Consider the following 48,125-nt stretch of genomic DNA (forward strand, 5'->3'; position numbering starts at 1 on the left):
TGGGTAGAGATGTACGGACTGGACTGAGCCGTAGGAGATAAAGGAAACATACCCCTGAAACGTTGGACGGCAAGTCTGCTTTTAGTCGGCCCCCCCTCTGAGGAAGGAAGCCGATGTTGACTTATCGTACGAAGGCGAGGGAAGTCTCGCTAGTCTCTGGGCGCTGGAGCTGGACGCGGCTGTTATTGTATGCAAGCTTAACAAAGCCAAAGTTTTTATACTTACTTGCCAAAAAAAATCAAAACACATTTAAGCGAATGGGTTTTGATTTCATTTATATCATTATTTGACTTCTTCTTTTGGTTCGGCACGATAGACATAGAAAGAAACAATCAAAGCCAGTACGGTAAAACCTAATGCTACATAGTATACCAGTTCAACTCCTGCCACCATTGCTTTACTTATGGTTAGCGGATCACCAGGAGTCTCAGCACCAGCCAGCACGCTGTTCTTTTTTGCATTCATCATACTAATAAACGCTGATACACCTATAGCCCCAGCAACAGGCTGTAAAGTCGTCATAACTGCTGTGCCGTGAGGATAAAGCCTTTTTGGTAGTTGATTTAAACCGTTTGTTTCAACTGGCATCATAATAGCTGACACGGAAATCATTAATAAAACATAACTGACAACTATTATCCAAACTGGCGTATTCATATCCAGCCCAGTCATAATAAACATTGTTCCACACAATAAAAAACTAGCCGGAATCATAAGCTTCCTGGGTCCAACTTTATCAAACAGTTTTCCCATAACAGGTGACAGAAGACCATTCAACAAGCTACCTGGCAATAGAACCAGACCTGCAGTTGCAGCAGTTAAAGCTAAAGGTCCTTGCATATAAATCGGTAAAATAATTTCGGAAGCGAACATAGCCATGATGATAATGATAAACATTACTACACCAAGAGTATACATCGGATATTTAAATACCCTTAAATCGAGCAAGGGATCTTTAAGTTTAAACTGTCTCAGTGAAAATAATAGCAATGCAATAATCCCAATAAAGATTGGAACATATGCTTTCGGACTTAAAAATCCTTCTTCGCTGCCTCCTGCAGAACTAAAACCAAAAACGACTCCACCAAAACCTATCGTAGAATAAATAATGGATAAAACATCAATTTTAGGCTTCGTCACCTCTGAAACATTAATGAGGTATTTGTATGCAAAGACTATTGAAAATAATGCAAAAGGTATTACTGTAATAAATAAATAACGCCAACCCAGATGCTGTACAATTACCCCCGATAAGGTTGGACCAATTGCCGGCGCAAACATAATTACAAGCCCTACAATCCCCATCACTGCGCCACGCCTGCGTGGTGGGAAAATCAGCAGGAATGTATTAAAAATAATAGGTATTAACAATCCTGTCCCTATCGCCTGTAACACCCGACCTGCAAGTAACAAGGGGAATGTTGGCGCAATAGAGCAAACAACCGTGCCAATTGTAAATACTGACATAGTTCCAAGAAACATTTGCCTTGTCGTAAACCATTGCAGTAACACAGCTGACATTGGTATAACGATACCCATAACAAGCATAAATCCAGTCGCCATCCACTGTACTGTCGTAACGGTTATATTAAATTCATTCATTAATGTAGTCAGCGCAATATTTAATAGCGTTTCATTTAAGATTGCAAAAAATGCGCCAATGATTAATGACAGCATAATTGGCATTACTTTGCCGTTTGGATCATCGGCAAGGTATTCATACTTCTTTTCTCCTGAATCTTTTTCCATGTATTACAATCCCCTTTAATAATTCTTATAAGTGCGTGTTCAAAAAGAGGATAAAAAGGACCGAGAAGTTAGAGGAGGACTAGCTTCGAGCAACGGAATGTATGCAATCAATACGTGAGTAGCGGAAAAGCAAGCCAACGAAGAAATTCGATGTGTCATTTTTACCGGACTTTTTGAACAACCTCTACAAGGTATTTTTTCAATACCTGCTATTCATTATTCTTCAAACTAATAAGTTCTTTCACAATAGCTTCATTATTATATCATTAGTTTTAGATGAAATTCCGATACAACTACAAAAATTTTATTCCCATTCTGGACGAACGACCATATAGTATAGGGACGCTTTTAAAGAGGAGGTATACAAATGAATTATTATAATCAATCCAATAATCCACAAAGGCAGTTTAATCTACCGGATTTCTTTTCTGGCTTTCCTGGATTCCCAGGTGGTGAGCAACCAGATATACCGGGTGGAGGGCAACCCGGTTTCCCTTTTCCCGGTGGCGGGCAATCTTTTGGTGCACCAAGTAGTCCTCCACCAGCTTTCACCCCAACACAGGGGCAATTCCAAACCTACGCGGTAGATCCTGGTGCCATTCAGGGCTGTCTTTATCGTTTCACCTATGTCTGGCTGTATCGAGACTCATTTTGGTTTTTCCCAGTGTTTGTTGGTAGACGCTCCATTTCCGGTTTTCGCTGGACCGGTTATAGGTGGGTCTACTACGGCGTAGACCTAGACAGGGTGCAGTCTTTCCAATGCTACTAAGCAATTAGGAATCTTGACTTATCGCCAAGCTTAATGACGAATGCCTTAATTGCACTTATGCAGTAAGGATGGAGGTGATATTGTGCAACATTTAGTATTACTTTATTTGGCATGTATTTTAGCAGGCTTTGCCCTAACCAATATTCCAACTACGGCGTTAATCACTGCGTCAATTGCTAATTTTTTCGTGATTATTGGCGGAGTTGCTATGATCGTTTTTTCATTAGTTCTTTTGTATCTAGGAGTAAAAGCGTTACTTGGAAAATAACGGGTAAATAGAGAAAGAGCTTGGGGATAGTATTCCACAAGCTCTTCCTCAATTAATTGATTATTTAATGTTACCTATACGAGTTTGCTACTGATTGTATCTTCAATATTCCCTTTAGTAATCTTTCCGTGTGACGTATGCCAAACTACTTCTTGATCTTTTATCAGAAACAGCTGTGGAGATTCATGCTTAATGTTTGTATCATTTTGGATTTGATTGGAAACCTCTCTGCTTTCAATCACTTTCACCAAATAGTTATTAACTGATTCCTCATTTGCTTCTACGTACGACGTGTATTCCTGGAAAGCCTTAGCGCTTATTGGACAAGTAGTACTATGCTTAAATACTAATACAGGGTTTTTAGTTGAATCTTGAAATATCTGATCCCAGTCTTCCCTGTTGTCAATTTCCTGCATTTGATTCATTCTGTTTGCCCCTTTCATTACTAGTTATATTATCTGTCTCAATCATATACAATATCTTACCCACTATCAAAAACACAGATTCAGGAAACTGTGTTTTTGATTAGAGTTATTCATTTGTAATTTCATCTACAATTTTTTCAACTTCGTTACGTGATATTTTTTCCCGACCATTCATTAAAGCTTTAAGTGTACGCTTCGCAAGTGCCAGAGGTATTCTACAAAATAAAAGTATATTTCGGTTTTTGATATCCTTCATATACTCATCTGCAAGTTGTAGATTTTGCTCTGTGTATCGATGCAGATCATCGATATCCCAATCGTCCGGCACGAAACTGACACCACGTTGCTTGTCTTCTTGTTGATTTCGTAAAATGTTTACAATTTGTAAACCACGTCCATAAGCGATAGCAAGGTCTCGATCTGTCTTTGTTCCATCATACCATTCCCATATGTCAGAAAGCATAACACCAACTAACCCTGCTACATAGTATGTATAATCATCTAAGTCCTCTTTACTTTTAATTTGCCAATCTTGCTCAACCCACTTAGCCATCCCAGCTGCCATAATACTGGTTGATTCTTTTATTTTTTCAACAATTTCAACAGGACAGAAATCAATCCAATCCCCGAGTCTGGCTGAGACCTCAGGTAATAAATCCCTGTATGGATCAATAAGAACCTGATATGCTTCATTATCAAATTTGTTATTATTCAAAAGTATACTAGTCGACTGCAGTAAATGTTGCTTTGATTCAGAATCCAACTTTTCATGATCTTCTATCTCATCAATTGCTCGCATACACAAATACGCCGAAGCTACCGTTTCTTTTAAAGTAGGCTTCAAGAGACTAATTGGTATGTAAAATGTTCTACTTGTAAGCTTTAGTGTGTGCATGGCTTCTTTTTGCAATTTTGTTCTGTCTCTCAACTTTTATCCTCCTTCGTAAACTACGAGGTATAGTTAAGTATAACAAAAAATTCGACTAATTTATATCTTCATTTAGTAATCCTTTTTTCGATCCCTCGGTTGCAATTGTTCTCTTTCCCATGCAATCCCTTGATCAATCGCCATTTTCTTAGCTATCTTCGGTGCCAGCCACAGCGGTGGAAGTAATAAAATTGACACAGGTACAGCTGTAATGACAATTGAATTCTGGATAGAGGTTATACTGTTTTCACCAATAGTCAGTATCATTATTGTTGTAAGCCCGAATATTAGTGCCCAGAATACACGCAGCCATTTTTGAGGATGGTCATTTCCCGTCAATGTAACCGCAATTGTATAAGACATCGTATCTGTTGTTGTAGCGACAAATACAACGGATACTAATAAGAAAGCCACAGCCATAATTACACCAAACGGAAGTTGGTCCATGATGGCCATTACTGCTGCCGGCATACCTGCTTCGTTTAACGCGTTTGAAATAGATCCGGGGTTTTCTATTTCAAAAAATACACCTGTCCCACCGACAATTGAAAACCAAAAATTACTGACAAGCGGAGCAACAATGGAGACTGCAATAATTAGATCTTTAATTGTCCTCCCTCGGGATATACGGCTTATAAAAATAATGAGCATTGGAGCGTAGCCAATGAACCATCCCCAGAAGAAGATTGTCCAATAACCAAGCCAGGCGCTATCACCTCGATACATACTCATTGTAAAAAAGTTTTGCAGACGGAATCCTGTTCCCCCAACAAATGAATCAATAATAAATAACGTTGGACCAATTACTAGTAGAACCCCGGCCAGCAAGATTGTCATTCCAATATTAATTCTACTTAAAAATAGTATTCCTCGATCTACTCCTGTTGCAGCAGAAATTGCAGCAATTGCTACCAGTACTATAACAACAACAATACTTACTGTTACTGTATTAGGGATACCAAACAAATGATTGAGACCATATGATATCTGTAACCCAAGAAAGCCAAGAGGCCCCAATGTACCAGCTACTGTTGCCACAATTGAAACAATGTCAGCTGTTGAACCAAGTATACTTTTCTTATATATTTTTTCTCCGAATATTGGATACAATAATGCCCTTGGACGTAAAGGATAGCCCTTATCGTAATGAACATACATTGTCACAATTGTTGCAAGAGTCCCAAGTATGGCCCAAGCCAAAAATCCCCAGTGCATAAATGATTGTGCAAATGCAGCCGGAACATTACCTGATCCACCGCCAAATAATGGAGGTGTATCCATGTAATGGAACATTGGTTCAGCAGCTGCCCAGAATACACCACCGCTTGCCAGTAGTGTACACAGAATCATGGCCACCCACTTATAATAACTGTACTTTGGTTTATCCTGATTACCCAAACGTACCTTACCATACTTTGAGAAGGCTAAAAATATTCCAACAAAAAAGTTTCCAAGTAATAATAACTGCCAATAAGCTCCAAAAAATTCTACTGAATATCCAAATAGTTTTGTAATTGTATTACCAACCATTGTGCTGTCTATAAATGATAAAAGGATAAACGCTATTAAAAATCCACCACTTACTATAAATACTGTCATATCTAATTTAGGTTTTTCGTTGTTTGGCACGTTTTTCCTCCTAATATACTTGCTCGTTTAAATTACACAAGATATTATTATAGGTGGTGACTAGGTATAACGTCAACTCCCAGACACTATAGGATATATGTAAATATACGAAACAATTCCTATTCATTTGGTTTATAACTCTGTGTTTATCTTTTCCACATACTTTGGGTATATGCATTGCCACCTTGGCTTTAGTGCACATTTTAAAGTTGCCTAAAGTTCCTAAAAACAATGAAATCGTGTATTTTCGAGCATCAACTATGTAAAATCGAGTGCCAAACTATTTTTTCGAGCACCTAGCAGCGAAAAACGCGCACCAACCTGTTGACGCTCGATTTCCGGCGTCTGGTGCTCGAATTCTGCTTTCAGTGCTCGATTTCCGACAATCAGTGCTCGATTTCTACGTTTATCTTCACTACATACCAGGAACATATAATTTTATTGTAAGGATCATAGTAATATTGGTTAATCACAGTTCCAACCATTAAAGAACATACTGTGATATCATCTATTATCCGCGGAAAAATACGATCAATTTATAGTCTTTCAAAAGAGGTTTACTTAAGTAGACTTTCAGCAGACAAATGCTTTGACAAAGCTTGTTGCATTGTACTATACGTTTTAACTTCTGAAAAGTTGACTCCCAACGTGACCATGGTTTGGGCAACCTCAGGACGAATACCGGCAAGGACAGCCTTTACCCCTACCATTTCTAACGATTGAATAATTTTATAAACATAATGTGCCACCATTGTATCTACAACAGTTACGCCAGACAAATCAATGAACAAATGTGTCAGGTCTTGTTGTGTTGATTCGCGCAATGCAGTTTCCAATAAAACATCGGCACGAACAGTATCAACACCACCTATTATTGGTAGAACAGCTACACCTTCTAAAACAGGAACTACCGGAGCGGAGAGTGTTAAAAAGTTTTCTTGCGCTTCCTCTAATATTCCTTTATAGGATTTAACATACTCCGTACTGTAGGCGTAGACAGCCTGATCAAGTATTGGATCGAGCTTACGGGCTACTTCAAAAACAGTTTCAGTAGACAGGTTGTAACGTTTAACAATCTCCTCTATCCTGCTCCATAACAGTTGTCTAATTTTTGATGTGCTTTTTAATGATTCATCCAAAGCAACGCCATAAGTAATAGCCTGTTTTCCTGTCACTTCACCCCAGGTAGTAATGCGATTCATTACTGCTTTTATCGAATCCTGGCTTAAACCATCTGCAATTATCTGAACAATTTCTGCACGAATTTCAAGTGCTTGGTCTGTATCATTGTCTAATTTTTCAGCCATTTCCCGTGCAATATGATACTTCATTTCACCGATTTTATTGCCTATTAGTTCAACTTGCGATTTATAATTTAAAGACATAATGAATCCACCTCGATTTTTTATATATACTATACCTTATTATTAAAAACCTCTCAATTAACAATTATGAAACATTTATTTCCATGTATGAATTTTGTCATACTACTAAACCCTATACTATAAAATACGTATTAAAATGGAGTGGAAAACGATGGACATGCATTCAGATGAAATAATTAATTACTTTGACCAATCAATTAATGATTATAAACAAGGCAGCACACGAATGGAAAAACAATTTCCGGAAATGACAAAAGGCTATTTCAACTTCACGCAAGCATGCTTTGAGGAAGGATCAGTTGCAAAAAAGGAAAAACAATTGATCGCACTAGGGATTAGCATCTATTCCCAGGATGAATACTGTATCATTTATCATGTAAAAGGTGCTGTTGAGCATGGTGCGACCCAAGATGAAATCATGGAAACAATTGCTATCAGTGCTGCACTGGGTGGTGGCGCTGCATTTTCACAGGGCGTTACCTTAACCATGGACACATTTGACTATTATTCCGATAAAAAAATGGAACATTAAAGGTTACCCCTGATTAATACCCACCTCACCCGGTGGGTATTTGTCTGATGATGATTCTTTTTTCACCCGGCTTTTTCTTCGCGCCCAGATTAAAAATACATCTCATATATGTTTCCAACCTTACAAAAGTAGTATTTTCATATATACTTAGCTCGTAGGAAATAAAAGCATAAAAGGTGGAATTAACGTGGTAGAAAATAATAAAAATAACGAATTGCCTCCCAAGACATGTTCTATTGAACGATTAATTACTGTTCCTCAAGATATTGAAAAAGTAATAAATGGCACAAAAACGGCTACTCGAAGAAATGGTAGATATGCAGATGTTGGTGAAATTATGAAACTTGAAGATCATAGGTTCGTAGTCGAAAATGTGTATCCTCAAACCCTTGGTGAATTAACTGACCATCACGCAAAGCAAGAGGGATACGAGACTGTAGAAGAATACAAAAACTCTATATTGTCATCACATCCCGGTATGCCATGGACACCGGAAATGAAAGTATGGGTACATGAATTTGCTCAAGTAAAAAATTAAATTTCTTAAATTGAAAAAGAACGCCTGTCCAATCTAATGGGCAGGCGTTCTCTTATAACCTAATACTTATTGCTCTGAAGGTTCTTCATCTAAGTCCGGCTCTTCCGCATCTGCTCCTGCATTTCCAGTCTCTTCTGATGGTTCTTCATCTACATCCGGCTCTTCCGCATCTGTTCCTGCATTACCTTCTTCTTCCTCAACAACATTATCTTCATTTGTTGTGTCTTCCTCAGCACAACCAGTTAGTACAAGTCCAGCTCCCAGTGGTAAGGCTAATAATAAATGTTTTAAATTCATATTATCGACTCCTTTTATTAGTAGTTATATTATTCTTTAACCATTATATAATTTAATTAAACATAGGCTCTTTTTACTTATGAACCATATATATTTTCCATCCATCTGATAACCTGATAATTACTCCTTAGATGGCTCCTCATCCAGGTCAGGCTCTTCTGCATCCGCTCCAAGATTACCATCTTCTTTAGGCTCTTCATCTAAGTCAGGTTCTTCTGCATCTGCGCCGACATTTCCATCGCCTTCTTTTGGTTCCTCATCTGGGTCCCACTCTTCAGCATCCCCACCGGTTTCCGCTTCACCGATTGTTTCGTCATTAGTTTTACCTTCTTCGTCTTCAGCACAACCAGTCAGCGTTAAACCGGCTGCCAATGGAATAGCTACTAATAAATGTTTTTTATTCATGGTATCAACTCCTCTAATTACGCTTATACTATCCTGTCCCCACATAAAAAAAATCTAAACATGTCACGTGTTTTTACAGGTTTGTATCTCTTTTTACACACTGGATTTAACGTACATTTGCTGTATTTTTCTCCAAATATTTATAAAGCAAAATCTGGATGCGCAAAAAGTTGATTCTTTAGTCATGAATTCTGTTATAATTGAGATACGGCTTTATTATAATCAAGACAACTTTTAAATAACTACACTTTATACTGATTTTCTGTTATAATAATGTGCTTACAATATCATTCAGGGGGAAAACTTTTTGGCAATTGAAATAGGTAGTAAGGTAGAAGGCAAAGTAACAGGTATCACCAATTTTGGAGCGTTTGTAGAATTACCTGGAGGTTCAACAGGTCTTGTTCATATTAGCGAGGTCGCAGACAGTTATGTAAAAGATGTTAACGACCACCTTAAAGTAGGAGATCTGATTGAAGTTAAGGTGATTAGTGAAAAAGAAGGAAAAATTGCCTTATCCATCAAGCAAACTGTCGATCGACCACAACGCCAAACGAGGAACAAAGACAATAGATCTAAGGGTAACTTCAAACCAAAAGAAAACTTTGAAGATAAAATAAGTAACTTTTTGAAGTCTAGTGAAGAAACTCAGTACTCTCTTAAACGTAGTACAGAGACAAAACGAGGCGGCAGAGGTGGAAGACGCGGATAAACCCGTTCCTTCTAGTAGATAAGGCAGGCCATTACATAATGGCCTGCCTTATCTTTTCGCTATATTCAGTTCGTTCGTTTAAAGCTTTTATAAGATCACCCATAGGAGTTGGATTTATTTAAACCCCAACAACTTCACTACGCCGCTCCATCTGCACAACGTCACGCCAGACACCATCCAGTTTCCCAATTCTTTCCTGAGTCCCCATTTTACGAAAACCCAGCTTCTCATGTAATGCCATGCTATTTTTATTTTCCGGGAAAATCCCAGAGGTTAACGTCCAAAATCCATTTTCCTCACTTGTTTTAATCAATGCTTCAAGAAGTCTACTGCCTAGCCCTTGACCTACGCTTTCAATCCGCAAATATATACTCACCTCCGCTACACCTGCATAAGCGGCACGAGATGAAGCAGGAGTCAATGCTGCCCAACCGACCACTCGATCCCCTTCACGTGCAACCAGCCTGCAAGATGAAATATGATCACGGTCCCACTCTTCCCATGTAGGAACTTTTGTCTCAAAGGTTGCATTTTTTGTATCTATTCCTTCTTGAAATATCGCAAGCACTTGTGTTGCGTCACTTTTGCGCATCGTATCCATTAATAGTGTCTTCATATTAAGCTCCTAACAATAGTGGTATTCCAATAGCACCAGCAATGATGATTAGAATTATTATCCATGATAACGGGTGTGCCCAGTTATTTGTCCAACCGACTCCAAAACGTTTCTCTAAAAAGATAGAGGGATCATTTCTATTATAGTAAAATACCCCTAGCTTCCAATACTGATCATCATCTCTATCAATCACTTTGCCATTTTGTCCCGTACTTGTTTTCAGGCGACTGCCACCCTGCCCTGTTGTAATTGAGAGCACAATTGCCCATACAGTTAATCCAATTGTCAATACAAGTGGGGCAATAACCAGTACCTGTTGATTTATTGTGAAAATAAAAGAAAATTGGATAATAGTAAACAAGATTGTCGTAGCAATTCCGGTACTTATTATATATGCGGACCATCTGCGCCTAAAAATAACATTTTTACGCATGGATTCTTCCGGTTGCTCGGCATTCACTTGTTGCTTTGCTTTAGAAATCATGGTGTTTAAAAAGATAAACAATAGCGTTAAATAGATCTGCATAATTGGCATGACCAATAACGTACGATATGATTTAGTTGAGTAGTTGGTCACATCTCCACTAAAGTTATATTGCATCGGGATTTTCTCAGGTATTCGTTCATAAAATCGAAACGTGATAAAAATTGATGCAAATGCAATAATAAAAGATAAGACAAACCAAAAATTCGAGTACGTAAGCTTTTGATCACGAAATTGAGTATTTACTACAAGCCTTTGCGACTTTTTTTCTGACCAGTTCTGACTCTTCTTCAACACCTTCATCTCACGATGGAACTTAAGGTAAATTAAAAAGCTTGCCACAATAAATACGGCAATTACTAGTGAAAAAAGAATGCTCATCGTTTCCTCATTTTCAATCGAGGAGCCCAGGACAAGAAATATAATTGCTACGACTGCACTCAATATACCCGTCAAAAAAGCATATTGTTTCCGCATCTTTTTTAAGCCTGTGCTGTTATAGACATCTTCTGGAATTGACACACCAAAGCTTTCTGTCTTTCTGGTCCAATATGGAATAAACATCAGGGATATAAAGACCGGAACCAAAATTATCAAAAGTAAAAAAATCATCATTGCATTCATTCCTCGCCACCTTCTTCCTCTTGAAATTCACGATACAATCCCTTACACAGTTGTATAAATTCCTTCTCACTTATATCCCGGCATACGGATTCTGCTATTAACGGATGCAGTATATGTTTAAGCTGTTTTATATGATCACTATCCGCTTTAGGCACACCATCAGGATGAACAACAACACCCTTTTGACGATGGATTAAGATAAATCCTTCCTGTTTCAACTGCTGATATGCCTTGTTTACTGTATGAAGATTTATTCCAATATCTGCAGCAAGTGAACGCACGGACGGCAATCCCTCACCTGGCAGAATTTCTTTTCTTGCTATACCTGCTATTATCTGGTTTTTTAACTGCGTATAAATGGGTTCTGTTGCTTCTAAATCAAGATTGATATACACATTGAACCACCTCATTCTTTTTTTGCACATCTGTTATATAAACAGTATAACAGATAGCACAAAAAACGAGAAGAAAATAGTTTAATAAACTGTTAAATTTTCCAGCTTTTCTTCCACTTTTTGTTCCCTGACAACAATCCTATACACCCCATTAAAAGTAATCCAACCCTTGTATATGTAAATTTAAAACGGTATCGAAGAAATAATATTGCGTAAAATCCTGATAAAAAATACGAGATATGAAACACCTATGCTTCCATGAAAAAAACTCAGTTCTGCCAGTACACCAAGCGCTATACAAATTATTAGAAAGAACCAATCACTCTTATTAGTTTGAACATCCATTCCTACCCCACCTTATATTGTTATTCTATATACTTAGTAGTTCTATGTATACAAACAAAAAAATATATTTAACAGACTAGAGGGATTTGAGATTTCATTACAAGGACTAAATAGCCCCCGTTTATACTGAAGCCTTTCTTCCCCATTGGTAGCCAATCCAGCTTACCGGGTAAAGAAACCCAGTTGTTATGACGCATGCAGCTATAAACGGCACACTCAGAAGAGGTTGAAACCATTCAAGTGGAATAAGCTTAAAAATAGTTAAATACATCAATACTAAATTAGGCACAATTGATATTACAAAGGTTTTCCTTAACAACTTATGCCCTCCATGACCAAATTCCCTACCAATCTCATAGCCAATTAAGCTCCAGAAAAGGATATAGGCAAACATTATGATGGAAGGCATCGCGGTAAGCCTTAACCATATTAAATCAATCCATTTCCATTTAAAAACATTATAGCTTAACGTTAATAAACTACCACCTATAAAAAAGCCAATATTGACTAGAATAAATAGCCACTGTGTCCTTTTTGGAGTAGCAGTTGCTTCTTCTTTCCAAACTTCCGCAATTTCACGTGGTGATCCTGTCTTGAGACAATTTTCTCGTACTTGTGTCCCTCTTCTACCGACTCTTCCTGTAATAGCTCGTAAACGTGCATCTCATAGTCTGCCAGTATTTTCTGTTTATCGGGGTGATGGCCAATCTCTTATCTAATTCCTGGAAAAATTGCTGATTCACTAAACTCATGATTCATTTCTCCCAATTAAATTATTCATTACCTGTACATAACGATGCCATTCGCTCGTTTTCTCATCTAAAATCTTTTTTCCTTCTGTTGTAATTCGGTAATATTTACGCGCAGGCCCCTTTTCCTGATTTTCCCAATAAAACTCAATATACTCTTGTTTTTCAAGCTTGTGCAGTGCTGGGTAAAGTGTACCCTCTTTCACCTGGAAATGGTGATCACTTCTTCTATCCATTTCCTTCACCAATTCATACCCGTACATATCCCGATCATTCAACAGCTGGAGTATAAGAAGAGATGTACTTCCTTTTACTAATTCGCGATTAAACATATTTTATCACCACCTACCTAGTATTATGAGGTATATATAAGTTTACTATATAAAAATCACATAATTTTGTAAAGTGAAACAAGGTAATTGATTTATTTCCTAGTTATCTGGTATGATTACTTTAATTGAATATTCTTATGAAGAGCGGTGGAGGGAATGGCCCTATGAAACCCAGCAACCCTTTGATCTTTTCAAAAAGGTGCTAATTCCAGCAGAGCGATTGCTCTGAGAGATAAGAGAAGCTAGTCACAAAACTTCTTCTTACCGAAGAGGTTTTTTTAGATAGTAAAGAAATTAATAACTGCACAAGCCATTTTAAAAAAACAGGGGGATAAACAGCATGAAATATGGTTTTTGGTTACCTATATTTGGGGGATGGCTACGAAACGTAGACGATGAAAATATGCCTCCAACTTTTGAATATGCTAAACAAGTCGTACAATCTGCGGAAAAATGGGGATATGATACTACATTAATTGCTGAATTATATTTAAATGATATAAAAGGAATTGAACATGATTCGATAGAAGCTTGGTCAACTGCTGCTGCACTTGCTGCTGTTACCGATAAAATTGAGATTATGGCTGCAGTTAGACCCGTTTTTCACAACCCTGCTGTCACAGCTAAAATGGCTGCAAATATCGACCATATTTCTAATGGCCGCTTTACTTTAAACGTTGTTTCAGGCTGGTGGGAAGAAGAAGCACGGCAATACAACGGAGACTTCACAGAGCATGATGAACGCTACAAACGAACAGAGGAATTTTTAGATGTATTAAAAGGTATGTGGACAGAAAAACAATTCAACTATAAAGGTAAGTTCTATGAGGTTTCAAATGCCCACTTGGAACCAAAGCCTGTACAACGACCAAACCCGATTTTATATGCAGGTGGCGAAAGTGAGCGTGGAAAACAAGTAATTGTGGATGCGTGTGATGCCTATGTAATGCATGGCGGAACGGTTGAAGAGATCAAAACCAAAGTGGAAAACATGAAAGCACTACGAGCAGAAACTGGTAAAGAACCCCTACAATCATTTGGTCTAGCTGCATATATCATTTGCCGCGATACCGAAGAAGAAGTCGTGGAAGAGTGGAAGAGAATTACCGATATGAAAGAAACAAGTGGTTACTCTGGATATGAGGATTTCGTTGGTAAATCACAGCTTGAACAACAAGTTAAACTGAACGATTACTCGGTCTCTAACAGAGGATTACGTCCCAATTTAATCGGTACACCTGAGCAAATTGCGGACCGCATTATTGAGTTTGAAAATATTGGTGTAGATCTTTTACTTCTACAGTTCTCACCTCAATTAGAAGAAATGGAAAGATTCTCAAAACAAGTAATGCCTTTGGTTGAAGAAAAGCGGAAGCTCCTTGGTCAGGGGTGACTTTAAAGAAAGCTTGCATGATAAAATAGGAGGTACTAAACATGAGTGAAAAAATTTATGTAATCCATGAAAATAATGAATGGACAGCACATTTAATAAAGCGATTGGAAGAATTAAACCTTCCTTATGAAGAGTGGCATTTAGATAAAGGCACTGTTGATTTATCTAAAGTTCCACCTGAAGGAGTCTTTTACAGCCGGATGAGCGCTTCTTCCCATACACGCGGCAATAGATTTGCACCTGAGCTCACAGAAGCCGTACTATCATGGCTTGAACGCCATGGACGTACAGTAGTTAACGGCAGTCGTGCACTCCGCCTTGAGGTAAGTAAAGTAAACCAATATACAGCACTAGATATTGCTGGTGTTAAAACACCGAAAACAATTGCGGCTGTTGGGAAAGATGAGATTATCCAGGCTGCAAAAGATTTAGATCTTCCATCTTTTATAACAAAGCATAACCGCGCTGGAAAAGGACTTGGCGTACAGCTTTTCCACTCAATTGAGGCATTAGAGGAATATCTTGATGGCCCATCATTTGACCCATCAATTGATGGAATAACACTTATCCAGGAATACATCCAAGCGCCAGAGCCTTATATAACCCGATGTGAATTTGTTGGAGGGAAATTTGTTTACGCTGTTCAAGTGGATACATCAGAAGGATTTGAACTATGCCCTGCAGATGCATGCAAAATTGACGATTTGTTTTGTCCAGTTGGTGAAGAAGTTCCTGAGAAACCAAAATTCCAGGTGATTAATAACTTCCAGGACCCTATCATACAAAAATATGAAGAATTCCTTCATAATAATGACATAAAAGTAGCTGGCATCGAATTCATTTATAACGAAAACGGTGAGATCTTCACCTATGATGTGAATACAAATACAAATTACAACTCTGATGCAGAAGCACAGGCTGATAAATATGGCATGCTAGAATTGGCAAAATATCTTGGCAGTCAACTAAGTGTTCTAAAACAGTAAACCAATATTCTATCCCCCCAGTTGTATAGGGGGGGGGTTTTATATATGTGATATGAAATCTATTCCTTGTTCTATATAAAGGTTAAAATCATCAGGATATTCATGACTTAGATCTTTAATAACTTTAAATGAATATGCGATATTATTGGTCGCTAAGATTTCAACGAACCTTTTGGTACAGTCCAAACTATCGTTGTCTTGGTCACCACAAAGAACATAAACCTTAATACCCTTAAGGTGATGTATCAGTTCCTCATATTCATCAATTTCAGGTAACCACGGAGCCATAAATATTAAACCATCTACTGCCTCAACTTTTTTCGTGAGAATCGCTTTTAGTGCCACTCTACATCCAGCGGAAAACCCCCCGATTATTAGCGAACTCTGATTACTTTTCATGTGCCCTTCTTGTTCAACGTGTACCTTTAATTCATTGGCTCCTATGTCTACGTCATCCCAGACATATGCATTCGAGAATTCTATTTGAGAAGATTGCGGTAAAACTAGCTTATTACCAATAGAAGGCCAATACTCTTCAGTGATTTCGATATTTTCTTGATCACCATGGATCGCAACTATCACTAAATCACTTGAAGTCCTTTTGCTATTGATAACTTTTAGTTCGGGTTTAGCTAAAGTTTTAGCGAGTACTTCCCTTTCCTTACAAATGTTCACCAGTTCATCAAATTCATCATATTTACGTAGCGATATTAAATCTTCATCAGCCATTAAGTAGTCATACTCGTACCAGTAGCCATTTTCAATTATTGCTTCCCGCATTAGATTCAAAGCTTCAACTTCAAGGCCTGAGGCACTGGCAAGAGAATATCGAAAATTAAACAACTGTGCTGTATTCCCACAAACTTTTGTAGCGTTATCTGTAATATACTTGTAAGCTGTAAGACTGCCCTCTTTTTCATATATATCTAATGTTTGATTCAGTAAACCTGCATACGACATTTTGCTCATCAGAACGCCTCCTTTTCTTTTATTATAGAAAACTATAGACAATAACTATAGCATAATCCTAATGTTGATCATCATCCTGTGATAAAATTAATATATAACTTAATAAAATATACAGTTACAAAAATTAAACTCCCTTGGATAATCGGATTATAAGCAATGCAGCTATTGGCAATACTGGGCTTGTTGTGTCGACGATGAGGACTTAAAAAAGGAGTACTGATGATGGTTCAAGATATTAAACTAGAAAGATTATTTGAATTGAAAAATAAAGAAACACATACAATGATTGATGTTCGTTCACCTAAAGAGTTCAATGAGGCCACTATACCGGGCAGTATTAATATCCCGATTTTTGACAACGATGAACGTGCCGAAGTTGGTACCATTTATAAACAAGTGGGATCTAATGCTGCAAAAGAGCGAGGGCTAGAAATCTTTTCAGCAAAGCTTCCAGAATTCATCAAAGCATTTCGTAGTATACAAACGTCTAAGACCGTCTTTTGCTGGCGAGGTGGAATGAGAAGTAAAACGGCTGCAACAGTGCTGGATTTAATGGGTGATCACGCCTTTCGCTTGAGTGGAGGAATAAGGTCCTACCGTCAGTGGGTTGTTAAAACGTTAGAAAATTATCAATTAACAGCCGAAGCCTATGTATTAAACGGATATACCGGTACCGGAAAAACTATTTTGTTAGAAAAGCTAAAGAAAAACGGATACCCTGTGATTGATTTGGAAGGAATGGCAAGTCATAGAGGCTCAATTTTCGGCCAAATTGGCATCAAACCAAGCAATCAGAAAGACTTTGAATCCTTATTAATAAATGATTTATTGGCATACCAAAACGCTCCCTTTCTTTTTATGGAAGGCGAAAGCAAACGAATTGGAAAAGTTACCATACCTGAATTTCTTTATAATCATAAAGAAGCTGGGACTCAAATTTTTATCAACCTGCCAATGGAGGAAAGGGTTAAAAATATCTTAGAAGATTACCAGCCATGGAACTATCCAGAAAAATTTATGGAGGCTTTTAAACTCATCCAAAAGCGAATCCACACACCAATTGCAAAAGAAATTTATGAACATTTGTCTAATGAGGAATATAGTGCTGCCGTCCAATTATTACTTGAATATTACTATGATCCCCGTTATGAACATGCTGCTGAAGCTTTTTCTGAGGACAAAAAAGTCATTATTGACGCACAAACAGTGGACGAGGCATTCGATCAAATCCAGGATCTATTGAAGAAAGCAGAATGGAACAAGCAAAAATTATAAAGAATTGAGGTGACTCCTTTTGCAGATTTATGTAGATGCCGACGCATGTCCGGTTAAAGACAGCATTGTTTCAATTGCATCAGACGCACACATTCCTGTAACACTTGTAAAAAGCTTTGCGCATTTTTCTAACGGAGATGAGGCGCCTGGTGTTGATACGGTCTACGTTGATACAGGGGCTGACTCTGCTGACTTTCGGATTATGCAGCTGGCTAAAAAATATGACATTATCATCACTCAGGATTATGGGTTAGCCTCTCTTGCTTTAGGCAAAGGATGCATTGTCCTTCACCATAAAGGGTTTGAGTATACACAGGAAAATATTAATCCACTATTACAAACACGTTATACAAGTGCAATGGCAAGAAAAAGCGGAAAGAGAACAAAAGGACCAAAAGCCTTTACAGAAGAAGATCAGCTGAAATTTAGTAATCTACTTCTAAAAGTGATTAAAAGGTAGTACTAGTATCCTACTACCTAAAATCGCTTCTGCAAAAAATAAAGATCAAATCCTTTTGGATGATCCTCTATTTTACCAAAAACTTCATAGCCCTTTTTCTGATAGAATTCTGGTGCCTGGAAGCTAAACGAATCTAAATAGATCAATCTAACAGCCTTTTCCCTGGCAAATCCCTCTAATTTATCTACTAACATACCTCCATAACCTTCCCCACGAAAACGTTTATCCACCCATAGAAATTCAATATGAATATGATGCCAAAACATGTTTGCAGTAATACCACCCACTATTTCACCACTGTCATCCTTTAGAAAAAAACCGATATTCTTATTTGCCGTTTTAACTTGATTCGGTATCTTCTCCATATTATGTTCGATTACCTTCTTCTTGATGTATTCGCTATCTTTCTGATTAAATTGTTCGGAAATTCTCATAGCCTACTTTCCCCTATCTATTTTTTATCTTCAATTCTTACTCTTTTCCATAACAGGCGCGGTATACAACGTTTGAAGCTTGGCTATTATTTGCCCAGCACATAGGTAATAACCTATTACACTCCTTACCCAGAGTAGTACTATAGCAATCTTTCATTTAACTTTCAAGTCCTTTCTCCCTACCTTTTAAACTTGCACAAGTTGTACTAGACACGATTCCCTAACCGATAATCAATTCTATCAGACCATAGTAGTTGTTAGAATTATTTGTTATATTTGAATTGTCGAAAAAACAGGGAAGAATTATAATGAATTGGAAACCCCTAGTAACATCACTAATACTAGGTACCGGTATTATTTCAGGAGGAACAATTGCTTATGCTGACACTGACTCTAAACTAGATCAAAAGACGACAACTCCTCAATTTATGACAAAAAAGTTTCACGAGTCAAAGGTAGATTCAAAGAAGGCAGCTATTAGTTTTTTAAAGGAAAATGCGGACGATCTAGGCATTAACCCAAATAAAGATTTGATATTTATTAAGGTAATGCAGGATGATTTGGGTATGTCTCACTATACATTCCAGCCTGCAGTAGAAGGTATTCCCGTAGCAAATGCTAGAGTGATTGTACATACTGACCAAAATGGCGAGGTTACTTCCGTAAATGGAAATTTTCATAATGATGCACCCGCACATTTAAAACAACAACGGAAAATCAACAAAAAAGATGCAATTGGTTCTGCCTGGAACCATATTGAAGTTAACCGGGAGGAAGCGGACAAAAAAGTGAAAAGCCTAAAAGGAGGTACCTTCCATACATTAACAGAAAACAGCGATTTAGTTGTTTATCATAATGAAGGAACGTATTCTTTGGCTTATCATATCGAACTACAATTTGCGGAACCATACCCAGCAAACTGGCAGGTATATGTAAATGCAGAGTCAGGTGAAATCCTGCAGGCTATTAATCTAGTTAATGAAGCAACAGGAAGAGGTACAGGTGTTTTAGGAGATACAAAGTATTTAAACACCTATTTTACAAATAGTAATTATTACTTGTTTGATATCACAAAACCTATGAACGGAGTAATCGAAACTTTTGATAACTATGGTGGACAATCCCTGCCAGGTTACTATGTAACAGATAGCGGCAACACATTTTATAGTGAACGTCAAAAGGCAGCGGTTGATGCGCATTACTATGCTGGACAAGTTTTCGATTACTATTATGATACATTTGGCCGTGTAAGCTATGACAATCAAGGTTCTTCTATTCGATCGACAGTACATTACGGCAATAACTATAATAATGCTGCATGGACAGGCAATCAGATGATTTATGGCGATGGTGATGGCAGTACATTCACATACCTATCAGGTGCAAACGATGTGGTTGCACACGAGCTTACACACGCTGTTACCGATACAACAGCTGGTCTAGTCTATCAATCACAATCTGGCGCATTAAATGAATCTTTCTCTGATGTGTTTGGCTTTTTCGTTGACTCTGAAGACTGGTTAATGGGCGAAGATGTCTACACGCCTTACCGTTCTGGTGATGCGCTTCGTTCCATGTCTAACCCAAATGCATACAACCAACCAGACCACATGAATGAGTATCAGGATTTACCGGTAACAAAAGAAGGTGACTGGGGTGGGGTTCACACTAACAGCGGTATTCCAAATAAAGCAGCATATTATACGATTAACAACTTAGGAATTTCCGTAGCAGAAAATGTATACTATCGAGCTTTAACGGTATACTTAACACCAGACAGCGACTTCTCTTATGCAAGGGCAGCATTAGAACAATCCGCTACAGATTTGTACGGATCATCAACGGCAAATGCAGTATCACAGGCTTGGAACAACGTTGGCGTTTATTAATTAATACTCGGGTGGTGCCAGGCACCACCCGAGTATTTTTTCTTAATCTATGATAGTTTTCCAATGAAGTTTAGAGATTCAACATCTTTTGAATCTGCGCTGCCATCTAATATTTTACGTACGTCATTAATTGTATCCTGAAGGTTAACTGCCTCACCCTTCTGTCCAGTGAATTCTTCTGCAACATAGAATGGTTGGGTTAAATATGCTTCCAATCGCTCTCCACGTTTATAGGTTACTGCTTCAGATTTGGGGATACTATCCAATCCCTTAACATTTACTAGTGCCCGAAGCTCATGGTATCTTCTTAACAATTTTTGCGCTCGCTGTTGTGTAGTGAAATGATTTTGATCTAGATGAGCACCCTCTAATACGGATGATGTTGAGTATATTGGGTTTACTGCCGGATACTTATATCTAGCAGAGAGATCTGCATCAAAATGCCATAATGTTTCTAGTGGTCCATAAGGAAGGTCTTCATCAACCACCTCACCTTTTAAATCAACCAAAAATGTGGTGACATTTTGAGCACCAATATCACTTAAACGTTCTTGAAGTTCATATACTTTTCCAGTTAGAACATGACTTCGGTCCGCGGCAAATGCTATTTCCTTATCTTTACCAATTGCAGCCATCTTTTCATAGGCATCCTCAATTGATGTTGCAACAATATCAACATAGTCCAGAATGTCTTTAATCTCTGGGAAGTCCCCTTCAGGTTTTAATAATACCGTTGTAAATCCCCCCTTACCCAAGCGATAAAATAATTCTGTTACCACTACAAGCTGACCCATACCAGGCCGCGCTACTAATCCTACCGTTCCCCCTTTTGCTAGTGGTGCAAACAAATCAAGTGTTTTAATTTTCGTTTCAATCATCTGAACCGTCTCCCCTCTAATAATCAACTCATCCAAACTACATTCAGCTAGTGATGCTAGAGCTACAAGTGTACGTACTTCTGATCTACCGACAGGAATTTTCCCTGTACACAAGTTCGATACAGTTGCTGGTCGTAATCCAACTGATTTAGCAGCACTGGTTAGATTAGGAACACGCCTTCTTAGTAACGATACATTCAAGCTAATATTTTCCAAATTACCCTCTCCTTACTCTATATAGTAATTTATATTACTTTATAAAGCAATAGATAGTTACTTTATAGAGTAAAAATAATTACAAAATATTTATTTAGTATTTATTAGTTTAAAATGATAAAATAAAACAGAACAAACGATCCCAATAAGGATGTGAAAAATTGAATACCGCAATTTTAATTATTGATGTACAGACAGGAATGTTTCAGATGGATCCTCCAGTTTCGAATGGGGCAAAACTTTTGCAGAACATAAATAAAATCATTTCCTATGCTCGCGTTCATCAAATTCCATTAATCTATGTACAACATAACGGACCGCCTAGTAGCCCATTAGAACCTAATTCAGTCGGTTGGACAATTCATGAGGAAATAACTCCTGATTTACACGATATTAAAATATCCAAGGCTACACCTGACTCCTTCTACAATACAGGGCTAATGGATTATCTGAGAACTTTGGGAGTTACAAATCTTATTATATCCGGCATTCAAACAGAACTTTGTGTCGACACTACCTGTAAGCGCGCGTTTAGCCTAGACTATAAGGTTACCCTGGCTAAGGATGCCCATAGCACATTTGATAGCGCAGCTCTTTCTGCTCAGCAAATAATTGATCATCATAATGGTTTGCTTCGTTGGTTTGCAGATATAAAGACCGTTGAGGAAATTGTTACTAACCAGGAAAAAAGGAGCTGATCTGATTACAGATTAGCTCCTTTTTCATGGTTCTCTATCTCTACTGCTTTCGTTATTTCCATTAGGTCGTTAATTGTGTGGATTGCTTGAACATCTTCCCTCAAATCATTCTTTTTCCAGATCGTCTTCATCCCTACATTTGCAGCAGCCCTGATATCATTTTCAGGATGGTCCCCAACAAATATAGTCTCATCAGGCTTTGCGCCTAGTTGATTTAATGCCTTATGAAAAATTAATGGATCTGGCTTTTTAAGCTTTTCCCACTCCGATATAAGAATAGGGTTGAAATAGTTTTCAATGCCAAGAGCCCTGATATTATCTAGTTGAAATTGCCCTTTTCCATTCGTGATTATTCCCATACGGATTGATTTATCTTTCAATTCCTCAAGCATTTGAATAAGATTAGGAAAGGCTATGCAACTATGCTTAAACTCGTATATATAGTCCTCCAGCAGTTTTCCCCATGGCAACTCTATGCTGAATTCTTCCACCATTTGCTGGTACACTTTATCCTTCCAGACATATCCATGGCTATCCAACTGTAAAAACCTAGTCGTATACACCTGTTTTGGAATATGACCCAACAAATTAATCATCCGCTCGTATTGCCCATCGATAAAATTCCTAACCGACTGATCACGATCCAACAACGTCCCATCTAAATCAAATAACACAGCACGAATCATAGAAAATACCCCTCAAATACTATTTTTCGACATAATTCGGGTGGTGCCAGGCACCGTTATTTCTTCTCCACTATTACTACTTTTAAATAGTTACTTTGTGGAAAGTGTGCGTGGGTCTTAAAGTCGCTTGGCAGATTGAATTCTTCCAGTACTCTATAGTTTGTTTGGGTTTCTTTGAAGGCTTTTTCAATGAACCCTTTAAATTTTTTCATTCCAAACGATGCATTATTCGTTGAAGCAACAATAACCCCATTTTTTTCAGTTATGGCGATCGTGTCTTTTATGAGCCCTGAGTAATCCTTCGCTGTACTGAATGTATGCTTTTTTGAACGTGCAAAGCTTGGTGGATCAAGAATGACGAGATCAAACTTCAATTCTTTTCTTTTTGCATATTTAAAATACTCAAAGACATCCATCACTTTTATATCCTGCTGCTCATAATCAATTCCATTAACACTGAACTGCTCAATAGTTTTACTTTGGCTGCGTTTTGCCAGGTCGACATTTGTTGTCTTAGCCGCACCGCCAAGTGCTGCTGCAACAGAAAAAGCACCAGTATATGAAAAGGTGTTTAATACATTCTTTCCTTCAGAATATTTATCTCGAATGGCTTTCCTTACCTGCCTTTGGTCCAGAAAAACTCCAACCATAGCACCATCATTCAAATACACAGCATAGTTCATACCGTTTTCTTTTATGATAATTGGAAATTCGCCCCGTGTACCTTTTACAAAATCATCGTCGTCAATGTATTGACCCTTTGTATCAAACCGCTTCTTTTCATAAATTGCTCGATACTCGCAAAGCTCATCAAGTACACGAATCACACTATCTTTAAATGTGTAAATTCCTTCACTATACCAATTGATTAAATAATACCCAGCAAAGTAGTCAATCGTTAACCCACCTATACCGTCACCTTCCCCATTAAAAACCCTGAATCCCGTTGTGTCGGCACTTTGATATAAGGCAATCCTGCTATCCATTGCTTCTTTGATTCTGGATTTAAAAAACGAATAGTCAATCGCTTCCGCTTTATTCTTCGTCAACACCCAGCCAAGACCTTTATTTTGATTACCATAATATCCCTTTGCAATAAAATTACGGTTTTGATCAACCAAATGAACGATAGATCCTTCGTTTTTAAGAACGTTCGTATTTTTAATAAAATCCTTTTTAATTAAAGGGTAACCTGCTTTATAATCTTTTACATAGTTAGACGCAATGGTTAATTCAATTACTGTTGTCATAATTTCATCCTATCAACTGTTTTTTTTATTATCGCATGTAGAAAGGAAAAGGAAAAGGAATGTAAAACCTAGAATGTAACTCACTCTTTTGTTTAAAGCTTCCTAATCCTAAAATTATCTCCCAGTACAGCCCAGTTTTCAGGAAATGGATTACCTAAAACCCAGTAACTTACACCCCTAAGACCATATTCTTTCACCGTATTATACTTAGCCTGCACACTTCGTGCATCCTCAAACCAAACTTCATGCTCCTGACCATTTTCGTCCACATAGTGAAAAAATGGTGATTGATAGGTAGTATCATAGTTAATGGAAACATTATACTTATCCGCTAATTGCACCGCCTCTTTTGGACTTACTAGGGTTGCAAAAGTTCCTTCCTGCCAAGGGATTTTCCAATCACGTCCATACAATGGAACACCCATCAGGATTTTATCACGAGGGATAACAGTCACAGCATAATCCAATATATCACGAACCTTGTTAATCGGCGCGATAGCCCATGGTCTTCCACCAGCCCAACCCCATTCGTAGGTCATAATGACAACGAAGTCAACGATCTTCCCGTGAGCTTCATAATCATGAGCCTCATAGAGTAACCCCTGTTGAGCCTCACTCTCTTTTGGTGCCAGGGCAGTAGAAACGGTAAACCCTTCTGGATGCAATCGTGCTACTAATCGACGTAAAAAGTTGTTATAATTTTCACGATCCTCCGGGTATACATATTCAAAGTCAATATTTAATCCGGTGTAGCCTTTTGCTCTCATTTTTTCCAAAATATTTGTAATTAATGTTTCTTGCAGTTCCGGATTTCTAAGAATGGTTGCTGCTAAGTCGGAATCGAATTTCCTCCCTGCAAAGTTAGTTAACACTAAAAGCGGTGCAACGTTTGTCGCTCTTGCCGCTTCCAGCACTTGTGCTTCCTGCATTTCTGTAATTGTCCCATTCGCCTGGACACTATAAGTAAATGGTGAAAGATACGTAAAGTTACTTCCTAATGCCAGAACCTCCCGTCTTCCCTGCTCATTTGTCTGTGTTACATAAGCATTCACTTCCGTTATAGGCCGATTCGTAACCGGTATTCTTAAACGTTGACCTGGATAGATATAAGACGGGTTGGTAATGTTATTTGCATCGACAATTTGATTAACCGGCACTCCATACTGCTGGGCAATACCCCAGAGAAACTCCCCCACTTGAACAACATGCGTTGTATACGGTATTTCCAATAACTCTCCTACGAAAATCAGTGAAGGATTGGTAATGTTATTTGCTTGAGCAAGTTCTGCAACGCTCACGCCATACCGTTGCGCAATTTTCCAGAGATTATCACCTGGCGTAACAACATATTCCTGTTCAGGGTTTGGAATAACAATCGATTGACCGATTACGAGTGAATCAGGATTTTCAAGCTGATTAACTAAAACGACTTGATTAACATCATTGCCATACTGTTGAGCAATTCTCCATAGTGTTTCTCCACGTTGCACCACATGTATCTTCATTTTATCTCCTCCATTTATCATTCCTATCTGTCATAATATTCAAGAGGAGCCTAAATTGTTATAGCTATAAAAAGAGTGGTTGCCTGGAAGATCGCCTAGAATGAATATAAAATCTGGAAAAACACCTTCTGATGTCTTTCCAGTCCTGCTTAGTTATTCTCTAATGTATTGCAATATACCATATTCGTCCTGCTGCACATTAAGTGTTTTTGGGATACGAATATATAATGCTTGTGCGCCCAGTATAAGTGAACCATTCAAGTTCATTGAATCTCCTTCTGTGAATTGATTCATGATAAATTCTTGTTTAAAAGCAGTAAAGTTTAACTCTAATTGATCAGGCTTACTTATAATTAGTCTATTATCCCTCAGCTTAACTTGAGCCAGCTTGATCCGATCTGACACATTCATACCTTCAACATAGGTAGGTGTCTGGTAATACATTACTTCTACAATTCCGTCGTTTTCCATCTTTTCTTCTACGAAAATCGAAATCCCATTGACGTCATTACCAGGAGCTAAAAAAGTTAGCATTTCACCTTTAAAGTCAAACTTCCACTTTTTCGCAATGAATTTCTCATCAATATCGGCTGCATTTCCATTGTGAAGTGACTTTACTAAATACGAAGAACCTAAGTCCGCCTTTTCATTTGCGATTGAACCTGAATTACTTGGAATTAGTAAAAACATACCTACAGAAATAAGCAAAATTAGTAGATAAGCTCCTAGCATCCATCTTATTTTTTCCCCAGACAAATATTTTCTTTGTTTTTTTGTATTGCGTTTAATCACAAGAACAACCAATCCTATAATTGTAATAATTATGATTATAGGCATAAAAGTAAATATGTTCATCGTCTAACCTCCATTCGATTAGACATTAACGAAGAACAAAAGAATACCAATGCAATTGTTACAACAATTTTTGATGAAAAAATTATGATAGATGACTCCTCGAAGTAAAACGCTGTGATTTGAATGAGCGGATACGCACCTGCAACACTTTCTGCAAAAAATGCGAATCCTAAAAATAGAACTGGTATAACTACCACAAGAATACGATTCAGTTGTACTATTGTCCCCACCAAATAACCTAAGGAAGCAAAAAGAAACACATAAAGGATGGTTGCAGTTAAACCTGTAAAGAAATCCGATAAGCCAGGACCTGATCCAATGCCCACAATTTGGCTGTGATCAAGCACATAATACATTAAGACTTTCAACAAATAAGCCGACAATAGCGCCGTTACTGCACCTATTATGCTGGCTATCCCTAAAAATAGCATGTTTGATAGATTAGCAGTTACTCGATTCGTAACAAATATAAAGTCATCTTCCCTGTATGCTTTTGTAGTAATAAGAATTGCGCTAATAAATGCCCATAGTATTGTAAAAGCGACAACTGTATCAGCTGAGAAGTACCTTATGTTGACATTAATTCCACTGGAGCTTGAGCTTCCTCCAGACATACCTGATCCTACAACCAAAGAAAATATGATAGCTAGTAGTTGGAGAATCATCAGTGAATAAAATAAACCGGTATAAGCTTTCCACTTATAATTTAATTGTTTTATCACCAGATTGGCCATACTAGGTTCTGTTAAAGACATCATCAATCCCCCCAGCCTTTTTATTTGTTAGATAGATACATAAATCACTGGAAGGTATTGGTGAAAGAGTCAGCCCAGCTTCTCTTGCACTTTCTAACTCTTCTTCGGAGAAGTTATGTTTTAGTACAACATATGTATGATCGCTCCCTAGATTTTTTGAGTAAATAACTTCCCTGTTTTGTATCAATACATTTATATTTATCGTTTCTCCAGTTGCGCCAATTGCATATTCTCTTACTTCATCTACTGATAAATGAAGGCGTTTCTTACCGTTTTCTATTAATATTATGTCTTCCAGGATATCTTCCATCTCTTCCAAATAGTGACTCGAAATAATAATAGACCTTGGATGAGCTAAATAATCTTTTAGCAAGGCTCGGCAAAAATCCTTTCGTACGCTTGCGTCCATTCCAGTCGTCGGTTCATCGAAAATAGTTAACGAACAGCGTGATGCTAGACCAAGAATTATATTAAACGTACTTTTCTTTCCTTTTGACAGACGACTATGGAATTGGTTTGGGTTAAACGAAAAATAATCAAGAAGACGAAAGGCAAGATCTTTATCCCACTTTTCATATAACCTTCCAGCTTCATGCAGTATTTCCAAAAGTGTCAATGAAGTAGGAAGATCCATTTGATCATCAATAAAAATTGTGTTAGCTGAAGTTTTGATATTGTTAAATGGCTGTTCCGAAAACACCTTAATATCACCAGAAGTTTTTCGCCAAAATCCAGCAATTATTTTCAGCAATGTAGTTTTTCCTGCTCCGTTAGCCCCGATAAGCCCTGTAATTTTATTTTCTGTAATAGACATGGATATCCCGTTTAAGGCTATCGTTCTACCGTGTTTTTTAGTTAAATTTGTACATTCAATTATATTCACTCAGTTTCCCCCTTACGTTCATTCATGAAAGACTTGATCATGACAACTAGTTCATCCTCGTTAACATTCAAACGTTCCGCTTCTAACACAATCTCTTTTACTAATCCTTTTAGGTTCTTATCCTTTCTTTTTTTCGTGATAATCTCAATTGCATGATCTGCCACAAACTTGCCCAGTCCACGCTTATTAAAGAGTATGTTCTCATCAGAAAGAATATTTAATCCTTTCGCTGCTGTGGCAGGATTTATCGTATACATTTCTGCAAGTGCATATTGCGAATAAACCTTCTCACCCTTTTCAAACGTTCCATTCAAAATCTCTTCCTCAATCCACTCCGCAATTTGTATATAAATTGGTTTCGTGCTGTCTGTGTTAAGAATCAAGTTTAACCCTCTTCCCATCCAAGTTAGTACATTAGTGTTGTAACTTAGTATATTACCATGTGGAAAATAATGCAAGTTCATAATGGTGCCTGGCACCGCCCGAAAAATGTTAATTAATCATGAAAAAGATGCCTCCCAATTGGGGGCACCCTTTACAAGCCCTTATTCTCCTACTTTTATATATTCTCCAACAGGCCATTTTTCACAAGTGTATGCCATTTCCCAGAAGGACAATTCCAATTGGCAGCTTTTACGAAATGCAGATTTCATCTTTTCTCGTTCCGCTGGGCTGGCTTCAGCGGCTAATCGATCCAATATATTGCGCATTTTTAACGTGGTTTCTGCTACCCGTTCATCTGCATAAAAGGAAATCCACGGAAAAAAAGGATGGTCCTTCCTGGGCTGATATTCTTTCATTAGTTCCTGACCAATTTCTAAATACGTCCATGGACATGGCAAAAGCGCTGCAATCACTTCACCAAGGCTTCCCGTGCAAGCATGATACATCATATGTTTTACATAATGGTCTGCTGTTGGTGGGAGCGGATAGCCTTGTAACTCCTCATATTTAACGCCAATTTGCTCACAAAAATTATTATGGGGATGGATTTCACTATTTAACACAAAGTCGACTTGGTCGTTGAAAAAGCTTATATCTTTCCGGTTTTTTGATTTTGAGATTGCAATCCCATAAATATGGATAAAAGCATTTAAGTATTCATAGTCTGCCTTTATATAGTGTGCAAGTGCCTCTTTTGGCACATCCCCTCTTCCAATCGACTGAACAAAGGAATGATTGAAAATCGCTTCATACACATCTTGATTTTCGTTACGTAATGCTTCAGAAAAAGTCATGTAATACCTCCTAAGGAAATGTGTTTGGAAGCTACTAGAAGAAAGATAAAGTAGATAAATAGAGGATACTTCCTCGCTACTTCCCTGCGCTGGCATTATCCAGATCAGGTTCAAAGGGATCAAGGCGTTTCCTTGTCTCAGCATACTGCACCCCTAGTAGTTCCGAAATTTTCTTATGTGTTATTCAATGGACTTACGTTCTTAACCCTAACCATAACTAAGTAACCAATAATTGCTCCTGAAATACTACTCACCAAAAATGATGGTAAGAATATAAATGCACCAAGTGAGCTACCCATTAGTAGATTTGCATATGGTACCGAAAATAGAGAACCAATTATTCCAGTTCCAACCACTTCTCCCACAACAGCAAATATCTTCCGTTTAAATTTCTTATATAATAATCCCGCTAGAAGCGCACCTATCATACCACCAGGAAAAGCAAGCAACGTTCCAAGCCCTAGCATATTACGAATTAACCCAGTCATAAACGCAATAACCACCGCTGGTCCAGGACCCAGTATTATTGCCGCCATTACATTGATTGCATGCTGAGCAGGGTACGCTTTGGCTATTCCAGCTGGAAACCAAAGTAACTGGGCTCCAATTGTACCAAGAGCAATAAACACCGCCATCGTTGTTAAAAGTCTTGTGCTATACACCTATTCACCTCCTTTAAAGATTTTCTAGTGACCCCATCACCCCCCTTAATATAAACAATCATTATTAGTTGAGCACTCTTGTAGCTAGTTCTAAATCACGCGCTGCTTTTTTATAAGTTCCTCCTTGACTAATTGCCGAAATTACCGATATACCAGTCGCTCCTGCATTGATGATTTCTCCTGCATTCTCTTTTTTAATTCCACCAATCGCTACAATTGGAATGGTTACATTCTTACTGATTTCTATTAATCTTTCTATTCCAATCGGCTTAAGTGCGTCCTCCTTAGTAGACGTTCCATGAATAGGTCCAACTCCAAGATAATCTGCACCTTGTTCTTCTGCCAGGATAGCCTCTTCAACAGTTGACACTGAAACGCCCACATACATACCTTTGGGCAAACGCTCTTTCACCTTTATAATATTTTCGTCCTGCTGGCCAATATGAACCCCATTAGCTCTAAGCTTAATAGCCAACTCAATATCATCATTGACAATGAATGGAACGTTGTTTTCAAGGCAAGTATTTCGCAACTCAATTCCTAACGTTAATTTACCAACCCCGCTTTTTGCATTGAGCCCTTTTTCTCTGTACTGAAAGATTGTAATGCCTCCTTCTATTGCTTGCTGCAGTACATGTGCAGGATTTTCAGAAGTGTTCACACTGCCTAGAATAAAATATAAACGAAGGATCTTTTTATCTAGCATCATTTTTCTTCCCTTCTAAGGTGAAGTTTTGAGTAATAGCCTTTGCCTTCACTTCTTCCTCTGTTAACCCATACAACTCATCCAGAAAGGCTGGCAAAAAGCTTCCAGGTCCAGCGCAATTCTCATATGCTAATTCCGCAGCCACCCCGTAGCTGCTTACAGCTACAACTGAAGCTCCATAATGATTCACTCCTACACTAGAAAATGCACCAACAACTGCTGTTAATAAACACCCTGTTCCTGTTACATATTGAAGCATAGACACCCCGTTATAACACTCGGTATAGCTTTCACCGTCAGTAATAATATCCGTTTCTCCTGTTGCAATAACTACAGCTCCATACTTATTAGCGACACGAATGGCAACATCAGGATCAATCCCATTTGCCATTGAATCTGCACCTTTCATTTCCGAGATGGTTTCTCCTAAAACTGTTATAATTTCGCCAGCATTGCCACGGATAACGCTCACATCAATTTCCGATAAAATTTCCTTGACCGCACTTTTGCGAAAAATTGTTGCACCTATTGCTACAGGGTCTAAAATAACGGTAATCCCCTTTTTGTTAGCGGCTTTTCCAGCGAGTATCATTGATTTAATCTGTTCTCGATTACACGTTCCAATATTCAGCACCAGTGCATTCGCGTGAGCAGCTATTTCAGCGGCTTCTTCAGGTGCATTTGCCATTACTGGTGATGCCCCAAGAGCCAATAAGCCATTTGCTGAAAAATTAGCGACAACCACGTTCGTGATGTTATGAATTAAAGGTTTTTGTTTTTTAATTTCCTTAAGATAATTCATTGAAAATTCCCCCATTTATTTTTGGTAATCCTTTCAAACGATGACCCCAATGGTTTGTTGGTCCATTACCCTTTCCTAGCTTTAAGCTATAGAAAATAGCATCTGTGACAAATAACTTTGCAATCCTGACTGCGTCATAGACAGAACTACCTTTAGCGATCTCAGCAGCGATTACAGCCGAATATGTACAACCAGTCCCATGTGTATGATTGGTATCTATTCGCACTGTTGGAAACCTGTGAATAGAAATTCCATCATATAAAATATCAACCGCTTCTTCACGGGTGTAATGACCGCCTTTTACAACTGCCGCATTGGCACCCAATTCATGGACAATACGTTTTGCTGCATTTTCTGCATCATTAACTGATTCAATTGATTCGGAGAGTAACACCTCTGCTTCAGGTATGTTGGGTGTCACTACTGTAGCAAGTGGGATCAACTGATTAGTCAACGTAAGTATCGAATTTACATCCATTAAGTGATGACCACTTTTTGCAACCATTACAGGGTCAATCACATAAGGAATCGAGTGTTTCCTAATTGTCTTTGCTATCTCTTCCATCATTTCTGAATTGGCAATCATACCTGTTTTAATTACATCTGGCGGTATATCAGTAAGTACACTCTCCATTTGCTGCATGATAAATTTTATTGGTAAATGCTGGACATCCTGTACACCGACTGTATTCTGAGCAACAACTGACGTCACAACACTCATACCGAATACTTCTCTTTCCTGAAATGTCTTAAGATCAGCTTGAATCCCAGCACCCCCAGTTGGATCAGTTCCAGCAATGGTTAGAACTGTTGGAATAGAATGCTTCATACAAGAAACCCCTTTCAGTTTAAAATAAGAAACCCACTAAGGGCTGGTTTTTTTATGATGAAGTTAAGTTATATTTAGTTCAACAAAAAAACCACCCCAGAAATTGGAGTGGTCTGAATATGCAATAGTCAGAAAAATATCTACACTAAACAACCGATCTCCACTTTCCTACGCTAGAATGAACTAGATCAGGTTCAAAGGGATAAAGGAACTTTCCTTATCTCAGCCAAACGGCACCCCCAGTGGACGTTCTATTAAGTTATAACCTTACTTAACCACGAACACGCAACATTGTCAATGGTGCCTGGTACCGCGTTATTTGTCGAAAAAAGGCGCCTTCCTACCACCACTAGAAAGGCACCTTCCTTTTATTGAATCGATTATATTTGTAATTCCATTTTCACAAACTCATATGTACTTCCATTGGTATTCTGCATAAAGGTTTCCTTCTCTTTAAATCCTGCTTTTTTGTATACTTTTACTGCTCTCTGGTTAAATGTCGCAACCGCTAGTGTAATTTTAACTGGCTGGTAGGAATCCTTAACAAAAGCTAATACCGCTTCTAAAAATGCTAGCCCTTTCCCCTTCCCTGTAAGATCAGGTCTCATTCCCAATCCGATATCAATCGTCAGGGCACTTGTTTTATCCAAACTGAGATAACCGATCAACTCGTTCTCATTCTCAACAACAAACACAGATTCACCACGTTTTTCTGAATCAACAAACTCTAAAAAGTCTTCCTCGTCTGCTTGGATATCATAAAATGAATATACACCCTTGTAGTTCCAGTTGAACGCTATTTCTTCAGCCTGCACCTGCGTCATAATAGAAAATTCATATGCCATACTAATTTTTTACACCTTGAAATGTATAAGGTATAGCTGATTCAAGCAAGGCTCTCACGCCATTTTCGTAATACGGCATTAAATCAGATGCTGTGGCTAAACTAACCCACTTTACTTCAGCAATTCCTACTTTATCGTCCGTGTCTATAATCGTAATCTTTCCACCAACAACTTTTGCGTTAAATGTAAAAAACAAAGCATGATGTCCATCCTTCTCCATAAAAGCCTCATTCACGGAAACGATATCTCCTACTTCAATCTTCAGCCCGGTTTCCTCTCTAGTCTCGCGTACAGCAGCCATCCCCAGTGTTTCTCCCTTTTCCACAGAACCTCCTGGCAAGGTCCAGTTGTTGTATTTATTATTTTTTACCATAAGTACTTTATCTTCTGCTTCATCGTATATTAATGAATACGCTACATCTACCCGTTTCATATCGAAAATTCTCCCTACTTGTTTATTTTTCATGTTCCTGTTGATCAATTTGCTTGATGATTTTCGCTGGATTTCCAGCCACCACTACATTGTCAGGAATGTTCTTTGTAACAATTGCTCCAGACGCTATAACAACATTGCTTCCAATTATAACGCCAGGATTTATAACCGCCCTACCGCCAATCCAAACGTTGTCACCAATCACAACGGGCTTTCCGTACTCAGGACCTTTGATTCTTATCAATGGGTCAATTGGGTGTGCAGCTGTGTATATATGTACCCCTGGAGCAATAGCACAGTTATGACCAATTTTAACTTCACAAACATCTAAAATGATACAATCAAAATTCATATAGAAATTTTCACCAACATGAATGTTATAGCCGTAATCACACCGAAAGTTTGGTTCAATTTCAATCCTTTCACCAGTCGAACCAAAGAGCTCTTTTAAAATAGATACCCGCTCAACATCGGCTGTCTCTAACGATTGATTAAACTGTCTGGTTAAACTTCTTGCATGGATCCGCTCCTTGATTAAAGATGGATCCCACGCTTTATAAAGCTCACCAGTTAACATTTTTTCTTTTTCCGATCGCAATTTAAAAGCTCCTTTATAGAAACTATTTATACCACCCAGGTACCAAATTCTATTCTTTTTGGGACATATGTGTAATATGTTGCTAATTTAGTAATGGTGTCAAACTCAATCTTTCTATTTCTTACATTTTGACTTAGAAAACCCTTATCAGATACTTTTTACCCTCAGATAAATTTCTTAACAAGTTTAGCACTTTTCTTTAATACATTCGTCTACAGATTTATCCCCTAACTCTGTTAAACTGATAATAATCCTGCACCTCATAAGAATAAAAGCCGCATTCTTCATATAATTTTAATGCATTCTTGTTTTCTGCAGCAACTTCCAGCAGAATTACCCCCTCCGTTTTTTTCTCAGCAAGCACGGTTTGAATAAGCGCATTCCTTCCATAGCCCTTGCCCTGAAATTCAGGGAAAATAGCAAAACCGTAAATATAGCTTTCATTCTCATCCCTCTGGATACCTATCTTTCCGACAACTTCACTTTCTACTTCAATCATGTAGGAAACTTTACTTTCGCTGTAACCATTATTTTCATTGAAATCCCGTGCACCGGCAGGATCATATTCAAAGCATTCTATGTCCAGTTTAATTTGGGTCTCCAAATCGGATGGTCCGGCTTTCCTTAAACGAACGATTGGTTGTTTCACTTCCAATTGTACTGGGACCCATTTCATTTGATATTCTGAAAATGAGTAGTCACATGCTTTTGTTTGCAGCCAGTTTCTTGCGGCCTCTGCGTTAGCAGGAGTGTTTAGTAATATTTCCTTTGCTTCATGAGGAATTACTTTTAATGCTTGATTAAATAAAGACGTGAAAATGCCACGATTCCTGTTACCCGGATTGACCATTCCACAAATTTCATACTTATTACCAAATTGGTAAATAGCCAGGAACCCAACTAAAGAACCATCTTCGTAATGGTAGAAATCCATTTCATCCTTTTCCTTTCGTGACTTTAGCATTTCCCAATTTAATTTAAGTTGTATTTTATCTTCCTTTTCACATAGTAACTGTAATTCTTTTATGTCGTTTAATTGTTGATTGTTCAAACTGTTTTCCACCTATTCAATTCTTATTTTTGCTAACCCTTATCATTTTCTACATTGGCCATCAAAATTCCTTTATAGAAGGTTAAAAACATCTTTGAATTCGATAAATGGATAAATTAATTTTGCTTTGTTAAAATCGGTCTAGAACTAACAGAGGAGAATGTGTAATGAAAATTGTCTCAATCGAACCGACGCCTAGTCCACATTCCATGAAGATTAACGTCGACGAACATTTACCGGATGGACAAACACATAATTATAAATTGAAAGACGACCTAAGTAATGCTCCGGATTTCATCAAAGAGCTTTTTGCTATTAAAGGTGTCAAAGGTATCTATCATGTAATTGATTTCATCGCATTGGAACGTAACCCCAAGGATGCATGGGAAGATATCCTCCCTGAAGTACGAAATGTACTGGGGTCTTCGGAAAATACTCCTGATCCCGAGATAACCAGTCAGGCTAAGCAAGAAGATCATTTTGGAGAAGTACAGGTATTCATCCAAATGTTTCGTGGGATCCCTGTCCAGGTGAAACTTCAAGACGGAGATGATGAGCAGCGTTTCGGACTTCCTGAGCGGTTTGTGGAAGCTACCATGAAAGCGTCAGAGGCTTCTACCAATATGCTTATGGAAAGAAAATGGGTAGAGCAAAGCCCTCGCTATGGCGACACAAAAGAAATCGGACAAGATATTGTTGAAGAGTTATCAGCAACACATGACCAGGAGAGACTTAATATATTAATCAAAAGTGCCCTCTCGAACAATGAATCCGACTTTCAACAACCATCTACTAAACCAAAAAAGGTTACACTTGATATGCTTGACCATCCAAGCTGGAAAGAACGTTATGCGGCCTTAGATCGAATGAATCCAACTATGGCAGACTTACCGGTTTTAGATAAGGCATTACATGATGAAAAAGCATCGGTTCGCAGACTTGCTACTGCTTATCTTGGGATGATAGAAGAACCAGAAGTATTACCGTATTTATATAAAGCTTTAAAAGACAAAGCTGTAAACGTACGACGTACTGCTGGTGATTGTTTATCAGACCTTGGATTTAAAGAGGCTATCCCTGAAATGATTGCTTCACTGTCTGATAAAAGTCGTATCGTTCGCTGGCGTGGTGCTATGTTTTTGTATGAGATTGGTGATGAAACAGCTATCCCTGCGTTAAAAAAGGCAATGGATGATCCCGAGTTTGAAGTACGTATGCAGGTCAAAATGGCCCTTGCCCGCATTGAGGGTGGAGAAAATGCGAAGGGCTCCATTTGGCATCAAATGACCGAAGCAACTAAACAGAAATAAGTTATCCGGTATATAAAAATGTATGTAAAAAGACGCCTAAAGAGGCGTCTTTTATGGCAGTTAAGAAAGTACAAATCCTTTCTTACTGCATAAGTGCAACTAGAGCTTTCGCCATAAAGTCATGGCGAAAGCTCTAGTTTTCTAACGTTTGCGGCGAAAAATCATGTGGTTCACATCACATGTATTGCCTTATTTTCCGTCTTATGCAATTCAGCTCATCGCAGGAATCAAGTATACCATACTATATGTATAATTCGTTAACTGATTTGAAATTCATCGTTGCCATTAGTTTCCTGGAGAACCAGGGGGATAGTAATATGGCGGCACTTTAACCCAGCCTCGTTTACGCATTAATGTCTTTAGTGTCGTACCAAATGTTACCCAATCTGAATAAAATCCAAGCCAAATGAGACCAACATCACTGCGCATACAGTCAGCTTGAGCTTTTGCACATGCTTCCATACAAGCTACCAATTTAAACGCAACGCCATTTGTAATTTCACTATCCGTTAATTTAACTCCTAAAGGGATATCTTTTGAGCTTGAGTTTGGCTTTGCGGATGATACATCCGGTAATGGGATACCCTCTTGTTTCATGAATTCACTTAACTTTTTAACTTGGCTTTCGCATAGTTTGACTACGTCTGTTAGCATTTCTGTCACTTCATCATCCGTTGTAGTATTTAATCCAATTTCCTCGTATCGAATATATTCTTCCATCATGGTAACGTATTTCCAGCAGTCACCCGCTTCAATAATATGCATTGGAGACTTAGGCTCATTTATATTATCTATTGCTAGTTTCATTGTGTTCCATACTGCCTCAAATGGATTACCCAAATTTAATCGCCACCTTTGGTATTACCAATCCCTCAACCTAATTAAAAATGTAAATAACTTATCTATTCCATTAATTTACTTAAAATTAATCAGCATCAATGCTAACAGAAACACGTTCAATAATTGCATTCTCATAAGCATGAAAAATTCCCGCATCATTTATGGATTGCTTTGAGACTAATTTCTGGGTAATCGTAATATCAAAGGGGTTGTTAAAAGGAAATTCGGATAATAGGATTGTTTTCATATCCTTCCAGTCAATCTGAATAGGATTAGTTCCAAGAAACGAAAGTGTTGAAGGTACTGGCAACCCTTGACGAAAGAAGTAATGCACGTCATTTTGCGAAACTCCTGGTTCGTTTAAACAAACATACAACGACAAGTTATCACTAAACTGGAGTAGATCATAGTGAAACTGAAACAAAGCTTCATCAAAACCTTCCACCTGATTTTTTAATCGATTCTGACGGTTATGCTCCTGTTTGACAAACCTCTGCGCATCCGCGCTTCCATCATTTGCTGCAAAACGGGCATAATGACAGCTGCACAGTAGGCCGGCATAGCTATCCATCTCCTCAACTTCGTCAATCCCTCTTTTATAAAATACAAGTTTAATCTCGTTTGGGTAATCGATAAATGAAAAAGGGATTTTAGTTTGATCATTTAAAAATGGATTACGATCTAAGGGGATCCAACCTCTATCGTGTTCATTAATTGCCAATTCAACAGAATTTCTTTTGTCATCTTGTTTTAGAAGATACTTTGTCCAATCAGCTGCGAACATCCCTGAAATCCGCGCATGGTCATCCTGTGAAATCATAACAACTTCATTTTCTCTTTCTCTAATAATCATCCAAATCACCTCCCATCACCTATAGTATTACCAGCATTCCCCACGTCACAAGGCAGTTGTACGTATTTTCGGTAAAAAAAAAGACCCCTCAGATAAAGCATATCCAAAGAGGTGTTGTCACGCAACAACTTATAAAGCAATAATTGAGCCACAACCTATCCGCTTCCCTGAACTTCCAGAAGGCTGCGAACGATAATCGTCAGGGTTTTCATGAATAACGATTGACTTTCCAATTACGTCTTGCGGACTAAATCTATTTGTAAAAAAAGACATTCTGGCATATCCGTTATTCGAAAACAAAACAGGAAAATCACCTGCATGATTTCCATGTGGCTGATCTGTTGGATTCCAATGTCCTCCAGCAGCCTGGAATGGTTCAGGCATATCAGCACTTCCACAATCACCATTCTGATGAATATGAAAACCGTGCGGGCCAATTGGTGCCTGATTTCCTATTGCAGGACGGTATGGGGGTAATCCATTAACCTCCACCGTTACTTCTGTACCATTAGGAACATTTGTAAAAACAACATACCCATGTAGATTTGGCGCAAGCTCACTCCCTTTAATTTCTGCATATGACCTTGAAACCATCTGTCTCATGGGATAATACATTTGATAACCTTCATATTGTCTGGTCTTATACTCATTCACCTGTAAGTAACCTCCTAAAAGAATCATGTGGTTAAACATCTTATGCCTACATGTTTTTTTTGTTAACAATATTAGAAAACTTGGCTTATCGCCAAGCCTTAGTTGCACTATGCAGTAAGAAAGGATTTATACTTTCTTACCTGCTGAAAAATCCCGTTCATTCTTCCTGGCTGGAAGAATAAACGGGATTTCATAAGCAAATCAATTTAATTTTTACGCGTTAGTTTTCTGTTTGCGAAACTTGGCAAAGAATTCATAAACAATTGGTACGATAACAAGTGTCAGTAACGTTGAACTTGTTAGTCCACCAATTACCGTTACTCCTAACCCCTTCGAAATCAATCCTCCACCTTCTAAACCAATAGCTAGTGGGATAAGGGCTCCAATTGTCGCAAGCGCGGTCATAAGGATAGGACGCAGGCGAGTAGACCCAGCTTCTAAAAGAGCATCTCTTGTAGTAAGTCCTTCCTTTTCCTTATGAATAACCCGGTCAATTAATACAATTGCGTTTGTAACAACGATGCCAATTAACATTAACGCACCAATCATAGCTGATACACTCAATGGTTCATTCGCAATCCAAAGCGCAACTAATCCACCTATAATTGTAAATGGTAGTGAGAACAAGATTGCAAGTGGTGCTAGCGCTCCACCAAACGTGATAACAAGAACAAAGTAAACAATCGCTACTGCTGCTAACATTGCTAAACCTAGCTGTGTAAACGATTCACTGATTTGTTCGGTTACCCCGCCAAATTCTACATTCACACCATCAGGTAATTCTAGCTTGTTAACCTTCTCTTCCACTTCAGCTGAAACGGCTGCGACATCATTCGTTGTAACTTCTGCATTTAATGACGCATACATTTCACCATCTCTACGATCAATTGTATCTGGTGATTTACCTTCTTCAACAGTCATCAATTCATCTATTTGAACGGTTGTACCGAGTGGTGTCTGAATTTCTGTATTGGTTAGATCCTTAATGTTTTTGTACTGCTCTTCTTCCACTTCTATATATACATTAACATCCTCACCCTCATGGTTAACGGTTGTAAGAACTGGTGCTTCACCAGTACCACTAAGGTTCATACCAATTTGCGCTGCGGTGAGTCCATATTGACTTAATTTTTTCTGATTAGCAACAAGGGTATATTGATCATAAGCTTCTGATATGCTTGATTCAACTTTTTCTAAATCACTGTTTTCTTTCATAATCGGCAATATTTTACCCACGGCTGTTTGGATCTCTTCCATATTTTCACCATAAACAAATAACTGCAGTCCACTAGCTCCCATACTTGCGAAATCTACCGTTTCCCACTCGCCAGTATCGGTACTTTCATTTAGGAATTCGACGACTTTTGTATCTTCTCCACTAAAACTTTCATACTCTTTATCGTACTCTACGAAGAATAATGCAGAGTTTCCTCCACCCATCCCCATCATTCCCATTGATCCGCCTTGGCCAATTGAATATTGATAGGTAGTAACCCCGTCACGGTCACTAAAGAATTCCTCCGCTTGAAGAGCTATATCTTCTGTTTCCACTCTTGTTTGACCTGGTTCTGGGCTGTAGGTTACCATCAACATTTTCTGTTCATCAGTTGGCAGGAAGCTTACACCAATTACTGGTACAAGGAATAAACTTGCAACTAATACCAATATTGAGCCACCTAAAGTTACAATCTTATGATTTAATGTCCAGTCCAAGATACCTTTATAAAAATTGGCAAGCTTGCTAGGTTTCTCTTCTAGTTTATTTTTTGTTGTACCAAGATCGTTTAATCCCTTTTTAAATAGTGAATGGGCAAGCATCGGGACAATGGTTATAGCGACAATTAACGATGCGGAAAGTGCAAAGACAACTGCTAGTGCAAATGGTAAGAACATTTCACCAACCTGCCCGCTCACTAAACCTAGTGGTAGGAATACAGCAATTGTTACGATTGTCGAAGAAAAAATAGGTATAAACATCTGTCTCGTTGCATCTGATATTAATTGTTTACCTCGAAGTTTTTCCCCTGGTAAAGCCATTCTTCTATATATGTTTTCAATAACAACAATCGAGTCATCAATTACCCGACCAATTGCAACGGTAAGTGCACCTAGTGTCATTATGTTTAGCGTAATATCCATTTGATGCAGGAGGAAAACTGCCATTAGTAACGATAAAGGTATCGATACAATAGAAATTAATGTAGTTTTAATACTTCTTAAAAACAGCAGAATAATGACGATTGCAAATAATGCACCGAACAATGCTTTACTAAGCATCGTACTGACAGCTTCCTCGATTGGCTCACCTTGATCGAAGGTAGTTGTTACTGTAAGGCCAAGGTCTTTTTCAAAACCTTTGATTGCCTCTTTAACACCATTAACTACTTCAACTGTGTTGGCATCTTCAGCCTTAACGATTTGGATTCCAATTGACTCCTCACCATTTGTTCTTGAAATTGATTCAGCTTCACCAACCACATTGATTTCAGCAAGATTACCAAGCTGTACGGTTAGCAGTTTCATAGAACCTTCTGACTGGGCTTTGGTTTGATCATCCACATTAGGGTTTGGTTGATCTGTTGGAACTTGCCCCTGGCTTTGTTTAGCTCCTGCTGTTGGAGTTATTGGGATTTCCATATTACGCAGGTCCTCAATTGAAGAAATATCACCGTCAATTACCAGGTTCTTTACTTCACCATCAAAGTTTGTCAAACCAAATGGAAAGGAAATATCCGACCCTTTAATCAATTGTTTTATCGTATCCTGGGTTAACCCATATTCGGTCAACTTCTCTTCAGCAAAGTCAATCGTTACTTTCTGTACTTGCTGCCCGGTAATTTGTGCATTTGAAACACCACTGATGCCCTCTATAGTTGGAACGACATTTTCCTCAACCATCGTTGTTAACCGCTCAAGAGACAGATCTGTATCACTAATGCTTAAGGCTAGTACCGGAAATGAATTCAAACTTAAGCGTGAAACCTGTGGCTCGTTTGCACCTTCTGGTAATGTCAGATTTGACAATGAACTTTCTACCTCGGTTTTGGCTTCATCCATGTTAGTATCAAAACTAAATTGTATCTGAATAGAAGAAGCATTAGCCATTGAAGTAGAGCTAACGAGTTCTACACCTTCTAAATTTTGTATCCGTTGTTCTATTGGTTCCGTCACCTCTTCAGCAACCTCATCAGGGGCTGCTCCCGGATACATGGTCATTACAGACACGTTCGGTAAAGTAATATCTGGCATTGTTTCCTGTTTCATATTCAGACCCGAATATAAACCAGCAATAACAACCATAATAGTTAAAATCCAAATAGCGAATTTATTGTTGAGAGAGAAATTAATGATTTTTTTCAAGTAGTACACTCCTTTAATCCTTCTTTTCATATGACTGACTGGTCATAACATTACTTAATATAAACGATTTAAACAGAACTTGCAACCTTAATAATTTACTTGCAGTATGATAATAATACATATATAATTTAGATAGGACAGGTTGACAGTGCTTGTTTGATACAACCTATAAGAAGTCAATATTAAATTGACCAACCAGTCATTCAGTTTAAAAAGGTCGTGAATTTATGAATGAAAAGAAACAAAAAATAATAACTACCTCCATTGATTTATTTGCAGAAAAAGGCTTTTATACGACTTCTATTCAGGAAATCACTGAGAAGAGTAAGGTTTCAAAGGGAGCATTTTATTTACACTTCCATTCAAAAGATGAATTAATGCTGGAGATTTTTAAGTTTTATTACAACTTGATGAAAGAAAACATAGAAAATGCTTTTGATCAGCAGCTCAGTCATAAAGAAAACTTTGTCAAACAAGTGGAAGTGCAGTTTTATGAAATACTAAAACATAAAAGCTTTATTACTACTCAATTGAAGGAACAAGCCATTACATTGAACAAAGACCTCTATGAATTTGTGCGGATTAAAGAGTTTGAGACACAAAAATGGTATAAAGAAACGCTTATTGCTATTTATGGCAAAGAAGTGGAACCTTATGTGATAGATGCAGGAATCCTATGTGAAGGAATGAAAGGCAGATACTTTCAGGTCCTAATCCACGCTGACTTAGACATAGATATACCTGAGCTGGCTTCTTTTATTGTCGATTGCTTAGACGATATTATTGTTGGTCTGTTAGCTAAAAATAAAAAACCAATTCTAACTGAAGAAAAAATGGCACCAATCTTCCCCGAAATTAGAGAGCCTGAACAAATGCTGAAAAATGAAGTTGTTAACGAACTGTTAGAAATGCAGAGGCTACTGAACGAGTATGAGCTTGAGGAAAAGATGATAATCGAGTTGCAGGGAGTAATCGACTTCTTAATTACAGAAGTTAAAAAATCGGATTCAAAAGAATTTGTAATCCAGGGGTTGTTGGCAAACTTTAAAGGAATAGATCAATTTGACAAGTACCGTACTTCAATAGCAGAGAAACTTGATATAAGACTTCTATGAATTACATGGTTAAACTTGAAAGGAAGGGCAACCGCTTTTTCCTTTCAAGCTTTTTTTAATTATTTACTTAAATTTGCTAATGTTCCCTTAAAAATTCTTCTGATTTGGCCGATATAAAGTAGACTAACCAAGACCAATGACGCTAAACTAGGGGGAACAAAGCTTGAACGCAATTGACAAATTAAAATTAAATGATGTTAAAAAGAAAAACATTTTAGTTATTGTAGTGTTTCCAATTTCAATTTTGAGCGCATTAATTTTGACTTTAATTCAAGGAGAACAGAATAAAAGTCTTTTTTATGCAGCTGAACTGTTACTGATTTTAAGTAGTTTTATTGTTACTAAATTTGTATTAAAAAAAGAAAACGCCTTCAAATTTTTACTCGTTTTAATCGTATATACATGTATAATCAGCTATATTTTATTGTTTGGTGGAAGCATATCTTCAGCATTTATTCTTTTCTTTTTACTATTACTTTCAACTGTACATTTGACTCAATCCGTTTTTTTGATTGGTTATATTATCGGTATGATTGGCTTGTACTTAAATGCCAATCTAGGATCAGCTGCAGAAATCGGGGTACTGCAGGATAATCTACCAGCCACCTTGTTAACTTACGTACTAGCCGGCTTTTTATCATTTATTCTAATTCACTTAAATAATAAGCAATTCAACCATATTGAACAACTTCTTATTGCTAGTGAAAAGGAGACCGCAGAAAAAGAAAATGCTCGTGTGAAATTAGAAGATAACGTGAGTAATATTATTGAAAAAATTACTACTGTAAATAACAGAGTTCAAGAAAATATTGTATCCCAAACGGAAATTTCAGAAGCTATTGCGGAAGTTGCCACTGGCAGCACGGTACAAAATGAAAGAATCACTGACATTGCTCAAAACGCCCAGGATACATTACAGCAAATGATTCACATTTTAGATGAAACAAAACTGCTGAAAAGTAAATTTGGGAAGTCTGCTGACGTAGCCATCTCGGGTAATGGTCTATCAAAGGATCTATCATCTAATATGGGTTATTTCCGCACTCATATCGAGGAATTAAGCGAATCTTTCCAATCACTTTCTAGCAAAATAAATGAAATAAATACATTTTCCCAGGACATAATCAACGTAAGTCAACAAACAAACTTATTGGCGTTGAATGCTTCTATTGAGGCTGCAAGAGCTGGAGAAGCCGGAAAAGGATTCTCCGTCGTAGCAGATGAAATTAGGAAATTAGCAGAAATGACAAATCTAACAGCAGAGAAAATTACTACTAATTTACAAGAAGTGAATACCACAAACGACTTTGCATTAGAAAAAATGAATGCTAGTTTGTTGATGGTGAATGATAACCTTGAAAGTACGGAGCAAGTGAACAATTCGTTCTCAGACCTCACCGATTATTTAAACGAGCTTGACCAACAGTTTACCAACTTTGAATCTCTAGCTGAAAACGTCAAGGACAACTCTTCCGTTGTTGATGGAGCTACAACTGACTTGGCTGCAATTATAGAAGAAGCCTCTGCAAGTTTAGAGGAAATGAGCGCTACTGTAGAAAACCTAAATAGACAAAACCAGCTAATTGGGGAAGAGATGATTGACACCAACAAATTAGCTAAAAGTATGGTCAATTAGTAATACAAGTTTAAAAAACTTGGCTTATCGCCAAGCCTTAGTTACATTTATTCAGAAAGAAATTTTTTAAACTTTCTTTACTGCTAAATAACTTAATAACTCCCTTCTAATGCAGATAAGTGGTAGACGAAAACCATCTGATTGCTTATGGGGGGCTTTTTTGTTTAAATATTCAATTACTCTCCTCACCTCAACCTAACATTGCTCATCACAAACCCACTCTCCGGCATCGTTGGCATTCTCACCAAACTGAAGTCAAGATCCTGATCCGGTACATCGTAATCAACCTTATTCACTAGAAAATCCAAGCTTGCTTTCATAACTTCTATGGTAATACCCTCGCCAGGACAACGGTGTCCCTCAGCTGGATTGCCTCCCCCTTGAGGAATAAGATCATACAGGCTTTCGTTTCTTTCCTCAAATCGTTCTGGTCGGAATTCATTTGGATTTGGCCAAAGTCTTTCGTCGTGATTTGTACCATAAACGTCAAGCAATACGAGCATCCCTTTTGTAAATTTACAATCATTCCAGATAAATCCTTTCTTTACCAGCGCTCCTAGAAATGGACCAAAAGGATAATAACGTCTTACTTCATGGACAAATTTTTCAAGTTCAGAGCTTTTTCCAGACCGCAGTAGTTCTTTATATTCTGGATTGTCCTGCAAGGCTACAGCAGAAAAAGTTATAAACGTAGCAATGGCTACAATCGGCCGTAACACATTAATAAGCTCTACTGCTGCCATTTGAGTATCTAGCTGAGTCCCATCAAGCTGCTTGTAAAAAGCCATTTCATATAATGCTGAACCTTCACTAACCTTGAGCTTTTCTGCCCTTACATCTTCAATAACACTTCTAATCCAGTCCTCAGTTTTATTTCTTGCCTGTCTACCCTTCCAATGACGTGGGCCAACCGCACCGAATGCATCAACCATTGCATAAAAATCATCTGCCCGAGTCTTCACTTCGGATTCCTGCAATGGCACACCAGCCCAATGACATGCCACCTTACAAAGAATTTTTTTCGCTTCCTCAAACAACACTATCTCGTCTTGATTTTTCCAGTCCTCAACCGATTCTTGCCATTTTTCAAGGGTAAGCTCAGCCAGCCGCTTCTGGTGCGGTGGTGTCATTAACGACATAAAAAGAAGCTTACGGTGTATATGTTGTTCACCATCCATTGTTTGAATTCCACCAACACCAAATAACGATTGTTGCACTCGTTTTGGTGCCGCCCCTTTACGCTTAAACCGTTCAGAATCATAGAAAAATCTTGCTGCCTCTTCTCCACTCATACAAATTACCTTTTCCCCCAGAAGCCTGGTCTCAAATAAATCAGACTGAAATTGATTAACCCTGTTTCCGATGAAGTTATACCCCTCCATCATTAACGCAGCACTGTTGTCAAGCGTTTTCTCGTGTGGTACTTTTTCATTTTTTAACATTATTGTAACTCCTTTCCCCCTTAAAGTTATGTAAATATTACCGTTTAGTATTGGAATTACAGCCTTACTTTTATGCATCCTTTAGAACAAATTTTGCTTATCGTCAGGCCTTAATGGCGAAAGCGTTAGTTGCACTTATGCAGTAAGAAAAGGATTTATACTTTCTTACCTGCTTAAGAAATAGAGATCAACTTTTTCTAAGACCTGTGTGATACAATTACTAAACTTACATAATACTGAAATAATAGAAGATGAAAGGGTGTTTAATAATGTCCCATCAAAAAAGACTAAGGGATTATGGAGTTAAAATTGGAAGCTTAACAACAGGTTCTAAAAACGCTATTACGGATGTAGAGGGAGTTACTGTTGGTCATATAACCCTTAGTAATCAAAGGATGCAAACCGGTGTTACCGCAATTATTCCTCACCAAGGCAATTTGTTTAAAGAAAAACTGCTCGCCTCAAGCCATGTAATTAATGGCTTTGGAAAAACAACTGGGACTATTCAAATGGAAGAACTTGGTACACTGGAGACTCCAATTATTCTTACCAATACGTTAAACGTGGGTACTGCTTCAGACGCATTAATTGAATACATGCTTGAAGACAACCCTGAAATTGGAGATACGACTGGGACCGTGAACCCAGTTGTAGGTGAATGCAATGATATGCTGCTGAATGATGTCCGGGCTAAATACGTTGAAAAGGAACATATTTTCAAAGCGCTTCAAAATGCTTCCTTAGATGTTGAAGAAGGTACAGTTGGTGCTGGAACAGGGATGCTTTGTTACTCCTTAAAAGGTGGTATTGGTACCGCTTCAAGAATGATGAAGCTCGAACACGGGGAATATACAATGGGTGTTCTGGTACTATCTAATTTTGGAATCTTAAGTGACTTAAAGATAAATGGAAAAGCTGTTGGACAAGAACTTAAAGAAGCAATTGTACAGTCTTATGAGGAAAAAGATAAAGGATCAATCATGATGATTGTTGCGACAGATCTCCCTGTGTCAGAGAGACAACTTAATCGTATCCTTAAACGAACTGTTACAGGTCTATCACGTACAGGTTCTATCATTACAACAGGTAGCGGCGAGGTGGCTATTGGCTTTTCAACCGCTTCAAAAATACCGCATGAAAAGCCTGATCACTGCCTGACCTCAACAACGATTCATGAAGACGATATAGATTTAGCGTTTCGAGCCATTGGTGAAGCTACAGAAGAAGCAGTGTTAAACTCACTGATCACTGCTGATCACGTAATTGGTAGAGATGGGAACGAACGACCGGCATTAAAGGATTTATTAAAACAACACAACATCAGCTTAACGTAGAAAGTGGAGGGGACCTTACAAATGATTTCATTAAATGTCCTTGATTACTCCCCCATAGATGAGGGATCAGATTCAGCCAAAGCATTATTGCAAACAACGGAAC

Annotated in this window: 52 protein-coding genes and 3 riboswitches; of the genes, 15 read left to right on the forward strand and 37 right to left on the reverse strand. The window is 38.0% G+C overall.

The features are described 5' to 3' along the window. Nucleotides 1–282: 282 nt before the first annotated feature. Complete coding sequence (locus ACOI1D_RS10330; RefSeq protein WP_422501204.1) at nt 283–1,749, reverse strand: MDR family MFS transporter; 1,467 nt, start codon at nt 1,747–1,749, stop codon at nt 283–285. A 367-nt stretch (nt 1,750–2,116) separates the two neighbouring features. Between ACOI1D_RS10330 and ACOI1D_RS10335 the strand changes: the two genes are divergently transcribed. After that, nucleotides 2,117–2,518 carry a hypothetical protein gene (locus tag ACOI1D_RS10335; protein WP_422501205.1) on the forward strand — a complete coding sequence of 134 codons (402 nt, stop codon included), beginning with the start codon at nt 2,117–2,119 and terminating at the stop codon, nt 2,516–2,518. Between the two features lie 82 nt (nt 2,519–2,600). After that, nucleotides 2,601–2,786, forward strand: a complete 186-nt coding sequence (locus ACOI1D_RS10340) for a hypothetical protein (RefSeq protein WP_422501206.1) — start codon at nt 2,601–2,603, stop codon at nt 2,784–2,786. Nucleotides 2,787–2,860: 74 nt separating this feature from the next. Here the strand turns inward: ACOI1D_RS10340 and ytxJ are convergent, their stop codons facing one another. The 4 genes from ytxJ to ACOI1D_RS10360 all read right to left on the reverse strand — a co-directional run bounded on the left by ytxJ (nt 2,861) and on the right by ACOI1D_RS10360 (nt 7,153). Continuing rightward, entirely contained in the window at nt 2,861–3,211 is a 351-nt protein-coding gene (gene ytxJ, locus ACOI1D_RS10345) for a bacillithiol system redox-active protein YtxJ (RefSeq protein ID WP_422501207.1), read from the reverse strand. Between the two features lie 106 nt (nt 3,212–3,317). Further along, entirely contained in the window at nt 3,318–4,139 is an 822-nt protein-coding gene (locus ACOI1D_RS10350) for a squalene/phytoene synthase family protein (RefSeq protein WP_422501208.1), read from the reverse strand. A 72-nt stretch (nt 4,140–4,211) separates the two neighbouring features. Further along, nucleotides 4,212–5,738: a BCCT family transporter gene (locus ACOI1D_RS10355; RefSeq protein WP_422501252.1), complete on the reverse strand. Its 1,527-nt coding sequence runs from the start codon at nt 5,736–5,738 to the stop codon at nt 4,212–4,214. A gap of 587 nt (nt 5,739–6,325) precedes the next feature. Beyond that, nucleotides 6,326–7,153, reverse strand: coding sequence for an STAS domain-containing protein (locus ACOI1D_RS10360; RefSeq protein WP_422501209.1), 828 nt, complete (start codon nt 7,151–7,153; stop codon nt 6,326–6,328). Nucleotides 7,154–7,310: 157 nt separating this feature from the next. Here ACOI1D_RS10360 and ACOI1D_RS10365 point away from each other — a divergent pair, with 157 nt between their 5' ends. Both ACOI1D_RS10365 and ACOI1D_RS10370 read left to right on the forward strand, forming a co-directional pair. Beyond that, nucleotides 7,311–7,685 carry a carboxymuconolactone decarboxylase family protein gene (locus ACOI1D_RS10365; protein WP_422501253.1) on the forward strand — a complete coding sequence of 125 codons (375 nt, stop codon included), beginning with the start codon at nt 7,311–7,313 and terminating at the stop codon, nt 7,683–7,685. A 187-nt stretch (nt 7,686–7,872) separates the two neighbouring features. Continuing rightward, nucleotides 7,873–8,223: an ASCH domain-containing protein gene (locus ACOI1D_RS10370; protein WP_422501210.1), complete on the forward strand. Its 351-nt coding sequence runs from the start codon at nt 7,873–7,875 to the stop codon at nt 8,221–8,223. A 66-nt stretch (nt 8,224–8,289) separates the two neighbouring features. Here the strand turns inward: ACOI1D_RS10370 and ACOI1D_RS10375 are convergent, their stop codons facing one another. After that, nucleotides 8,290–8,520, reverse strand: coding sequence for a hypothetical protein (locus ACOI1D_RS10375; RefSeq protein ID WP_422501211.1), 231 nt, complete (start codon nt 8,518–8,520; stop codon nt 8,290–8,292). A 120-nt stretch (nt 8,521–8,640) separates the two neighbouring features. Next, nucleotides 8,641–8,925, reverse strand: coding sequence for a hypothetical protein (locus ACOI1D_RS10380; protein WP_422501212.1), 285 nt, complete (start codon nt 8,923–8,925; stop codon nt 8,641–8,643). Between the two features lie 307 nt (nt 8,926–9,232). Between ACOI1D_RS10380 and ACOI1D_RS10385 the strand changes: the two genes are divergently transcribed. Beyond that, complete coding sequence (locus ACOI1D_RS10385; RefSeq protein ID WP_422501213.1) at nt 9,233–9,637, forward strand: S1 domain-containing RNA-binding protein; 405 nt, start codon at nt 9,233–9,235, stop codon at nt 9,635–9,637. 118 nt (nt 9,638–9,755) lie between these two features. Here ACOI1D_RS10385 and ACOI1D_RS10390 read toward each other — a convergent pair whose 3' ends face one another. From ACOI1D_RS10390 to ACOI1D_RS10415, 6 genes are all read right to left on the reverse strand, one after another. After that, complete coding sequence (locus tag ACOI1D_RS10390; protein ID WP_422501214.1) at nt 9,756–10,253, reverse strand: GNAT family N-acetyltransferase; 498 nt, start codon at nt 10,251–10,253, stop codon at nt 9,756–9,758. Nucleotide 10,254: 1 nt separating this feature from the next. After that, nucleotides 10,255–11,361 carry a DUF1648 domain-containing protein gene (locus tag ACOI1D_RS10395; RefSeq protein ID WP_422501215.1) on the reverse strand — a complete coding sequence of 369 codons (1,107 nt, stop codon included), beginning with the start codon at nt 11,359–11,361 and terminating at the stop codon, nt 10,255–10,257. Next, entirely contained in the window at nt 11,358–11,756 is a 399-nt protein-coding gene (locus tag ACOI1D_RS10400; protein WP_422501216.1) for a GntR family transcriptional regulator, read from the reverse strand. The genes ACOI1D_RS10395 and ACOI1D_RS10400 overlap by 4 nt, the downstream gene beginning before the upstream one ends. Nucleotides 11,757–11,939: 183 nt before the next feature. Continuing rightward, entirely contained in the window at nt 11,940–12,101 is a 162-nt protein-coding gene (locus ACOI1D_RS10405; protein WP_422501217.1) for a hypothetical protein, read from the reverse strand. Between the two features lie 121 nt (nt 12,102–12,222). Continuing rightward, a complete protein-coding gene (locus ACOI1D_RS10410; protein WP_422501218.1) occupies nt 12,223–12,495 on the reverse strand; it encodes a hypothetical protein in 273 nt (90 codons plus the stop codon). 354 nt (nt 12,496–12,849) lie between these two features. Next, on the reverse strand, nt 12,850–13,182 hold the full coding sequence (locus ACOI1D_RS10415) for a PadR family transcriptional regulator (RefSeq protein ID WP_422501219.1): 333 nt from the start codon (nt 13,180–13,182) through the stop codon (nt 12,850–12,852). 132 nt (nt 13,183–13,314) lie between these two features. Then, nucleotides 13,315–13,421: riboswitch (SAM riboswitch) on the forward strand. A 101-nt stretch (nt 13,422–13,522) separates the two neighbouring features. Between ACOI1D_RS10415 and ACOI1D_RS10420 the strand changes: the two genes are divergently transcribed. Then, nucleotides 13,523–14,575 (forward strand): LLM class flavin-dependent oxidoreductase, encoded by a 1,053-nt coding sequence (locus tag ACOI1D_RS10420; protein ID WP_422501220.1) that lies wholly within the window; start codon nt 13,523–13,525, stop codon nt 14,573–14,575. A 41-nt stretch (nt 14,576–14,616) separates the two neighbouring features. Next, nucleotides 14,617–15,561 (forward strand): ATP-grasp domain-containing protein, encoded by a 945-nt coding sequence (locus ACOI1D_RS10425; RefSeq protein ID WP_422501221.1) that lies wholly within the window; start codon nt 14,617–14,619, stop codon nt 15,559–15,561. A 39-nt stretch (nt 15,562–15,600) separates the two neighbouring features. Here ACOI1D_RS10425 and ACOI1D_RS10430 read toward each other — a convergent pair whose 3' ends face one another. After that, nucleotides 15,601–16,533, reverse strand: coding sequence for an alpha/beta hydrolase (locus tag ACOI1D_RS10430; protein ID WP_422501254.1), 933 nt, complete (start codon nt 16,531–16,533; stop codon nt 15,601–15,603). Nucleotides 16,534–16,752: 219 nt separating this feature from the next. Here ACOI1D_RS10430 and mnmH point away from each other — a divergent pair, with 219 nt between their 5' ends. Both mnmH and ACOI1D_RS10440 read left to right on the forward strand, forming a co-directional pair. Continuing rightward, nucleotides 16,753–17,805, forward strand: coding sequence for a tRNA 2-selenouridine(34) synthase MnmH (mnmH, locus tag ACOI1D_RS10435; protein WP_422501222.1), 1,053 nt, complete (start codon nt 16,753–16,755; stop codon nt 17,803–17,805). Between the two features lie 19 nt (nt 17,806–17,824). Beyond that, complete coding sequence (locus tag ACOI1D_RS10440) at nt 17,825–18,265, forward strand: YaiI/YqxD family protein (protein ID WP_422501223.1); 441 nt, start codon at nt 17,825–17,827, stop codon at nt 18,263–18,265. Nucleotides 18,266–18,282: 17 nt separating this feature from the next. On the opposite strand, the gene ACOI1D_RS10445 is transcribed toward ACOI1D_RS10440, so the two are convergent. Continuing rightward, the gene (locus ACOI1D_RS10445) at nt 18,283–18,699 is read right to left on the reverse strand and encodes a GNAT family N-acetyltransferase (protein WP_422501224.1); all 417 of its coding nucleotides are present in this window, start codon (nt 18,697–18,699) and stop codon (nt 18,283–18,285) included. Nucleotides 18,700–19,007: 308 nt separating this feature from the next. Between ACOI1D_RS10445 and ACOI1D_RS10450 the strand changes: the two genes are divergently transcribed. After that, nucleotides 19,008–20,588, forward strand: coding sequence for a M4 family metallopeptidase (locus ACOI1D_RS10450; protein ID WP_422501225.1), 1,581 nt, complete (start codon nt 19,008–19,010; stop codon nt 20,586–20,588). A 47-nt stretch (nt 20,589–20,635) separates the two neighbouring features. Here ACOI1D_RS10450 and ACOI1D_RS10455 read toward each other — a convergent pair whose 3' ends face one another. Beyond that, nucleotides 20,636–21,682: a hypothetical protein gene (locus ACOI1D_RS10455; protein WP_422501226.1), complete on the reverse strand. Its 1,047-nt coding sequence runs from the start codon at nt 21,680–21,682 to the stop codon at nt 20,636–20,638. Between the two features lie 161 nt (nt 21,683–21,843). Between ACOI1D_RS10455 and ACOI1D_RS10460 the strand changes: the two genes are divergently transcribed. Beyond that, nucleotides 21,844–22,380, forward strand: a complete 537-nt coding sequence (locus tag ACOI1D_RS10460) for a cysteine hydrolase family protein (protein WP_422501227.1) — start codon at nt 21,844–21,846, stop codon at nt 22,378–22,380. 5 nt (nt 22,381–22,385) lie between these two features. On the opposite strand, the gene ACOI1D_RS10465 is transcribed toward ACOI1D_RS10460, so the two are convergent. The 16 genes from ACOI1D_RS10465 to ACOI1D_RS10540 form a co-directional block, all read right to left on the reverse strand. Beyond that, nucleotides 22,386–23,066: an HAD family hydrolase gene (locus ACOI1D_RS10465; RefSeq protein ID WP_422501228.1), complete on the reverse strand. Its 681-nt coding sequence runs from the start codon at nt 23,064–23,066 to the stop codon at nt 22,386–22,388. A 56-nt stretch (nt 23,067–23,122) separates the two neighbouring features. Next, the gene (locus ACOI1D_RS10470) at nt 23,123–24,316 is read right to left on the reverse strand and encodes a class I SAM-dependent rRNA methyltransferase (protein ID WP_422501229.1); all 1,194 of its coding nucleotides are present in this window, start codon (nt 24,314–24,316) and stop codon (nt 23,123–23,125) included. 92 nt (nt 24,317–24,408) lie between these two features. Then, nucleotides 24,409–25,821, reverse strand: coding sequence for a LysM peptidoglycan-binding domain-containing protein (locus tag ACOI1D_RS10475; RefSeq protein WP_422501230.1), 1,413 nt, complete (start codon nt 25,819–25,821; stop codon nt 24,409–24,411). Nucleotides 25,822–25,974: 153 nt separating this feature from the next. Further along, nucleotides 25,975–26,676 carry a hypothetical protein gene (locus tag ACOI1D_RS10480; protein ID WP_422501231.1) on the reverse strand — a complete coding sequence of 234 codons (702 nt, stop codon included), beginning with the start codon at nt 26,674–26,676 and terminating at the stop codon, nt 25,975–25,977. Then, complete coding sequence (locus ACOI1D_RS10485; protein ID WP_422501232.1) at nt 26,673–27,431, reverse strand: hypothetical protein; 759 nt, start codon at nt 27,429–27,431, stop codon at nt 26,673–26,675. The genes ACOI1D_RS10480 and ACOI1D_RS10485 overlap by 4 nt, the downstream gene beginning before the upstream one ends. Next, complete coding sequence (locus ACOI1D_RS10490) at nt 27,412–28,314, reverse strand: ATP-binding cassette domain-containing protein (protein WP_422501233.1); 903 nt, start codon at nt 28,312–28,314, stop codon at nt 27,412–27,414. Before ACOI1D_RS10490 ends, ACOI1D_RS10485 begins: the two co-directional genes overlap by 20 nt. Then, the gene (locus ACOI1D_RS10495; protein WP_422501234.1) at nt 28,311–28,697 is read right to left on the reverse strand and encodes a GntR family transcriptional regulator; all 387 of its coding nucleotides are present in this window, start codon (nt 28,695–28,697) and stop codon (nt 28,311–28,313) included. Before ACOI1D_RS10495 ends, ACOI1D_RS10490 begins: the two co-directional genes overlap by 4 nt. Nucleotides 28,698–28,859: 162 nt before the next feature. After that, nucleotides 28,860–29,552, reverse strand: a complete 693-nt coding sequence (tenA, locus tag ACOI1D_RS10500) for a thiaminase II (protein WP_422501235.1) — start codon at nt 29,550–29,552, stop codon at nt 28,860–28,862. A 64-nt stretch (nt 29,553–29,616) separates the two neighbouring features. Continuing rightward, nucleotides 29,617–29,717: riboswitch (TPP riboswitch) on the reverse strand. Between the two features lie 8 nt (nt 29,718–29,725). Further along, the gene (gene thiW / locus ACOI1D_RS10505; protein WP_422501236.1) at nt 29,726–30,214 is read right to left on the reverse strand and encodes an energy coupling factor transporter S component ThiW; all 489 of its coding nucleotides are present in this window, start codon (nt 30,212–30,214) and stop codon (nt 29,726–29,728) included. 64 nt (nt 30,215–30,278) lie between these two features. Beyond that, nucleotides 30,279–30,923, reverse strand: a complete 645-nt coding sequence (gene thiE / locus ACOI1D_RS10510) for a thiamine phosphate synthase (protein ID WP_422501237.1) — start codon at nt 30,921–30,923, stop codon at nt 30,279–30,281. Next, on the reverse strand, nt 30,910–31,722 hold the full coding sequence (gene thiM, locus ACOI1D_RS10515; protein ID WP_422501238.1) for a hydroxyethylthiazole kinase: 813 nt from the start codon (nt 31,720–31,722) through the stop codon (nt 30,910–30,912). The genes thiE and thiM overlap by 14 nt, the downstream gene beginning before the upstream one ends. Further along, nucleotides 31,709–32,551 carry a bifunctional hydroxymethylpyrimidine kinase/phosphomethylpyrimidine kinase gene (gene thiD, locus ACOI1D_RS10520; RefSeq protein WP_422501239.1) on the reverse strand — a complete coding sequence of 281 codons (843 nt, stop codon included), beginning with the start codon at nt 32,549–32,551 and terminating at the stop codon, nt 31,709–31,711. Before thiD ends, thiM begins: the two co-directional genes overlap by 14 nt. 148 nt (nt 32,552–32,699) lie before the next feature. Next, nucleotides 32,700–32,802: riboswitch (TPP riboswitch) on the reverse strand. Nucleotides 32,803–32,931: 129 nt separating this feature from the next. Next, on the reverse strand, nt 32,932–33,396 hold the full coding sequence (locus ACOI1D_RS10525) for a GNAT family N-acetyltransferase (RefSeq protein WP_422501240.1): 465 nt from the start codon (nt 33,394–33,396) through the stop codon (nt 32,932–32,934). 1 nt (nt 33,397) lies between these two features. After that, nucleotides 33,398–33,829 carry an NUDIX hydrolase gene (locus ACOI1D_RS10530; protein WP_422501241.1) on the reverse strand — a complete coding sequence of 144 codons (432 nt, stop codon included), beginning with the start codon at nt 33,827–33,829 and terminating at the stop codon, nt 33,398–33,400. 22 nt (nt 33,830–33,851) lie between these two features. Continuing rightward, nucleotides 33,852–34,427 (reverse strand): sugar O-acetyltransferase, encoded by a 576-nt coding sequence (locus ACOI1D_RS10535; protein WP_422501242.1) that lies wholly within the window; start codon nt 34,425–34,427, stop codon nt 33,852–33,854. Nucleotides 34,428–34,647: 220 nt separating this feature from the next. Then, nucleotides 34,648–35,478: a GNAT family N-acetyltransferase gene (locus ACOI1D_RS10540; RefSeq protein WP_422501243.1), complete on the reverse strand. Its 831-nt coding sequence runs from the start codon at nt 35,476–35,478 to the stop codon at nt 34,648–34,650. A gap of 167 nt (nt 35,479–35,645) precedes the next feature. On the opposite strand from ACOI1D_RS10540, the gene ACOI1D_RS10545 reads away from it, so the two are divergent. Further along, a complete protein-coding gene (locus tag ACOI1D_RS10545; protein ID WP_422501244.1) occupies nt 35,646–36,788 on the forward strand; it encodes a conserved virulence factor C family protein in 1,143 nt (380 codons plus the stop codon). 285 nt (nt 36,789–37,073) lie between these two features. Here the strand turns inward: ACOI1D_RS10545 and ACOI1D_RS10550 are convergent, their stop codons facing one another. The 4 genes from ACOI1D_RS10550 to ACOI1D_RS10565 all read right to left on the reverse strand — a co-directional run bounded on the left by ACOI1D_RS10550 (nt 37,074) and on the right by ACOI1D_RS10565 (nt 42,495). Further along, entirely contained in the window at nt 37,074–37,628 is a 555-nt protein-coding gene (locus tag ACOI1D_RS10550) for a DUF3231 family protein (RefSeq protein WP_422501245.1), read from the reverse strand. Between the two features lie 85 nt (nt 37,629–37,713). After that, complete coding sequence (locus ACOI1D_RS10555) at nt 37,714–38,481, reverse strand: DUF3891 family protein (protein WP_422501246.1); 768 nt, start codon at nt 38,479–38,481, stop codon at nt 37,714–37,716. A gap of 129 nt (nt 38,482–38,610) precedes the next feature. Beyond that, a complete protein-coding gene (locus ACOI1D_RS10560) occupies nt 38,611–39,096 on the reverse strand; it encodes a superoxide dismutase family protein (protein ID WP_422501255.1) in 486 nt (161 codons plus the stop codon). A 252-nt stretch (nt 39,097–39,348) separates the two neighbouring features. Then, on the reverse strand, nt 39,349–42,495 hold the full coding sequence (locus tag ACOI1D_RS10565) for an efflux RND transporter permease subunit (RefSeq protein WP_422501247.1): 3,147 nt from the start codon (nt 42,493–42,495) through the stop codon (nt 39,349–39,351). A gap of 227 nt (nt 42,496–42,722) precedes the next feature. On the opposite strand from ACOI1D_RS10565, the gene ACOI1D_RS10570 reads away from it, so the two are divergent. Next, nucleotides 42,723–43,610 carry a TetR/AcrR family transcriptional regulator gene (locus ACOI1D_RS10570; protein ID WP_422501248.1) on the forward strand — a complete coding sequence of 296 codons (888 nt, stop codon included), beginning with the start codon at nt 42,723–42,725 and terminating at the stop codon, nt 43,608–43,610. A 163-nt stretch (nt 43,611–43,773) separates the two neighbouring features. Next, nucleotides 43,774–45,246, forward strand: a complete 1,473-nt coding sequence (locus ACOI1D_RS10575; protein ID WP_422501249.1) for a methyl-accepting chemotaxis protein — start codon at nt 43,774–43,776, stop codon at nt 45,244–45,246. 185 nt (nt 45,247–45,431) lie between these two features. Here ACOI1D_RS10575 and ACOI1D_RS10580 read toward each other — a convergent pair whose 3' ends face one another. After that, nucleotides 45,432–46,688, reverse strand: a complete 1,257-nt coding sequence (locus ACOI1D_RS10580; RefSeq protein ID WP_422501250.1) for a cytochrome P450 — start codon at nt 46,686–46,688, stop codon at nt 45,432–45,434. A gap of 269 nt (nt 46,689–46,957) precedes the next feature. Between ACOI1D_RS10580 and ACOI1D_RS10585 the strand changes: the two genes are divergently transcribed. After that, nucleotides 46,958–48,022 carry a P1 family peptidase gene (locus ACOI1D_RS10585; RefSeq protein ID WP_422501251.1) on the forward strand — a complete coding sequence of 355 codons (1,065 nt, stop codon included), beginning with the start codon at nt 46,958–46,960 and terminating at the stop codon, nt 48,020–48,022. Nucleotides 48,023–48,125: the final 103 nt, after the last annotated feature.

Source organism: Virgibacillus sp. DJP39, from assembly GCF_049310925.1.
In the GTDB taxonomy this organism is placed as follows: Bacteria; Bacillota; Bacilli; order Bacillales; family Amphibacillaceae; genus Virgibacillus_F.

Excerpts from the sequence above, each read along its gene's own strand:
- ACOI1D_RS10330 (WP_422501204.1), bottom strand. The coding sequence starts at position 1,749 with ATGGAAAAAGATTCAGGAGAAAAGAAGTATGAATACCTTGCCGATGAT.
- ACOI1D_RS10335 (WP_422501205.1), top strand. The coding sequence starts at position 2,117 with ATGAATTATTATAATCAATCCAATAATCCACAAAGGCAGTTTAATCTA.
- ytxJ (WP_422501207.1), bottom strand. The coding sequence starts at position 3,211 with ATGAATCAAATGCAGGAAATTGACAACAGGGAAGACTGGGATCAGATA.
- ACOI1D_RS10355 (WP_422501252.1), bottom strand. The coding sequence starts at position 5,738 with ATGACAGTATTTATAGTAAGTGGTGGATTTTTAATAGCGTTTATCCTT.
- ACOI1D_RS10360 (WP_422501209.1), bottom strand. The coding sequence starts at position 7,153 with ATGTCTTTAAATTATAAATCGCAAGTTGAACTAATAGGCAATAAAATC.
- ACOI1D_RS10365 (WP_422501253.1), top strand. The coding sequence starts at position 7,311 with ATGCATTCAGATGAAATAATTAATTACTTTGACCAATCAATTAATGAT.
- ACOI1D_RS10375 (WP_422501211.1), bottom strand. The coding sequence starts at position 8,520 with ATGAATTTAAAACATTTATTATTAGCCTTACCACTGGGAGCTGGACTT.
- ACOI1D_RS10380 (WP_422501212.1), bottom strand. The coding sequence starts at position 8,925 with ATGAATAAAAAACATTTATTAGTAGCTATTCCATTGGCAGCCGGTTTA.
- ACOI1D_RS10390 (WP_422501214.1), bottom strand. The coding sequence starts at position 10,253 with ATGAAGACACTATTAATGGATACGATGCGCAAAAGTGACGCAACACAA.
- ACOI1D_RS10395 (WP_422501215.1), bottom strand. The coding sequence starts at position 11,361 with ATGAATGCAATGATGATTTTTTTACTTTTGATAATTTTGGTTCCGGTC.
- ACOI1D_RS10405 (WP_422501217.1), bottom strand. The coding sequence starts at position 12,101 with ATGGATGTTCAAACTAATAAGAGTGATTGGTTCTTTCTAATAATTTGT.
- ACOI1D_RS10410 (WP_422501218.1), bottom strand. The coding sequence starts at position 12,495 with ATGTTTGCCTATATCCTTTTCTGGAGCTTAATTGGCTATGAGATTGGT.
- ACOI1D_RS10415 (WP_422501219.1), bottom strand. The coding sequence starts at position 13,182 with ATGTTTAATCGCGAATTAGTAAAAGGAAGTACATCTCTTCTTATACTC.
- ACOI1D_RS10420 (WP_422501220.1), top strand. The coding sequence starts at position 13,523 with ATGAAATATGGTTTTTGGTTACCTATATTTGGGGGATGGCTACGAAAC.
- ACOI1D_RS10425 (WP_422501221.1), top strand. The coding sequence starts at position 14,617 with ATGAGTGAAAAAATTTATGTAATCCATGAAAATAATGAATGGACAGCA.
- mnmH (WP_422501222.1), top strand. The coding sequence starts at position 16,753 with ATGGTTCAAGATATTAAACTAGAAAGATTATTTGAATTGAAAAATAAA.
- ACOI1D_RS10445 (WP_422501224.1), bottom strand. The coding sequence starts at position 18,699 with ATGAGAATTTCCGAACAATTTAATCAGAAAGATAGCGAATACATCAAG.
- ACOI1D_RS10450 (WP_422501225.1), top strand. The coding sequence starts at position 19,008 with ATGAATTGGAAACCCCTAGTAACATCACTAATACTAGGTACCGGTATT.
- ACOI1D_RS10465 (WP_422501228.1), bottom strand. The coding sequence starts at position 23,066 with ATGATTCGTGCTGTGTTATTTGATTTAGATGGGACGTTGTTGGATCGT.
- ACOI1D_RS10470 (WP_422501229.1), bottom strand. The coding sequence starts at position 24,316 with ATGACAACAGTAATTGAATTAACCATTGCGTCTAACTATGTAAAAGAT.
- ACOI1D_RS10475 (WP_422501230.1), bottom strand. The coding sequence starts at position 25,821 with ATGAAGATACATGTGGTGCAACGTGGAGAAACACTATGGAGAATTGCT.
- ACOI1D_RS10480 (WP_422501231.1), bottom strand. The coding sequence starts at position 26,676 with ATGAACATATTTACTTTTATGCCTATAATCATAATTATTACAATTATA.
- ACOI1D_RS10485 (WP_422501232.1), bottom strand. The coding sequence starts at position 27,431 with ATGTCTTTAACAGAACCTAGTATGGCCAATCTGGTGATAAAACAATTA.
- tenA (WP_422501235.1), bottom strand. The coding sequence starts at position 29,552 with ATGACTTTTTCTGAAGCATTACGTAACGAAAATCAAGATGTGTATGAA.
- thiE (WP_422501237.1), bottom strand. The coding sequence starts at position 30,923 with ATGATGCTAGATAAAAAGATCCTTCGTTTATATTTTATTCTAGGCAGT.
- thiM (WP_422501238.1), bottom strand. The coding sequence starts at position 31,722 with ATGAATTATCTTAAGGAAATTAAAAAACAAAAACCTTTAATTCATAAC.
- thiD (WP_422501239.1), bottom strand. The coding sequence starts at position 32,551 with ATGAAGCATTCTATTCCAACAGTTCTAACCATTGCTGGAACTGATCCA.
- ACOI1D_RS10525 (WP_422501240.1), bottom strand. The coding sequence starts at position 33,396 with ATGGCATATGAATTTTCTATTATGACGCAGGTGCAGGCTGAAGAAATA.
- ACOI1D_RS10530 (WP_422501241.1), bottom strand. The coding sequence starts at position 33,829 with ATGAAACGGGTAGATGTAGCGTATTCATTAATATACGATGAAGCAGAA.
- ACOI1D_RS10545 (WP_422501244.1), top strand. The coding sequence starts at position 35,646 with ATGAAAATTGTCTCAATCGAACCGACGCCTAGTCCACATTCCATGAAG.
- ACOI1D_RS10555 (WP_422501246.1), bottom strand. The coding sequence starts at position 38,481 with ATGATTATTAGAGAAAGAGAAAATGAAGTTGTTATGATTTCACAGGAT.
- ACOI1D_RS10560 (WP_422501255.1), bottom strand. The coding sequence starts at position 39,096 with ATGTATTATCCCATGAGACAGATGGTTTCAAGGTCATATGCAGAAATT.
- ACOI1D_RS10570 (WP_422501248.1), top strand. The coding sequence starts at position 42,723 with ATGAATGAAAAGAAACAAAAAATAATAACTACCTCCATTGATTTATTT.
- ACOI1D_RS10580 (WP_422501250.1), bottom strand. The coding sequence starts at position 46,688 with ATGTTAAAAAATGAAAAAGTACCACACGAGAAAACGCTTGACAACAGT.
- ACOI1D_RS10585 (WP_422501251.1), top strand. The coding sequence starts at position 46,958 with ATGTCCCATCAAAAAAGACTAAGGGATTATGGAGTTAAAATTGGAAGC.